Source organism: Niallia endozanthoxylica (assembly GCF_008710145.1).
GTDB lineage: Bacteria > Bacillota > Bacilli > Bacillales > Cytobacillaceae > Bacillus_BD > Bacillus_BD endozanthoxylica.
In genome coordinates this window covers 1-57,671 of the sequence record NZ_VYKL01000021.1, presented here as the reverse complement: position 1 = coordinate 57,671, position 57,671 = coordinate 1, and the positions used below count along the sequence as shown (strand labels likewise).

Here is a 57,671-nt window from a genome sequence, read left to right as displayed (position 1 = left end):
GATTATAAAAGAATCCGTATGATTGGAATGAAAAAATAATACAAAAAATGAAAAAGCACCCTCCAGAAATGATGTGACCCCGAAAAGTTAGATGTTAGCTCTACCTTTTCGGGGTGCAATACCATTCATATTGCCCTCATACATTGGACATACTTTTTATATAAATTTGAATTGAACAAAGGAGGGGAACTGTGTTTAAAAGGAGGAATAACAGTAACAAATTTTATTATTTAGGACTTATTTTTTTACATAGCGTTTTGTTGTTGTATGTTTTTTATAAAAAGAATAACAAAAGAGAGATTTTCCTCACATTTTTATCACTAATGGGATTAACTTATCATTTTGAATATCCAATATATATTTTGAAAGGATATAAATATAAAACAAACATTCTAAAAAACAAAGATCAGGATAATGCATTTGGCTCGGTTTTGTCTCAAGGTTTATTTGTTCCTTCCGCTGCCATTTTTATTTCAACCTTTAAGTTCGGATGGAGCATCAAGTTATTGTTTACTATTTATTTTGCATTCATTGAAAGATGTTTTTTAAAGTTACATATCTACAAAAATAATTGGTGGCGTACAACCTATACATCCATTCTAATTTTCACTTTCTTTTTTATAAGTGATGTTTTGTATAAAGGTATTAAGAACGGGAACAAGTTCATTTTAAAACTGACTTTAAACAATGTGATTCACGTAACTTATATGAATGTGTTATTTGTACTTTCTGTGTTTAAAAAGTTCAAATATCAACCTGTATCCTTTACTACACAACCTTGGTTTTATCACTATGCATTTGTAAAGATATACACCGTTATTGAGACCGTTATAACCACTTATTTTTTGGAACAGAAGAAAAGGTGGAAAAATATTCTACCCATTATAATCACTTTAATCAGTGATTCTTTTTTTCATAAAATAAAAATCTTAAAAGTAAAAGGAAGCTATTGGGCCTATCTTTTTCAAGCAAGAATTGTCCCTTATATAATGGCATTCCTGATTAAAAAGTGGATTAAAAGGTACGAATAAAATCACTTGCCCTTTAGAAAGATGTTCCTTTTCAAAACGGTTGCAAGAGTTCAGTTAATGCTGTCATTATGGCAGCTTTCTTTATGCTAACAGGGAAGTTTAGTTGAACAAGTAGCTCCGGGTTACTATTGCCTATTAAACATAAACTATGCAGTAAATGGTACGAGATTAATAGAGTCATTTATGAATAACAACCTTAGTACCAATTGGAACTCTAGACGATAATTCTAGAACATCATGATTAAACATTCTAATACATCCATGTGAGACATTCTTACCGATTGAAGCTGGGTTATTTGTTCCGTGTATACCGTAGTGAGGTTTTGACAATCCCATCCAAAGCACGCCAAATCGTGCAGGTGGATGAATTTGTTTATTGACGATCGTGTATGTCCCAGAAGGTGTTGGCGACAACATTTTCCCAACCGCAATTGGGTAAGTTTTTATAAGTTTGTTTCCATCAAAAAGCTTTAATTGATGTTTTGATGTGGATACGTTAATCCATTTCACCATCAAGAACAACTCCTTTATTAAATATCGTATGAAGTAACCCAGACAGTTGTTAATTAAGAGAAATTAATGGAACAGTTAATGAGAAAGAAAGCAAAACTGCTTAATGAACATTTCGATAAAAATGCGCAATAAAAAGAGAGAGGGCTTGTTCAACTATGATGTGACCCCGAAAAGTTAGATTTCAACGCTAACTTTTCGGATGCAATACAGAACCTTCCCCGCGCTCCCGTGTTTTAAGACGAGAAAAGACCCAAGTGAATAATCAACACTTGGGTCTTGGCTCAGTCGCGTTAGCCATTTTTTTATTTTTCAAGGAGTTCTTCTTTTCCTTCATATTCCGCAAGAAACTCTTCTAATAGTTCCTTGTCCCACAGAAGGGTGCCCCAAATCATTTTAATGAATCCACTGTAAAAGCCTAAGCTGCTACTACTTTTTGCATCTTCATACAATTGAGGAATCCAAGAGAGTAAATGTTCATCCATAAAGGCAAGCTGATTTTTCGTGATGTTTACTTGACTTTGTATGTCTTCATTATGCACTTGTTCTGTTAGAACGGTTAAATACAGCAGCTCGAGACCTAAGTGATCTTCAGGCTGTCGTCCGCTATGCTTACTTTCTAAGCCTTGTTTATTTAGTAAGTCTTTCATCACATAGGCAGTCGTTCCAAAGAACAGTTTCTTCCTTGTATTGTAAAACGATTCCCAAGGCGGCGCTTTCGGTACACCGGGTCCTATAAAAAGATCTGTGTACTCTACATTCACTTTTTCAATGGAATGTATGATATCTTGTTCATCCAATGTAGATGTACAGTTGACTAACTGCTCAAGACCTGACTTAATTTGTTCATTTGCCGCTTCTAAAGGAAATTGACGCCAAAATGGCTCCGTAACAACCTCTTTGTTTTCCTCTTGTACAGGCTCTAGCAAATGGTTTGCGAAAAAGCTGTATAATTGTTCTCGGAAGCTCCATACTTCAGACCAAGTTTGTGTCATCCTAACCTCTCCTTTATGCGTTCAGCATTACTAGATCGTGCCTGGCCCCCATGTTCACTACCAAACTTCCACATTTCTGGATGGTGCCTGGCACCTATTCCGATCATTAGCCGTTCTTAACTATGGAATAGATTTTTCCCTCTTCTTTACTAAATTGACCTTTTTGTGATGATTTTTGCACAAGAATCTTTTTAGCAAGAAAAATGAATAAAAGAATCCCGAATGAAATTAATCCTACAGAAATCATCAGCTCCACTACAGATGGTGAATACGTACCAACTGTGGACCAAATATTTGGTTGGTTATAGCCAAGCGTGACTCCTTGACCTTCAGCAATGTTCGGGTGAACAAAGGCAGAGAAAAGGAGCCAAATTCGCTTACACAACACGCCAAAGACAATTAATGCGGATGAAAAGACGACCAATCCCATTTTTTCTCGATTTTTTTTAAATAATAGGATTGCTAACGGTACCACAAGACCTAGAATCACTTGCATCCAGAAATACGGAGCCAATTCGCCGCTAAGGAGCACCTCCGCATGATGCATGCCTTCTCCTTGCGGGTAAATCATGGTTATCATTTCAGAGAGAAGAAGATAGGCATCAACCGCTACAAATGTCACTAAAAGTCCTGCTAATGTCGTAATGAGCTTTTTCTCTACCACAAAGACTTTAAATGCCATTAATAGAACCAAAACAATAAGCAGCAGAGCGAGTCCTGAGTCTAATGCGGAAGCGACAAACAGCGGGGCCATGATGGCTGTATGCCAAGCTCCACGAGCAATTTGTAAGCCGAAAATCCATGCCGTTACGGAGTGAACGAGAATGGCAACTGGCAGGGCAACGGATGACATAATTTTCATTGCTTTTTGGTTCGGTTTTTCTCGTGTCATGAGATATAGATATAACACGTTAATGACTAAGTAAAGGGAAATCACCATCACGTCCCACATCAACGGTGATTTGAAATTGCTGTGCAGCAGTAAATTTAACATACGAAACGGATTTCCTAAGTCAACCATAATAAAGCCAGCAGCAACAATGACACAAACGGTTGATAATATGGTGGCTGGTTTTGCCACGACTTTGAACGACGGGATATTAAATACCGTTGCGGAAGAAGAAACAATCAATCCTCCGGCAGATAATCCAACAAAGAACATAAATAGCATAATATAGGTTCCCCAAGAAACGATATTATTCATCCCTGTTACGCCAAGTCCATTGACAAGCTGATAACCGATGGCTGAAAAGCCCATCACCGCGAGTATCCCTAATATGACGGTAGGTAAGTTCAATTTCATCTTGTTTGTCATCGATTACACCTCCCCATTCAAGCCTAAATAGTAAACTTTCGGCTTCGTTCCTTTTTCTTTCAGCAGCTGCTCCCCGTTTCTTTCGCGAATTAACCTAGACACTTCGCTAGTTGGATCATCTAAATCACCAAAGACTCGTGCTTCAGCCGGGCAGCATTCTACACACATGGGATCTAACCCTTCACTTGTTCTTTCTTTACAAAATGTGCACTTTTCAACCACACCTACGTCACGTACAGGAACGACTCCATCTCCATAATTAAAGTCTGGATGACGCTCTGCTTCTTCCCAGTTAAAGACACGTACGTTATATGGGCATGCGGCCATACAGTAGCGGCAGCCGATACAGCGGCCATAATCAATTTGGACCGCTCCATTTTCATCATAATATGTTGCACCAACCGGACATGCTTTTTGACAAGGTGCGTTATCACAATGCTGACAGGCAATCGGGATATATTTTCTCTTTACATTAGGGAAAAGTCCTTCTACACTATCTAACCCTTCATCACCTACACTAACGACACGATTCCAAAGCATTCCATCCGGCACATTATTTTGCATTTTACATGAAATTGAACATGTGTGACATCCCATACATTTGTCTAAATCGATTACCATACCATATCTCATCATGCCCACCTCCTAAATCTTCTTCACTTCAACTAACGTATCATTGTACGGAATAACGGGACCATATCTAAGCTTATACTGACGTTCGTTCAGTTTGTCGTTCGTTACATTTTGAAGGTTTCCTGCCTTCATATGCTCCGTCCACCAGCCTTCATGTAACCGGACTTGCCCTGGACGTAAATATTCTGTCACTTTACATTTTGCTTGGAATGAACCTCGCTCGTTAAAAATTTCTACAAGATCACCTGTTTTAAGTTTTCTAGATTCTGCATCCTTTGAGTTGATTTCTAGCTTTGGATGTGGATCGATTTGGTTAATCCACTTGGCATTCGTAAATTGCGAATGGACACGGTATCGAGTATGAGCCTGACTAAATTGTAAAGGATATTGTTTTGATAATGAGTTGTTTTTATGTGCTTCAGACGGTAGGTCTGAGTTCGGAAATGCCTGATCATACTCAACCATCTTTTCGTGATAGAGTTCTAGTTTTGTAGATGGAGTGGAATATTTTTGATCCATAAAACCACGATACGGCTCATTTGGTACCTTTAAACGCATAATAAAATTGTTCTCTCTTAATGTTTCAATCGTAATTCCATCTAATCGAGGATCACCAGATGTTAAACGATGTCTTTGTAAGTCTTCTGGCGTTTTAGGTAAATGATGGTCTAATCCAAATCTCGCAGCCATTTCCTTTTCGATTTGGAAGTCTGATTTACTTTCATGTAATGGCTCAATCACTTTTTGTGACATTAATACGTGAGAACGGTTCACTTGCATGTTGATAATGTCATATTCACTTTCGAATGCTGTAGAGGCTGGCAATACAATATCAGAATAATTGACACTTGGGTTATGGAAAGGATCGATTGTTACAAGAAAATCTAAGCTATTAATCCATTCTTCTGTTTTACTTAAGTTAGCAAAATGCTGCTGTAATGTGTTACCCAAGTTAATAACGACCCGTACAGAGTTTTCTTTTATGCGTCTGTCTTGGGTTGTCATCTCTAGCGGTGCTTGAGCAAATTCAGGCGGCAGTTCCCAAGAATTGAGTGCTGCAGTCCATGAGCTGCCATGATACAATGCATTTCCAACCGCTCCGCCAACCCGGCCGATGTTTCCTGTTAAAGCACCGAGAATCGCTCCTGCATGACCAGCAACATCTGCATTTCCCCATTTGTCGATTCCGCCGAATCCCCAACCAAGAACAGCAGGCCCTGCCGTTGCATATCGTTTCGTTAACTCGTAAATCACATCTTCATCAATTTCTGTCTTTTCAGATGCCCATTTAAGGGTATAAGACTTTTGATTTTCTTTCATTGCCGTAAAGACCGTTTTTACTTTCACACCATCTATAGTAAATTCTCCTTCAAGTTGAGGATTGACACCTTCAGTGTTATAAGGCTTTAGAGAATGACTATTTTTATCCCAGACGTAAAACGGATTTTCTACATTTCCTTCTTTAGATTGCTCAACTCTTAACAATTGCTTGTTGTCTTCTCTTACTAAAAATGGAGCAGATGAGTTTTTCACTAGATACTCAGCATCATACCAATTATTATCGAGAATAAGGGTAATCATTCCTAGCAGTAGATCCCCATCCGTACCTGGTTTAATTGAAATCCATTGATCAGATTTTGATGCTGTTGTAGAATAGTTCGGGTCAATCACAATAATCTTCGCACCGGCATCCTTTGCCGCGTAGAAAAACTTCGAATCTGTTAAAGTGGTTTCTAAAATGTTACAGCCTAGGAAAATAATCGTTTTCGAGTTTACCCAATCTGACGTTTCATTTTGCACATAACCGTAAGCTTGACCGCCAATACATTCCTCTAATCCGTTAGCAAGGCCAACGTCAATACCCGCTTCACAAACATATTGTGCACCAAGTAAGGTGACTAGTTGCTGGTATGTGTATTCAATACCTGAAGAAGCACTAAACAAAATAGATTTTCCGCCGTATTTTGCAATGGAACTAGATAGCTTTTTATGAATTTCAGTTAAGGCTTCATCCCATGAAATGGCAACGAATTTCCCTTCACCTCGTTCACCTACACGCTTTAAAGGAGTTTTCAGACGATCTGGACTATAAATACGTTCAATCTCACTTATTCCTTTTAAGCAAACCGTTGAAAATCTTGTATCTGTCCAGTTATTTGGAACAATTTTGACAAGCTTTCCGTCTCTAACCGTACATTTAAATGCACATCGACCTCCACAGTTTGTTGTATGGTAAGTGAACCTCGTTATTTCCTTGGGAGCATTTTCAGCTGCTGCTGACTGGAACCACTTTCGTGAAGTGAACATACCGGATAATCCGAGCGTTGCACTTCCCGCTAGCCCCGTTTTAATAAAACTTCTTCTTGAGATATTCATAAATGAATCCCTCCTGTTTTCTATTTTCTTTACATATTTATAGAGGAATAATAGTTGTTAACTATTGAACATACTCTTATTATAGTTTCTAATCATGGGTATGAGGAGTGTTGAATCGTACACTCTTAACCATCCCTGTTTGTTAGCTATTCACAAACCTTTTTTTTCCTTTCTATACAAATATGTCGATTTTATAAACATGCACAGTTTTATCAGATAAAAAAACTAGCTTTGCGCAATGAAGCGAAAGCTAGTTTTCTGCATGATACACGCACCTCATCGGCAAATGCCAGGCGCTTATTGATTAATAAGAAAGCAGGTTTTAGTTTCCTCATAAAGTGTGCGATACTAGTATCTATAATTTTTCAACATTCACAAAGGTGTCATAAAACGCGTCGTTTTGAAAAATAGATTCCTCTTTGCTCGGATTTTCTTGCTTTGCAGGTATCAAATCGTTAATGGTCACATCTGAATCTGGATACCACCCTTGATACACCATGACAATATCTTTTGGAACTTGTTTGCTGCATAAGGCTTTTATCTCAATACATGCTTGATTATTGTAAACCTTAACAATATCCCCGTTTGTTATGCCAATATCTGTGGCTGCTTGTGGATGGATGAGCGCAAATGCTTCTTTCTCATCATGAAGATTTAAAAAGTGAAATTGAGAGTTAAATGCATATGGATGATGAGGAGTGATAAACCAAAAAGGATGTTCTTTTGATGGTAACTTCCCCATCATCGGGTGAAACTCTTTATTTTGTTTCGCTAGATTAGTGTATCGCTGCTGCGCTCTAGCATTAGAAATAGCTCCTGTCATCCTTCTTTCTTTCAACTCTGATAGGTTTCTAACCGAATAAATGTTAAATACCTGATGATTAAATTGTGCATTTAGATATTCCTCTTCGGAAGAATAAATAGGAAAAGTACAAAGGGATGGCAAATGCTGATTTAGCCTTCTTGCTAATTCTGTCATCATCCACCACTCACTTCTACTATCATAATAGGGAGATAGAGCTTTTTCATTTAACGCAATTTCTTTATGCCACCAGCTTACAATAATATCCATTTCCTCAAAATGAGTGGTTGTTGGCAGAATGAGATTGGACATTTGTGCTGTCGGTGTCATGAACTGATCCACTGTCACAACGAATGGAATATCCATAAGAAACTGCTTCATCGATGCTGAATGAGGTTCTTGAATTACTGGGTTTGCACATGAAACCCATAACATTTTAATAGGAGGATCTCCCCCATGATTTCTATTATTGATATCCAGGATTCGATTTTTTCCTAATAAACGTTCAGGGGTTTGATTATTAAACATCATCGTGTCGCCATCATCTCTTAAGTAAATTCCCCCGCCTATTTTGCCAATATCCCCGTGAACGGCAGCTAATACTTCGATTGACTGAATCGTATGTCCAAAATTGGAATGTTTTTGCAGCCCTGAACCAATGACATACGCAATCGTATCGGCATCTTTCATCCAGGTCAGTAAAAGGTTAATTGCCTCTTTGGATACATCACAATTCATTCTATATTCATCTGTATCTATTTCATTTATGTTATTTATTAATCCATTCATTTCATTAGAATCACTATCGAAAAAACGTTTATCAAATAGGTTATTTTCAATTAAATGTTTAATTAATAGACTTGCCAACGCCCCGTCTGTACTTGGCCGTAATTGGATATATAAATCTGCTAGCTCAGCTGTTTGTGTATAAAGGGGGTCAATGACTACAATTTTTGCTCCTTTTACTTTTGCTTCAATTAAATAAGGAATGAGATGAATATTGGTTGCAGCTGGATTCGCTCCCCAGATGACAATTAGTGAGGCCTCTTTGATAGTAGACGGATTAGACCCATTCCTAACCACCTGATTAGATTCAAGAGCATGTAATCTTGAAAGTAAGGATGAGGTGCCAAGTATTCTTGTTGTTTCTCCTATATGTGAAAAAAAGTCATCTGTTACATAATGATGCACGCCAATATTTCCAGAACCCTTAAACAAGGCGAAAGGGAGAAGGCTGCCAAAATGATAATGAATATTCATTATTTCACTTATGATGAGCTGAAAAGCCTTTTCCCAAGAAATTTGAATATATTTCCCTGATCCTTTTACTTTTTGATAGTAAGGATATTTTAAGCGATCTCTATGGTTATTTTTTTCTGCATATGAAAATCCCTTCGCACAAAGTTTTCCCTTTGTATAAGGGTGGCTAATATCTCCTGCAATATGATGAATGGAATCCTTTTCTATATGGGAAATCATTGTGCATGAACTTGGACAATTTCTAGGACAGACATTCCTGAATTTCCTGGCTGCATGATTGTTCATCTATATTCTCCTTGTCTACGTAGTCAGAATACATTCTAGCAGAATTCCATTCGCAGCGAATTGCCTAATATCACTATTTATTGATGGGTTTTAATGGGATAGCTTTTTGGCAACTGTATGTGCTTGATGTCACTGTGACCGGCTTAAAAAAATGTAACACTATAAGAAATTCACAAGATTGTAATTTAATCATATTTTTAGATAATATAGCAGTTTCCAGAACTATTTCAGAAAGAAGGAATTACTTTATGACATCGCATTTGGTATTTTCCATCGACCTCAACAGATGTATTAATTGTAAAACCTGTGAAATGGCTTGTAATGACTTTTATGGATTGATGGGGATGCATCGTAGAAATGTAATGACAATTGAACCAGATATAGATGAACTGCCACTGCATATTTCGCTCTCTTGTAATCATTGTATGAATCCGGTTTGTGTATATATTTGTCCGGAGAATAACTTTCAAGTACGCGAGGACGGGATTGTTGTCCATAATCCAAGCGGCTGCAAAGGATGTGAGAGATGCATTGAAGCATGTCCTTTCGATGCCTTAAAGTTAAATCCCAAAACAAATCGGGCGGATAAATGTAATTTTTGTGTGGATCGGATTGAAGATGGCTTAAGACCCATTTGTGTAGAAAATTGTATAACAGGTGCACTAAGCATCATGAAAGTATCCTCAGATGAGATTAAGGCCAATAATTTCCAAGATGCAGATGTACCTATCGTTGCATATACAAGGCCTTCTGTTAATATATTAAAAAAACAAAAGGGGCATATTTTTTTGAGAGAAGGATGATAGACATCGATGAAGCTCTTATTACAGGACGTTTTATTTACTATTCCGCTTTATCAACTTACTTTTTTAACTCCCTTGCCAAAGGAAAATACTTATTTTGAAACCATTTCAACCACTATTCCTGATCAATGGTTTGAACGTCCCACTTTACTTCTGCTTGATAATGATGAGGAATGTTTAAAACTAAGCAATAAAAATGTCGTCAATCAATTGATTCAGGATTCAAATCTCATTGGAATCCTCCTTTGTCATCAGCATGAAATCCTTATTCAAGAGGATTGCTTTTTACTGCTGCGCGAATGTAAAGTACCGCTAGTCATAGCAGAAGAACCTTTATCTACCTCCGAGCTTCTTGAAGTGAAGAAGCAGCATCATACCTTTAGTAGGCTGAGTATCGAGTTAAATGGTTTTATGAATAAAGGGATTATGAAGATTGCTGAAAATCTTTCTGCAGCTTTAGAAACCCCCTTTCTTTTTTTAGATGAAAATAATCAGCTCCTTTGGCAAATCGGTTCAGAAGAAGAGATTGAAAAAGTGTTACAGTGGCTACAAAATGCTGGGCATGACAAGAGGAAGACCACTAATCCGCACACTACTTTACCTGAACAAAACTCTGTTATGAGAGTGGATGAACCTTATGAACCATACATCATGAACATTGCGGGACAAGTTCAGCTAACCTTAGTGACTTTAGCGAATTTGAAAGAATGGCAGAGGATCATCCTTGATAAATTCATTGGATTGTCAGCTCTCGTTTTTCAAACAGAAGAAATCATTCGAGCGCAACGGGAACAAATGAAAGAGCATTTTATTTATGATCTTCTCTATCGCAAGTTTGAGTCGAAAAAGGTCCTAATTAAACAAGCAAGAACGTGGGGATGGGACTTAGAAAAGCCGCATCATCTATTTGTCATTGATGTGGCTCTGTCAGATGAATGGATGATGAATTTGGAGTGGATGGATGAGATAATTGTTTTTTTAGAAAACCATCTATCCGATTTAAATGATGAGATCATTCTATTTCCGTTTCAGGATCAGATTGTTGTTCTCTTAAAAGATGATGAAAATCGTAATCCAAGTAGTAGAAAAAGCTTTGTATTTGAAAAGGCGGCCATGATGGAAAAGGAACTTTCGAGTCATTGGCCCGGCTGCCAATTTCATATTGGTATAGGGAAATGGTGTCAGGATAGCGTGAATCTTAATAAAAGTTATCAGGAGGCCAAAATGGCTTTGCAGTTCGGCAAAGTATGGTTGGAAAATGATCATGTCTTTCATATTAATGATTTGGGTATATTTAATCTCATCATGCATTTGCATAAGGAGATTCTATACGATTTTTGTGAAGAATATCTGCCCTCTTTAATTGAAAGTGATGACAAACTCGGAACAGAATATCTAAAGACCCTTAAAGCCTATTTTCAGTATCAAGGAAACGTGAATGAAGTATCAGAAGCGTTGTACATTCATCCTAATACGTTAAGAAACCGACTGAAAAAGATTGAAGACATGACTGGTCTGTACCTTCATAATAATGTAGATTTTCTAAACTTAATGGTCGCTGTTAAAATTCATTATTCCATGTCTTTTTAAATTCATTCAAGAACAAATGGTGATTTTGTCTGTTTTATGACAGAGGATTTATTGATAAAACCCATCAATCAATAAGGTTTACTACAAAGTTCATCATTTGTTCACCAATCATTCAATTGTTATTCGAATTTTATTTTCTATAAGTGGGATGGACTATTACACATACACAATTGAACAGGCTTAAATGTAGAGGAACTCACACTCCTCAGATTGGACAGTTCCTATTAGAATGAAATTGTAAGAGAAAAGCAATCAAAAATAGGTGGTGGCTTAGATGGCATTATTCAGTAAGTGGGTAGAAAGCTTAGATTATGAATATGAAATATTATCTTCGTGTACTCATCATAAAAGCCATCATTCTAATTGTACAAAATGTGTGGATGCCTGTGACAAGCAAGCGATTTCCATAACAAATGGGAAGCCTGTTATCGATCATTCTGAATGTGTGCAGTGCGGCGAATGTATGGCAGCATGCCCTGTTCAAGCTGTTGCAGGCATCCTTCCGAAAAGGGAAATCAAACAAAATGGTCTGATGATTTCAGGTTGTCATTTTCCAACCATAACGGAATTGCTTATCCTTCATAAAAAGGGCGTTCATTCCATTATCTTTGAAAATGCATCCTTCCTCGAAAAATGGATGCATCGGATGGAACAAGTAAACCAAATGCTCCTGGAACTAGGGGAATCTCCCTTTTCGATTTCGACCGGTTCGATGGAGGGTGAGGAAACTTGCTCGAGAAGAGAACTTTTCTCCCTGTGGAAAAAAGAAAGCAAATCTTTAATGAAGCAGATGACACCTGCTAAGTGGCGTTTTAATCATCATGCTTTACATTTGCGTCAGTATTATCCTGATTTCCAATTTATTAACCTAACGGTTGACCTGGATAAATGTACGCTCTGTAAAGTTTGTGAAAGAATTTGTGACCAAAAATGTTTTGATATTCAAAAGGGACACTTTGCTCTTTCAATGCAGGGATGTAATTCTTGTGGTTTATGTGCAGATATTTGTCCTGAGAAAGCAATCAGAATCGAAGAGCAAATCATAAGAACGGAAGAGATTCATTATCCTGTTTATGAGAAAACGTGCCCTGCTTGCAATCACTCGTTTAACACCGTGCGTGAACATGATGAAACCTGTACGGTTTGTACAAAAATGAATCATTTCTCGCAGAAAGGAGAGCGGATCGGATGATATCCAATATCGGAATTCCAGGATTGATTTTAATCTTAGTGCTTGCATTAATTATTTTTGGACCTAAAAAATTGCCTGAGCTAGGGCGTGCCGTTGGTCAAACTTTAAAAGAATTTAAAAATTCGACCAAGGATTTAATCATTGATGAAGATGAAAAAATTGAAAAAAAGGCTGAGTAAGGTGGGACGATAGGACAAGCACCACCACCCTCCTATTCATTTCAACTGATGAGAAAAAAGGTGTCAGGCACCATCCCAAAAATGGATGGTGCCTGACACCTTTTTTAGTCGCAATTGAGGATCATGGTTATCCCCCTAGTGAAAACGATATCAATCCTCATTAAAACAAGAGCCTCTATTTCTCTATGAGGACTCTTGTTTTATCATTTTCTTAAAATCTAGGCATCGCCTCAACCGCATCTGCTAGATCACTATACGAATCTTTTAAATACCTGCTGGTGGTAGCAATATTGCTATGTCCAGCCAATCTCCTAACCTTCTCAATATCATTATTTGTCGCCTTTAACATCCATTTACAGAAAGTATGCCTGAACATATGTGGAGTTAATTTCTTATTTGGTAAACTATAGCCCTCGACCATCGTTTGGATCCCACGTACAGTAAACTTGGGAGACCGTTGACTGTAGAACACATATGGCGATTGGTCCACATGCGGTTTCTTTTTAGCCATTTCTGCTCGGAATGAAAGCCAGTCCTCTATCTCGGCTAACAGCGTATTCGAAATAGGGATTGTTCTGACTTTATTTCCTTTCCCCACTATCCTCATTCGTTTCAACTCTAAATCGATATCGGTTAATTTCAGGTTAGAAAGTTCATCCACACGCGGTCCCGCATAGGTCAATAAATAGATGATAGCCCGATCCCGACGATATTTTTCTTCCGGATCGACCCCTCTGCTTTTGATGGGTTTCTTCCTTATTCGATCGAGCAAATCTCCAAACTCTTCTTCTGTGAGCCACATAATCTTTTCGGACTCCTCATCAGCTGTCTTTAAATCCTGGATATCAATCATCGGATTGTGCTGCAACCTTTGGTTTTTTACTGCCCAAGCATAATAGCTTCGTAAGGAATTAAGACGGCGATTGATTGTAGAGACGGCCAACGGTTTGACATCTGTTGGACTAAGCATTCCATTGATCCATTTACGAATGTCTGCTGCCGTGACATAATCATCGGGTTGGATATTCATCTCATGAAAAAAACTTTTTAGATCATTCGCATAAGAAATAATCGTATTTTGTGCCATCCCCTTTTCCTGAAGATAAGCAAGATAATTTGAAAACACATGTTCACGCCCTTCACTTATGTAATGTGTTTAATCGTTTTTAAGCGATTACTAAAGATTAGTCTATTTTATATTATATGATTAGTATAACACACTTTAAAAAGGAATGACGGTCACTGCTATGTATCATCCTTGACATCGTTTTTACCACTGAATGACAAAAAGTGTACCAGAGAATGACATACTGTGTGTCACTTCAAATTTTCCGGTAATACAAGAGGAATCATAGTATTGAGAATCAAAATGTTATCGTTTTTATAATCATTTGATAGATTTTCACAAGCTCTGTCTCCCACGAACGGGCCATATTGTTGAGTAACATTTCCAATAAAATTGGATATTTCATGTTGGAAATGGCAAAAATTTTCACTTAAGCCAACGGAGCAGGTTAATTAATAACAATGGGAAATAAAGATATAAATTTTTCTAAAAATCCTTTTTTCATGATTTACCGTTAATGAATAAAATTCCATGTATTATTGAATGCTAACTAAAAACTGGAGACAATTTTATGGAAAAAGGTCAACTAGAAATAATTGAAAAAATCTTGAAAGCAGAAATTGAACAAAATACCAGATTGATGAATTATTGGCAGGAGTTTTCAAACTTCTCAAATTGGCAATTTTGGGTTGTCCTAGCAATGTTTGTTCTCCCTCTTATCGTATTAATTCTCTTTATAGACCGAAAAAAAGTTTTCCATCTTGGATTTTATGGGTACAGTGTACATGTGTTTTTCACCTATACAGATGTAATTGGCACAGAGAGAGGAATTTGGATTTATCCCTATAAACTACTTCCGTTACTTCCATCTAGTATCACTCTTGATGCTTCATTCGTACCTGTAGCTTATATTCTTCTTTACCAATACACACTTAACAGAAAAAAGAATTATTATTTTTGGATGTTATTACTCTGTATTACTTTTGCATTTTTCCTGAAACCACTTATGGTTGGAATTGGATTGTTTCATTTTCACGATAAGGAGAACTTTTTATTGCTTTTCGTGGGGTATGTGTTCGTCGCCCTCATTTCTAAATGGTTAACTGACTTTTTTATCTTTTTGAGTAAAACAACTAAATGGAGTTTATATAATAAAAACATAGATAGATAATGTTCTTATTGAAATAAAGGATTTCTATCGTTTAACAAAGGTAGCGTTACTTTTACCTACTATATTAACGAAGCAGTATTGTTGAAGGAGAAATAAGAAATGTTTTGAAGAATATCTTGAAAGGAAAGATAGAGCTATGGAAACAGATAAATCACGATTAACGGCAGCAGAAATGGGAAAACTTTGGGTAGCTTATGTTGGAAATACTATGGAGAAATGTGTGCTTAGTCATTACCTTAAACATGTAGATGACACAGATACTAAAAGGGTTTTAGAATATGCCTTAGGTTTAACCAAAACCTTTATAGAAGATATTAAAAAAATTTTTAAACAAGCCGACTTTCCAATACCAATAGGATTTACCGAAGATGACGTGAACTTAGAGGCACCAAGACTATTTTACGATGATTTTTATCTTTATTATTTACAATATTTAGGCAAAGCAGGGATGAGCATTTATAGCGTAGCTATCCCTTTAGTGACAAGGAAAGATGTAAAAGACTTTTTTATCAAAGCTCTTAGTGACACTGTCAAATTGATGAGTGATGTAAGTGATGTGCTAATATCAAAAGGAAGATTAATGAATACACCAGTCATACCAGCCCCTGAAAAAGTTGATTTTGTTCATAAACAAAATTTCTTAAGTGGTTATTTTGGAGAAGTTAGACCACCTCATGGATTAGAAATTGCACATCTTTACGGGTGTATTAACAACGATGTAACAAGTAAAGCACTCATTCTTGGTTTTAATCAGGGAGCAAAAAATGAAAATGTAAAAAAGTTTTTGGAGCGTGGCAAAAATATTAATCAAAAGCATATTGAACTACTTTCCGACAAACTGAGTAAAGATAATATTCCTTCGCCAACAATTTTAGACCATTTGGTTACGACTTCTACTACAACGACATTCTCAGATAAACTCATGGTTTATCATAAAATTGACATGTTCTCAATGAAAATAAGAGAATATGCAAATGCTGCTTCACTTAATGGAAGAAAAGATATTGGTGTCTTATTTGCAAAATGTCAATCGGATGTTTCATTTTATGTAGAAGATGGTGCTAATCTTTTGATTGACCTCGGATGGATGGAGCAACCACCAGAAGCAGTTGACAGAGACAATTTATCTTCAAAAGAATAATACATTATAGGTATGAAAAAGCGAACAGTTACATTAAAATTTTTTAACTAAACTAGCCAATAGTTTATCAACATTTTTCAATAAAAGAATGAATAACATCATGATATGCTAAAATTGAACATGGCATATAAAATGCTCTTCAACAATTGGGCGCGTTTCTCTATGAAATGCGTCTGTCTTCATTCTAAGGGCCCTATTGTGGAGTAACTTCTTTAAAGAAAATTAGATTTCTTTCCCAAATTTTAAAGGGATTGTGAAATTATATATTTAAAGTAATCCCATCTTAATTAAAAAAGACGATATAATGGCTTTTATAGAGTAGTGTAATGTTTAGATTCTTAAAAGGAGGCTTGTTCTTGAATATTTTAATTTTAGGTGGAACTGGACGAGTTGGAAGTCAAATAGTTACTTATGCCCTTCATGACAGACATCATGTTACTGTACTAGTTCGCACTCCAGAGAAGATTCAAATAAATCATGAAAATTTAACTATTATTCAAGGAAATGTTTTAAATAAAGATGATATGGTACGTGCAATGCATGGAATTGATGTCGTTATTAGTGCACTCAATACAGATGGGGCAACTACTCTATCAGAAAGTATGCCGTTTATTATTGAAGCAATGGAAAATGAAGGTATACAACGAATTATTACTATAGGAACTGCTGGGATCCTGCAAAGTAGAATTACCCCAAATTTATTACGTTATCAGTCAAGTGAATCAAAGCGCAAGTCAGTCCGTGCAGCCGAAGAACATTATAAAGTCTACGATATGCTTAAACAATCAAAACTTGAATGGACGATTGTCTGTCCTACATATTTACCGGATGGAGAAAGGTTAGGTAAATATCGAACAGACAGTCATTTTTTGCCGGAGGATGGTATTAAAATTTCAGTGCCAGATACAGCAGAATTTGCATTTAACCAAATAAAAAGTAGCGATTATATAAAAACACGTGTAGGTATCGCCTACTAATCATTTTCCCTTACACTACTTACTTATCGGACTAACCCGTTAGTTGAATAAATAAAGGAGTTGCTGCTACAATCCCCTCACTTTACTAACCGGTAGCTTTAGTGTAAGAAGAAATCATTCATTTTAAGATTGAGAAACCATATTTTAGTTATTCAATTATAAGGCGCGATTGTTGAAGATCATTCGTCTAATTCCTCGATAAAAATACGGAGGTATTAGACTTTTTTATCTTTCAAGCCCCTCAAAGTTGTCATTCATGTTTTCTTAATGTTACCCCATTGATAAATACGTTGGCAACAAGTGGTAAAACCTATGACAATCGTTGGTAAATCGAAAGTAACGCAACCTAAAAATTTCACCCAAGAAATGAAATCGTATAAAATAGAATCAACATAAACATCGGAGGAAAATATGAAAAAGCTCGTCAAAGTCGTTGCAGCCATTATTGAAAATGATCAAAATGAAATCTTATGTGCCCTTAGATCACCTGTGATGTCTGTTCCTAACAGATGGGAATTTCCTGGTGGCAAGGTAGAGAAAGATGAAGATATTTATTCAGCACTTGAACGAGAGATTGCCGAAGAATTAGGATGTAAAATCGAAACAGAACATCACGTATTTAATGATCATACCCATGAATACGATACTTTTACTGTTAACCTATTATCTATTAAGTGTAAAATTGTAGAAGGTTCTCCCAAAGCCAGTGAACATTCAAAATTAGTTTGGCTAAAGAGAGAAAACTTAGAGTCATTGAAATGGGCTCCTGCTGATATTCCTGCAGTTGAGCAACTAATGAATGAAAAATAGCCTTCTCCATTTTTGGTTGAGATTATGAAATTTTGTTAGTAATGTTGGACTCCTAGTTCCCTTGCTTAGCCATTTAAATTTCTCTTTTCATGTTACGATGTCGTCAATTTCCAATGAAATGTATATCTGTCATGTTAGCTCAATATGGTTTCTGTATTTGGCAATTAGAACATGGTTCTTTCCAAAGTTGGTTGAAAAGAACCTAAAAAATGATGTTAATGGCAGTATCCTATATGAATAAAAAAGCCAAGATACGCAAGTAAGGCATAAAAACTTGCATGTTTTAGGCATTTAATTTTATTCATTATTGTGTTAAAGCACCAGTCTTCTCTCTTTTCCCTTTTTATCAACAGCCCCATACTACAGGTTAAAAGAACCGGATGAATCGTCCTAGATATCCATCTCCCACCACTTTTGTTCTTCTTGCTTCATCTGTTTCTCCGTTTGCTGAGGATAGGCGGTTCGGAATTTATGATGGTCAGCTGGGATGATTTCTACCATTTTTGCAATTATCTCTTCCGGGTTAAACTGGTTGTTTAACCTCTCTTCCGCCTTTTTTATATCCTCTTTTCTCGTGAAGTTTTTCTCTTCATCGTACCATTTCCATAGCTCTTCTCCCGCCCGATCATTAAAGCCTGTCTTGAAAGCACCAGGGTTAATGGTAGCAACTTTTACTCCAAATCCTTGAAGTTCCAACTTTAGTGTATGGGCAATGGCTTCAATCACGTGCTTTGTAGCGGCATATGGACCGTTATATGGAGATGCCAAAATTCCAGAAATCGAACTCATAAAGACTATTTTTCCGCTTCCCTTTTCAACCATCTTCCGTGCAGCTATCTGTACTGTTTCCAAGGTTGCGAAAACATTTACCTCAAAAACTGCCCGAAACCTATCCATCGGCACTTCCCCGAGCGGCCCTCGTTCATTAATGGCAGCATTTGCAACAAATACGTCAAAATCATACTTCTCAATCTGTTCCAGATCCAAAGGGTTCGTAATATCAACTTTAATCACTTCTATATCCAGTTCCAGGTCATTTACTTCCCGCAGAAGGTCTGTTTTTTGAGAAGTCAGCTCTGTAGTCGCAATCACACGATGCCCTTTTTTAGCAAGACCAATGGCTGCACCTCTGCCAAGCCCAGTGCCTGCACCAGTAATGAAAATTGTTTTGCCCATGTTACATTCCCCCATTCGAAATAGCATGCCAATTTATTTTTCCCAATAGCAGTAAGGGCATACCAAACATAGGTAACTTTACCTATTCTTGCAGGATCAATGATGTCGTCGACTGCCTCGTTAGTAGAAACAACAAAAAAAGCAGCCGAAGCAGCCTTCTTTAATTTTTTAGGAGGAAGAGGGTCAACAACAGGTTGTATAAACACTCCGAGTCACTCGACGAACCTGAATAATAAGAAGATTTTCTACGGATAATAGATGGTGAAAAAAACTATTAGGAGGCTTACCTAGGTGAAGACAAACAAAGGACAACAAAATAATAAAATAAACAGTAAGGAACAGATTTTACAAAATAAAACGGACAATTCGCAGATAAAAGAGAGTGTCTCTGCCCAAAAAGACGGATTTCGCTATGATTACAATGATGATTTTTAATGCAGACATATTAAAGTAAAGTATCAAGTATCGGAAAAGAACAAAAAATGATGCATCACCTTAAAGTTTACTATTTATATTCATAATAGTGATTGGAAGACGCCTATATTCATCTAAATGCTAGCTCTATCCTTGAGCCAGCTTGAACCGCATATTAAAAAGCCAACATACGCAGGTAATGTATAAAAACTTGCATATTTTAGGCTTTTTAATTTTATTCATTATTGTGTTAAAGCACCTAGTTCGTTGAAGAAGAACAGTCTATTTGCTATGAAGAAATGCTGTTCTTCTTATTTTGTAAGAAACAGACAATAGTACAAATTTATTTTACATAATGTTTTTTAAAATCTGGATGAATAGAAAATTTACGGCGTAAATTCACGAGGTTTTCCCCAAAACTTTCCTCTAAAAGTTCTCTATGTTTCTCTATAATTTCCATGAGATACAAATCATGAATGATGAATTCTGTAATTGGCATTACTAAACCTACATGCCTTGTCCATGCTGCACGGCTATCTTTACCCAACGAGACAATTCCTGCTACTACTTCTGTATCATCTGCACTAATAACCAGCCATCGTCCACCATACTCTTCTGTAATTTCATGACCCATATAATGAAGGTAAACATTAGCAAAATTAGCGGAGATTTCCCCATAAGCAATAATTGTTACGTTGACCCCTCTTTTTGCTGCGTGTCTTAGTTCAGACTCCAATTCTTCGAATTCTTCTTTCCAAACCTCTAAGAGAATTCTTTTTTTTGCAGATAATATACAATCTTTTACCTTATGGAGTATTTCACTTTGTCCCGTGATATTCCAGATATTTTCACGGTTATCTGCAGAACGTCCGAGCTCCGCTAATGATTTTTCAGCCAGTTCAAAATTCTCTTCCGCTTCCCTTCGGCGATTTTTAATTAGCTCCTTTGCAGGAACAGGAGTATATTGTGGAGTGTTTCCAGGACTAACCAGAATATCTCCTCGTAGGGCGAGACTATCTAGAACTTCATATATTCTTGAACGTGGTACACCAGAATTTTTCGCTACTGCATATCCAGTTAATGGAGATTCCTCCAATAAGGTAACATACGCTTTAGCTTCATATTCTGTAAAATTTAGTTTCTTTAATGTTCCGAAAATAGTTTCTTTCATAAACCCTCCAACACAATATTAGTCGCTACCTTAGTAACTAATATTTTACCAAAATCTGTTGATTATTTCCAAATCTTTCTGATATACTCGTATAAGTAGTTACTTTGGTAGTCACTATTATAAAAGGAAGGGAGAAACAACATGGATAGCTTACTAACATACATTTCAATTGCTGCAATGATGGTTGTAATACCTGGAGCAGATACTATGCTACTGGTGAAAAACACGCTTAGCTATGGTCCAAGATCTGGACGTTATACGGTTCTCGGAATGGCAACTGGACTTTCTTTTTGGACGCTTATTGCTATTCTTGGATTATCTGTTGTCATTGCAAAGTCTGTAATTCTTTTTAGTACAATCAAATATTTGGGAGCTGCCTACTTAATTTATTTGGGTGTAAAAAGTTTTTTTGCCAAAAGTGTGTTTTCTTTGGAGGAAATTCAAGCACAAGCGAATGCACCTATCAATTCTTCAAGTCGGCATAATAAAGAGGCCTTTATGCAAGCATTAGTTAGTAATGTACTTAATCCAAAGACTGTTTTGGTTTATATAACTGTCATGCCTCAATTTATCGATTTGAACGAAAATGTAAATCAGCAATTGATTGTGTTAGCATCAATCCTTACTTTACTCGCTGTGTTATGGTTTCTAACCCTTGTTTATGTAATTGATTATGCAAAAAAGTGGTTGAATAATTCCAAATTCCAGAAAGTATTCCAAAAATCATCTGGCTTAATTTTAGTAGGTTTTGGCGTTAAAACAGGAATATAGAAAGCTAAAATTAATGTGTTTACTTTACTCTCACAGCACAAGATATGTTATCTGAGAAAGTGTTTATAGATTCTGGCAAGCAGCCTGTATTCAAGACAATTTATATTTTAGTTACAACTTGAAGTTCTAAAGCCAAATTTCTAGGTGCTACAACAAGAAATTTAGCATTTTTTATTTAGATTCACTTAAATTTTATTCTGCATTTCTCTAACGCTTTCCGTAATTACTCTTTTCCTTCTTCAACTCTAACCGTTGAAGAGAGATCTGTTCCGTAACTCCTAAGTTATGACATTAACTAAACAAAAAAGACCACCTCGTATGATAACGGCTTCTCTTTTGGGCGAGAAAAGTAGTAATTGAATAGCAAAAAAAAAACAGACCAAATAATAAACTTTTGGTCTGTTTTTTTTTCCTATAAATCAAGATTTTGGTTTTAATGTTAATATAAATAGCAGAAAATTAGCAATTAAAATATCGTTGGACAATAACCATTGTCTTTGCTATTTATAGTACTGTTTTAATGGTTAAAACGCGACATACTTTACTTGAGATAATTAAAGGTTTTAATTGGTAAATGTTGTATAATGCAATAAAGACTTGAACAATAGGAGTGATTTTTTTGAAACTAAAATCTATGGTATTTATTGTATTAAGTATGATTTTTTTGGCTGCAGGTTGCTCTACAAATGGAACAGTTGAAAATAAGTTGTCTCTGCCTAAAAATATACCCGATTTTGTTCAAAAAGGTGATTTTGAAAAGATAGATTGGGATAGAACAGTTACCGAGTTTGATACAGGTACTAGAGATGATATGATTGGTAACAAAAATAAACTTGGAATAATAGGTCCGAAATTACAACCTAGTAAAGTCGAAAAATGGTTATGGCATTTTTGGGGGATTGATAAAGGTGAACTTACAGTTGTAGGTTACAATAAAGATACTTCAAAAATAACACCAGTATTAAGTGATGGCGATTGGTCGAGGGATGGTATTGGTGGTGGCAAGATTGAAGGTGCAGATGCGAGTATACCGTCGAATGTCATCTTGCCAGAAGCAGGAAAATGGGCATTGTTAGTATATATTGATGACAAATTATTCGATACATTAGTTTTCAAAATTAATGAATAATGAATATGCTTTTTTATTCTTATTTCTTTTAACAGGGTAGAAGACCATCGAAAATGATGGTCTATTTTTTGTTATTACTAAAGCCCACTTTTGTTCCATTCGTTATTTATAATGAGTACCTCTTCTTTTTTTACTAACTTAGCATCGCCAAAAAATTTTGAATTTTCCTTTTGTATTTCAATTTGTCCGTTTCCGTAATCATGTAAAACGGTATAATTTTCATTATTATAGACAACTTTTTGTCCTTTCAATGTCTTTCTCCCTCCTACAGTCCCTTTACCCTATCACATTAATCAGTTTAACGCTTTTGTGCGTTAAAGTAAATTAGTCAGAGTTGTTTAACTATTTGGCCGTTAGTTAAAGAAGAAAGCATTCCACAACTCTTAAGTTAAGACCTGTCTGAGACCGTTATAGTCTTTTAAAGACATTAAAAAAAGTCGATTCCCAAATTTAAGAATCGACTTTACACACTTCATTCTGTTGTAGCGCCCTTTCATTGAAGAAGCTTGGCCTCTTATGATTTACTCATTAGCAACACAAACCTTGTATTTGCAACTGAGTAAGCCTCCTGTCCTCATACTACGGTTACTCTCCTGGGACATTCACTTGGAAAGTAACGCCGAACTTGTCCTTTACTTGCCCATACAAGGGGCTCCAATCCGTTTTCTGAAGGGGCATAATGACTTGTCCGCCATCTTCCAAAGCAGCAAAGATTTCTCTAGCTCTAGCCTCTTCTTTGGGATGGATGGCCATCTGAATTGAATTGCCTGGCTGATAAGGCATGCCTTCGTAGGTATCGCTGAACATGAGATCTGCTTCTCCGACTTTCAAATGTGCATGCATCACGCGATCCTTCATGTTATCCGGCAATGGATAATTAGGGTCTGCCGGCATATCCCCGAACGTCATGATACCCATTACTTTCCCGCCAAGCGCTTTCTCATAAAAATGGACTGCTTCTCTCGTGTTACCATCAAAAATCAAATACGGGTTCAAACCAATTGACATCATTTAACATCTCCTTCGTTCTAATGTTTTTACCATGCGTAAGTCATTTCCTAGTGGCAGTAACTAGCAACTATTATTACCATAAGCATATTATACAAAACAGAACGTATGTTTGTAAACAAAAACACAATTGAATACTAACAATTGTTCACATTACACTTACACCCTTTTTGATGGTTATCATTTCAGTAATTAAATCTGGATTTTTCTAACCTACTTCCACATCCATATTTCGATATTTACTTATTTTGTTATTATGAAGGTTCTGAATGGTTTTAGTTGGCTCTCTTAGTCATTTTTTTGCTTCGTTCATTATCAGTAACTGTCCCTAAATCCAGTGTAATATTCACTATATAAATATTCAAATACTAAAATAACAAGTGATTAAGTTCTATATATCTGTACTTTTTTATATAAAAAAGGCCAACTGTTGTTGACCCTACATGTGGATTTACAAAAGTAAAGCTTACTTATTTGTTACTCTAACTACCTGTATATCCTCTCTAATCTTAGGTGGATTCTTTGTTGAACTGGCCTTTACGCTGGTTCCTTTGGCTATTTCTATTGCGTATAGTATTGGTGTTCTACTAATTTTTAGAGAACTAAAAGCCAATCCTGTTTAATCACCTATTAATAGGTGATTTTTTAATTCCGTTGTTGCGTAACTTGGGTCAATTAAGCATCACAGAACAACAAAAAAGATACAATGCCTATACAAGGATTGCGCCCGATTCGAGAAAAGTGGGTTCAGCGATGATTCTTGTTTTTGACCGTACAGATAGTTGTTGAAGTATAAAGGCTTTGACATATATACACGGTTGAAGCCATCTTCTATACGGAGATCTACTTCAATAAACTCAAACTTAGGGTAATACTTAAGATTTTCAGTCATTAACTCATTAGTATATAAGCAAACTTCTATAAGAAAATTTTCCCTTTAAATAAGAACATATGTTTAGTAAAATAAAGAAGGAGGCGATATTCATGATGGATAGAGGTTTAATGAAGTGGAACGGATTTTTCATGCCGGAACAAAAAGAATTAATAAGACAAATATACAAAGAAAGCCTAAAGACAGAAAAACCAATCCTAGACGAAGAACAATTACATAAAATGAGCGATTTGTTGGTAAGAAGTATGCAAGATAATAAGCAAATGATATTAACACTATGGATGGATGGATACATAAGAGATGTTGGGCCAGTGAGTATACATAAGATTGATCAGCATCAGCGCAACTTATATGTCTTTTACAAAGACGTTCAACAAATTTTTCATTTTGACTCTATAATAGGAGTTAAAAACATTTAAATACAAAAGTGAAAAACTGGGTCTTCTAACTTTTAATGAATGATTTAAGTTGAGGTGATTTAATGGATTATAGTCCATTTCCTAATCGTTCAATCCTCTGTGTGGATATGAAAAGCTTCTATAGTAGTTGCGCTGCTGTGATGCTTGGACTTGACCCAATGACCTGTTATTTAGCTGTTGTCGGTCATACAGATCGTCAAGGAAGTGTCGTTTTAGCAGCATCACCTGCTTTAAAAAGAGAATTTAACATTAAGACGGGATCGAGACTCTTCGAGATTCCTAATAATCCTAAAATTCATATTGTAAACCCTAGTATGTCTTCCTATCTAAAAACATCAGCAGCCATCATCCAACTCTTTAACCGTTTTGTACCATTTTCTGATATGCATCCTTATTCCGTTGATGAAAGTTTTTTAGATGTAACAGGAGTCAGAAGATTATGGGGAGATCCTGAAACCATTGCATTCAAAATCCAAGAGACGATCAAGAAAGAGTTCGGCCTTCCTTCTACTATAGGAATCGGCCCAAATATGCTGTTGGCCAAACTATGTTTAGACTTAGAAGCGAAGCATTCAACCACAGGCATTGCTAAATGGACATATGATGATGTTCAAGCAAAGCTATGGCCCACCTATCCTTTAAGTCAAATGTGGGGGATTGGTCCAAGGATGGAAAGAAATTTAAATGGTATGGGAATATTCAATGTAGGTGCCTTAGCCAATTATCCTCTTAAACTATTAGAAAAGAAATTTGGTGTAATGGGACGCCAGATCCATCAACATGCCTGGGGCATTGATTTTTCTAAAATAGGTGATCCGGTCAAACAAGAGCAAGTGAGCTTTGGCAAAAGTCAAATTTTACTTAGAGATTACCCCAATCCAAAGGATGTCAAACAGGTAATCCTGGAAATGTGTGAAGAGGTAGCTAGACAGGCACGAAAATATAAAAAGTCTGGGCGAACCGTAAGTTTAGGGATTGGGTATAGTAAAGATGAATTTGGCGGCGGATTTCATCGAGCAAAATCACTAGACTATCCTACGAATATAACATTGGAAATGTATCAAACCTGTCTAACACTCTTCGATACTTTTTATTCTAATAAGACAGTTAGACAAATCTCTGTGACATTATCCAATATCGAAGACGATGACACTATACAACTGGACTTGTTTCAACAGGACCGCGAAAAACAACGGATACTTGGCTATGTGATGGATGCCATTCGAGATAAGTATGGCCCGATGGCATTGTTAAGAGGTGTTTCCTACACACATGCAGGTACAGCACGGTATCGATCTCATTTAGTTGGAGGCCATCATTCCTGAGTGTTAGAAAGGGCTGTCCCATAAGGTGTCTGGCATCCACAATTTATCGATATTCAGTGCGATTTTACGCAAAGTGATACTAGATATTGTATTGTGTTGCCTGACACCTTTGCTTTAGGACCCTTCATCTTTTTTGCATCCCATGCCCTCTGTGCTTCATCAAAAATAATCACCTGTTCTTCAGGTACTTCTCACTCTCTCAATCCCACTCCACACTCATCGCAAGTCCTTCCCTTTTTCATCAAAAGCCTATACTAATCGTACAATCCCCATAACAAGCCGTAACATCCATACACTCATCTTTCTTTTTATTATTTTTTGTATTCAAATGACCGCTAGAAATGACACGACCTTTACCACTTAAAAACATAAAATCACTCTGTTAAAACAAAAGACTACTATTCTTTTAACAAATAAATAATAATATAAATTTTGGAGATCAGTTAAAAAAGTTATACTTAGAATGAAATAGAGAAGAAAGCTGTTGGGCTAGTAAAGTAGCCTAGTTGGAGAAGGATTATGTTATAGTTGATTTCTTTATCATCGTCTAACCAAGGACGATTTTTTTATTTTAAGAAAAAAATAAAATAATTTAAGCCAAACAAGGCGTTCGTTTGTCTAATAAGTATAAGACAAAAAAAGAGAGGATGAACCATTATTATTTGTTTAGTCAAAAAAGCTCAAAAAGGCGATGACAAAGCCTTCTTAAAACTTTATCAACAATACCAAGAAGATATATACCGTATCGTTTATGTTTATGTAAAAAATCAAAATGATGCTTTGGATGTGGTTCAAGAGGTAGCATACCTTTCATTTAAAAATATACATACATTGAAAAATCCAGAGCATTTCAAAACCTGGTTAATCAAAATAGCTATCACTTGTTCTATTAATTTGATTAAAAAAAATCAAAAAGTGATTCAATTAAAACCAGAAGATGAAGAGTTTATCGGTTTAGAAGATGAAGATGTTTCCCTTTCGATTACCCTTCAAGAATTACTCGAACAGTTAAATGAAGATGAAAAGAGCGTCGTCATTTTAAAATTCTACGAAGGTTATTCATTTAAAGAAATAGCAGATTTATTGAATATACCTTTAGGAACGGCAAAATCCGTGCTATATCGTGCATTAAATAAACTTCGAAAAAATCTTAAGGAGGCTGATATTTGTGAATAACATAAAACAAGAATTGGAAAAGATTGAAATTCCTAAAGAATTAAATTATAGGGTGGCTTTAGGGATTAAGCAAGCCAATATGGAAGAAAAGAGAAAGAAAAGATACTCGAAGAAGTGGATACTTGGTTCAGTTGCTTCCATGATGATTATTGGAACGGGTTTCGCTTTTGCTGGTTCACACATAGTAGACGCAACTAGCTCATTAATCAATCAATTGTTCGGCTCTAAGGAAGAGTTGATACAATCCTTACCTGATGAACCTAAAGAGAGTTTGAACTCGTTTGAACAACACTTGGCATTTGCAGAACAGTATTTATCGGAGGAGGAATTTGCTACATACAGTCAATTAATCAAAGAGCAAATTAAAATAGTGAGCAACATACAAACTGAAAATAGGAAACCGAATATAGAAGAGGAACAACGACTAGAAGAGCTTTCTGCTGCCATAGAGATTTATGATGCGAAGTTGAATACCTTTACTACTCATACAATAGATGAGGCTCAACAAATGATAGACTACCCTATTACCAAACCAACATTTATACCGGAGGGATACAAACAGGTTAGCGAAGAAATTCATACGGATGAGAGTCATGTTGGTAAAGACCCCATTGTTGAATTAAAGTATAGCAAAGGAGAGTTTGGATTTTGGATTACCCAGCAGAAAATAGATAAAAACCAAAAGGATGAGTTAGAAAAGCGGAATTTCGAACATACAGAATCCTATTCTCTAAAAGAATTTGAATTTGAGTATGTTTACTCTGAAGACACGAACGTCACAGGCATGAGAGTCTTTGTACGAGAAAAAGGATATAAAATGACAATGATTGCAGACATTTTAACAAAAGAAGAAATGGAGGAAATACTGTTATCAATGGTCGAAAAGTAAATGAGAATTTTCCATATGAGGGCGAATCCTAAGTATAATCACATTCCTATCCAACGGACGCTTTAATTGAATAGAAAAGACCCTCCATTAAGATGAACGGGTTCGGTTGACGGGGAGAAAATATTCAATAACAGACTAATTGGGGACATCATTCACATATGAATGGGTGTCCCTCTTTTTGTTGTTATATCCATACTTTAATGGATTTAATACACTAATTAACACACAAATTGAAAATAAAAATGTCGCATAATAACACAAAAAAACTCGCCGTGATAGGTGAGTTTTAATGCAGGCAGGAAATAATATAACCTTTTTTCAACAAAAGCATCTGATTGTTTAATTACGGTTGCTTTACATATTTTTGCTTTCCAGAAGAAGTTTGGATTCTCCTGTACGTTCCCATTCTTCTACTGTTTCATATGCTTTTTCAGGAGAATATCCCTTCCCTACAAGAACTCCCATTAGAATAAACTCTTGAAGAATGTGTGTCATATTAATTCCTCTTTTAACGTCCTCCAAGCCTTCTTTTACCAAAAACTCGGTATGTCTTACCCATTCATCTGGAGTCTTTCCGAAAATTACTGTTTTCCCATTTCCATTACCCAAACCTTCTTCCATAGCCATTGCATCTGCCTTAGTCTTATGAACAGTACCAAATGGATGGTTTGGTGGGGCATATATTGAGTATAGTTTCAACGGAACATTTCCTGTATTTGTGATATTGTGCCACATTCCAGCCGGTATCATAATAGCAGAGTCATCAAAGATTCTCCATTGGAAACTTAAATTATCTTTACTTTTGCCCATTTGTACAATCCCCTGACCTTGTTCAACACGTAAGAATTGATCCACATCAGGGTGCACTTCCAATCCGATATCTTCACCAACATTGAGACTCATTAATGTGACTTGCAAATGATTTCCTGTCCAAAGTGCAGTACGATACGTGTTGTTTTGTTTGGTGGCCTCATTGATATTTATAACAAATGGGTTTGCTCCATAATCTTTTAATACGTTTCTGCTATCACCATAAAAAGACCGATAAGAACTAAATGCCAACTCACTAGGAAGAGCCCGATAACCAGTAGGATTTCCGTAAGTATGCGTTGGTACATTTGCATAATAAGGATATTGATACCTATAGGGCACATAGTACATTTTCCTCAATCCCTTCATATTATTCATTATGACTAAATTATCTTATGTACGGTAGAAGAGGAATGTACTTATTAATGTTCAATGACCTCTTCGAGTATCCAAGGTACATTTCGATTCCTTTTATATACTCTATTAAGAGAATAACTTGGAATTAGGAGCTCAATGCACAACAACTGCTCAGCAGCAGGAAAATAATTTAAGAGGTGAAAATACAATCAATGTATGCGAAAAAATTTTACTCCAATAATCAACCCCCTTATCATAATGTGCAACAATCATTGGAAAGACAAAATGCTAACGACTATGGAGCCAAAGGGGCTTTAAATGCCCCAACATTAACCTTACCTCAGATGCTAACTTATGCTTTACAGGACGAATTTCTTGCTCAGGCTAGGTATAATAATATTCTTTTAAACTTTGGTTATAATCGTACATTTGCCCGAATCCAAGAAGCTGAATTAAGGCATATTAGTGCGTTACTTCCTCTTTTTGAACGATATCAAGTACCTATTCCAGAAGATATTTCAAGGATGTTTGTTACTACCCCAGAAACAATAAAAAACGCTTTTGCTTTTGGAGTACAAGGTGAGATAGAGAATATAAGTATGTATAATAAATTTCTTTCTATAAATCTTCCAACGGATGTAAGAACGGTATTTACGCAGTTAAGAAATGCATCATTGAACCATTTGGATGCATTCGAAAGAGGCCTAGCCCGAAATTATGTTTAGAAAAAATAGTTCCCTTTGTGAGCCTAAAGGAAATTTTCCGATGAACTTCATATGCTTCTTTTGAAGGTTATCCATAATTATTTTAATGAAATAAATTGATTATAGATGGTTTCAGAAATTTTAGATACACCAACAATTTATCTGATACATATGGATAAATGAGTTGAACTTTTTGATAAGGAGGGCAATCTCATATGTATGAGGACTGTGTGCAACCATTTTGTGCACAAACAACTGATATAGCACCCCTGTTTGTGACAGAAGCTTACGACAATGTGCAAAAGAAAATTAAAGAAATTCGCCTAGAAAGTTATCGTGGAAAATGGGTAATCTTATTTTTTTATGCAAGTGATTTTACTTTTGTTTGACCGACAGAGTTGGCAGCGGTCGCTGCTGTTTATAATCAACTGAGGCTCCTAAATACAGATGTACTTGCCATAAGTACAGACAGTGTATATTCTCATAAAGTTTTTACTGAGGTATCTCCTTCTGCTTCTCAGGTAACGTTTCCACTATTAAGTGACCGAACACAAAAAATTAGTAAAGCATACAGAGTGTTAAATGAAAAAACTGGTTCTACATTTAGAGCAACCATCATAATAGATCCAGAAGGAACGATTGTTACCAAATTCGTAAATCCACCGGAAGTTGGTCGAAATATTTACGAGATTTTAAGGGTAATTCAAGGGATACAATATAGTAGAAGGACTGGGGAAGGAGTCCCTGCTAATTGGGTACCAGGTCAATCTGGAATTATTAGGGATCCAAAGTACATTGGTAGAATTTAAGGACTACCCAATAATCGTATTTAAATAAAAGTGAATGATTATTATTATATTTTTTCGGTTTCATCGGTAGCGATTCTTTAATGTGTCACTTTTCTGACTCAATTATAGGTTGCGTTGATCCAAGAAGGATTAACGCTTCTTCTCGTTGAATTTGTTGAATTTATTGTACGAACGGTACAGTCTAGATAAAAAAGCCAAGTCGTATTTTTTGTGAATTTATTGCTTGTTTAATTTTTAGGGATACATGCTCATAAACCAGCAATTAACATATGTTATTGTTAATTGCTGGTTTATGAGTGAATTATGTGTACTACTATAATAATTTTCCGTATATGAATTTGTATACCTAAATAAAAATTTTTGATTTACATAATACATTTCATCCATTTAATGGTGTTGATTGTGAAGAATTATACGAACGGGTGCTTTAGTTCAATTAGGTTGGTAAATATTACACCAAAAACATCTCAGAAAAATTGAAGTGACCCCATAAAGTTAGACAGGTTATTTCGTTAGGCAGCTTGTTGGGTCTGAGTTCAATATTGTGACGTGATGCCTGACATTTTTTTTAGACATCCCCTCTTTCTCGGTCATGACCAAAAACTATTTGTGAAATTGTTAGACGAGTTCCTTTGCCTTTAAATAACTTGTTAAATATAAATTGCACTTAATTCTTCTGCTCTATAAGCATCTAGGAATAGTTGTCCCAGATTCCCCTTTCCTTTGAAACCTAAATCACGCAGGCCATGATCGATTACTGTTAATACATGTAGAACTTTTTCAATGAAGGCATTTTCACCCATATGACCAATACGCAAGATGACATCTTCATATTGCGCCAAAGAAGTAGCAATGAATAGATTGGATGTTTCTTGGATGTGTTGTTGTAATCGTAATGCGCCTATTTCTGCTGGAATGATGACGGCAGTGACTGTATTGGAGCATCCTGATTCTAAGAATAATCTTAGTCCATATTCTTGTATAGATTTTCTTACTGCGTTCGCAATTTTCGCATGTCGTTCATAAACCGCCGATTGACCTTCTTTTAAAATATTGTCTAAAGCAACATCTAAAGCCTCAATAGTGCCAGCGGGCATCGTATAAGGCAAGGTTCCTTTTTCCATATATCCGTTGAAAATTTGCAGGTTTGCATAATAGGAAGCAATTGGTATTTTACGATCATTCATCGCTTTTTTAGCGTCCTCACTAATGGAAACAATCGCTAAGCCAACAGGTGCTGAGATAGCCTTTTGAGTACCTCCGCAGCAAATATCGATTTGATTTTGGTCGACATCAATGGGTTCACCCACCATACCAGCTACTGAATCCACCACTGTTAGAATGCCGTATTCCTTTAGTAAGGGAGAAAGTTGGCTGACCTCATTTAAGATGGACGTTGGTGTATCACAATGAACAAATGTTGCATATTTGAAGTCATGATCTTTTTCTAAATAGTTCCGTACTTCTTCAACAGGTATGTCTTTATGATAGTCAAAACTTAAGACAACAGGTTCTCCTCCATACATTCTGACAAAATCTTGAAACCCTTCACCGTATATCCCGTTATCGAGCACAAGGACACGGTCACCCTTTTCAGTTAAGCTCGCACAAGCAGCTTCCAAAGCTAGAATCCCTTCTCCGGCAAGCAGCAGTACTTCATTTGTCGTACCCATGACCCGGCCCATCTTTTGGCATACCTCATGGTAATAGTGGATGAATTCTTTATCAAAATCAGTGTTATTGGTTTTTTTAGCTAACGCCAAGCGTACATTCTCACGTACGTCCGTTGGTCCTGGTGCATAACTTGGTTTAAATCTCATAGCAATCGTTCCTTTTCAATCAGTGTATTTTATGAAGTAACATTAGTAAGAAATTTGTTACGACGTTTAGCTGTTTTAGAAATGTATTATCTTATTATTTCTATTCGAGAATATTATAGTGATACAACCCATGTATTGGATTTATTTTTCTTATTATACATCATTTGTTATATTCGGACGAGATTAGACAGCAAACAAAGGAGAATAATCCATTATAAGAGGTTAGAATAGCCATCTCATCTATACCCGGACGTTGGGTGTTATAGATGAGAAAGGAGATTTGAACGGAGTATGATGTCAGTTTTCTCCATTGAAATGAACCTCGTTTCCAATGAACGAAATTTAATAAAAAAACCTCATAAATCATACTTATCGGTCAAAATAATATAGGCAAATAAGGATAAATTGAGTTTTAAAAGGATACGATACACGAAAAGAATCTCCTAATACACCCTAATTGGAGAAATAGATAAGGTGGAGAACATGAAGTGGATTATAAAATCAAAACATCTAAATGATGAAAATAAAGTAATTGGATTGGAAGTTGAGGATGAAGAAGGCATATTTGATGCCAATTTAAGATGGGACGGCTTTATGGAGATTCATATACCATCCATAACCGAAGAAAATAATGATTTAAAGGACACCATCCGTACGTATGACATTGATGAACTCATTACGAAGTTAAGCGGCCTAAGACAAGTTTGTGTAGACCATTTTGACAATCGGAAAGAAGAATAATACTAAGAGTGCCAGATACCATACAGAAGTGGATGGTATCTGGCATCTTGGGATACCCGAGCGGTTTCCGCCACTATGTTACTCGTTTACTGGATGAGGGAATTACGGTTATGGTGTTAAGAATGAACGGTCTCGGATGGTTCTTCCGCTTCATTCATTTGGAGTTTTTTCCACTGATGAAACGGCAGAACCGCCCCTTTGTTTCATTCATTTTTGATACCCGTGTAGTCAGAAATGGTTTCAGATAATAATGTGGCTGTATTCGCCACTTCCTCGCTTGCCTCGGAAACATCAGATAACATATTTACTAATCCTGAAATTTCAGTTTCAATAAGGATATTTTGATTGTTACTTTCCTTGGCCTCTTTCAAGATTTGTTCTAATAATTGATTGACTAGCTCAGTTGTTTTCACACATTTTTGGACAATTTTATCTATGTTTTGTATCGATGCTTCAATCGTCTTAATCTGATGATTTGTTTTTCCGCTTATTTCAGATACTTTAGATGAAGAACTCTTCGTTTGATTGGCTAGCTTCCTAACTTCTTCAGCTACAACTGCAAACCCTTTCCCTGCTCCTCCTGCACGTGCGGCTTCTATAGCTGCATTTAATGCTAGTAAATTCGTTTGATCAGCAATTTCTAAAATAATATTTACTATTCCTTGTACTTCTTTTGCGTTATTGTCCAATGTCTTGGCATTTTCCACTATACCGCTTACCCCTTGTTTAATCTCTTGGATTTGTCTATTTAAATTTTTCATGTTCTCTGATCCATCCTGAGATTTTCTTTGCACTTCATTTGAAAGCTGTTTCCCCTTATTAGATGCTTCTTTAATAATTTTTGACTGATTGGACATTTCTGAAGTGCTTGCATGTGTTTGCTCAGCTGTTGCAGCTAAACGTGCGGCATTCTCACCTACATTTGCAACCAATTCCAGTTTGGCATTTCTGTCTACTTTTTCACGTAATTGTTTCTCTCTCTCTTCATATGCGGTTAAAACGAGCTGCTGCTCAAAACTTAAGATCTTATTCACTGCATTGATTGCCATGGCACGCTCTTCTGAATGATTGAAATGTTGATGAATGATATTTTGAGCTATTTCAAATAAAACATTAAAAGCGGCCATATACCACTTGGGCTCTAAACCGATTTTTATATGAGCATGAGCAATTCTTTCCCTTTTTGAAACAAATACATCATTGATATGACCGTCAAACATTTCTATCAGATGTGATTGAAGCGTTTGTTTTAATCGATTAACCGTGCTATGACTCTGTATCATAGCTGTTAAATGTGGCACTTCCATCACACGACCATAAAAACCTGTGGTCATTTTATGAATATTTTCCTTAATAGCTGGTTGGATTAACTTTAATATTTGTAAATCTCTTTCTTTAAGCTGAATCATATCCAATTGAAGTTGTATGTCTGTTGGTAAGTTACGATCAATTTCTACTTGAATGTGGCTAAACTTTTCCTCAAAACTTCTCAAACTAAATGTTGATTGTTTATTCCTTTTTATGCTTAAAAACATGATAATCCCTGGCCCTTCTTTTAACTTATTGGTCAGCTGCTTGTATTCTCCAATGGGTCATAAGTATATAGCGATTTTTATAAGTAGATTATAACAAGAGTTTGTTAAATTGTATAATGTTTTAAAAAGAATAATATACAAACATTTGACATATTTTATCTCTTTTGATACTAATAAGATAAGGAAAAAATTAGCGGTTGGAGAATGAATGGGAAAGGCGGGAGCTGTTTGGAGAAAACGGTTTGCGTAATTGGCGCTGGCATTGGCGGGCTAACCGCGGGAGCTTACTTAGCAAAGCACGGCTATAGAGTGACTGTGTTAGAGAAGGCGGCAACAGTAGGCGGTTCGGCAGGATGGTATGTCCGTAAGAATCGATTATTTCCAACAGGTGCCACACTAGCTTTTGGGTTAGAAGAACACGGTTTATTGAGAAATATGTTAAACGAACTAGATATTGATTTACCTGCAACAGAATTACTTCACCCAATGGATGTTGTATTACCTGGTAAAACCATTTCCATTTACAAGGATTCTTTGGATTGGGAAGCTGAACTGAAGAAGACTTTTCCTGAACATAGTCAGAACGTCCTTAATTTTTGGCGCAATCTGACCAAAATTGGTGAGAGTGTTCTTGCTTTCACGGAAACTAGAACAGCTTTGCCGATAGAAACATTTAGCGGACTGGCAGATATACTCAGGTTTGTTTTTCATCATCCTTTTTCACTCATGCGTTTAGCTCGTTTTTCATCTTATACGGTAGAAGACTTCATGAGAAAATACAGGCTTGAACAGGTTACCCCTTTCCGTCAAATGTTGAATGTACAACTTATTGATGCCGTTCAGACAGATGTGAGTGAAGCCGCTCTTCTGCCAGCGAGTTTAGCCTTAACCATCTATAGAAGGGGCAGCTTCAGTATTCAAAATGGCATAGGTGAAATCAGTAAAAGATTGGCCGATAGAATAGAAGGTTTAGGCGGTGAAATTTTATTAAACTCCCCTGTTGGTTCTGTTAGTTATAACAAGATGGAAAAACAATGGGAAGTACAGAGTCCTAAATGCAAAGCATCCTTTGATATTATTGTGAACAATACCGGTGTACTATTTGGTTATGATCCTAGCAAAGCTCAGAATAGAAATCCTGACTGGGGCGCTTTTCGGTTGGATGCGGTATTGAAAGAGGATATATGCCGGGGTCCTTTAAGAGGGAAAAAGTTACCGTTTGCTTATCAAATCGTACCTAAGTCTGAGCATTCCAAGATTTTAAGAGAGGAAGCAGGCCCTTTGTATGTTACCTTTCACCCATCATTGAATAAAAATGGGGAAACAGTTGCGGGAGAAGTGATGATGACAGCCTCTATTCATACCAATCCTAAAGAGTGGATTTTGTGTACGAAGGAGGAATACAAAAACAAAAAAGAGAAGGTGAAAAATGCCATTCTCTCAGAGATTGAAAAAATGATGCCTCTTAAGGAATATGTAATCGATGCGGAAGCGGGTACACCATTAACTTATCAAAGGTATATCGGTAAAGCCTATGTTGGCGGTACCTCCTTAACCGTTAAACATGCGGTGTTAAAGCCTAAAAGTGTTCGATCTTCACTGCCTCAGTTTTATATTGCTGGAGAGCAGGTATTTCCAGGCCCTGGGACATTATCCTCCGCTCTAAGCGGTTATTATGCTTCAATGGCTGTCATGGAAGATGTAAAAAAACATGATTATCATTCAAGATGATCCTTTAACAGACCAATAATAGAAAATGATTAGGGGTGGAGATATCGATGTTAGACTGCAATGTATGTTATCCGTCGGATTTAAACTATGAAATTAAGATTTCTGGAGAAAGCAACAAAAATTATTTTCCTGATATTCTATTGCACCTTCAAAGAAAGAAACTGCTGGTTAGCTATGAGGAAAATGTTCTTGTTGTTAAAGAATTAGCTATTCAAGATTTATATGACTTTTTTTGTGACCATCTGGATATGGAGACTATTTCATTTCGTATTGATAACAAGGAATGGAAACCAATTAGACAGATTTCAGAAACGTTTGACTCGAAATGGATTGATCAAATCATCTTGGAGGAATCCGTACAAAGTTATGTGCAACCAATTGTCGATGAAACAGAAGAAATTTACGGATACGAAATGTTAGCACGTTTTATCAAGGAGGAAGGGCAGTTTTATTCTCCTTTTGAAGCTTTTTCAGCAGCTAAAGCTCGGAATCGGACGTATTCATTAGATCGAGTTTGCCGTATGACGGCTGTTCGTCATGCTGGTTTTACAAACAAAAAGGTTTTTATCAACTTTATTCCTACTTCCATTTATTCACCGGAACATTGTCTGAAAACAACTACCCAATTGACAAATCAACTCGGCATAGCCCCCTCTCATTTTGTATTTGAAGTCGTAGAAACAGAGCAAGTAGAGGATTTAAATCATTTAAAAAGGATTTTAATGTATTATAAAGATAAAGGTTTTGAATATGCATTAGACGATGTTGGTGAAGGTTTTAGTACAATAGAAGTATTGAAAGAATTATCCCCCAATTACATGAAGCTTGATATGAAATTTGTGCAAGGGGTTGCTGCAGATTCGGATAAGCAGGAAACAGCAATGAACATATTACAAACGGCGAAACAGGTTGGTGCCATTCCTTTAGCAGAAGGAATTGAAAGTAGAGACGACTTTATTTGGTTAAAGAATATTGGCTATAAACTATTTCAAGGCTATTTATTTGGAAAGCCTGCTGCAATTAAAGATAGTAATGACTAAATCAGTCTCTTTGCCCTTCCCTTCAATTATTTATTCCTCGAAAAAAAACGATAGAAACATGGGGACAGTTTCTATCGTTTCTTTTATTTGAATTTTTCTCCATTGATGAAACAGCGCTGTCCCTTTGTTTTAGGGGATGGTTTTCAAAGACTGTTTATTTATGATTTTCTTAATCATAACTCCAAGTGCTGCCCCAGGAAAAACAAACAACATTGGAAGCCAAACAGGACCTAATAATACTCCAAATATCACTAATTTTGATGAAAAAATCAAACCAACTGTCACAAAAAAGGCAGTTAAAACATACGGAAGAAAAGAAATAGGATCTTTACCTCCACCAGCATCTTTAACGGCATCCCACATGGCAAAGAAGTATAAACAAGGATAAAACATGAGCCACTGATAATTCGCATGTTTTATGGCCTCACTCATTTCTCCATGAAAACTCATAAGTATAATCTGATTGAAATGGGATTGTGTATTTATCAGAAGTTCAAGTATCAAAAGTACTGTGCCTTTAAAATATTTTCCGTTTAAATACTGACCAAACCCAGGAAGTGCGATGCTCCATAGTAGTTTTTCAAATATATTTTTACTCACTGAACATACCCAAGCAATGGTTGATCCTATACTTCTTTTGCAATTTCTTTTCTATTTGGAGCAAGTGGGGGCTGTTCCAACCATTTATTTTTCACCATTAAGTTATACCATTTTTTTGTAACCATTAAATTTTTTAGAATAGTCCCTTCATACGTTGTTACAAGGTCTGTTCGCATAGATGAAGCTAATCCTGCTCCATGATAGTTTTGTGCCGCTTGGAACAAGAAACCAATATGATACATCATTAACTTATCGGAAAAAGGAGAGTCCGTTGAAGTTGTCACTTCTGTTTCCCAAGATTTTGGAACTGGTAAATTATCATCTTGCATTATTTTTGCAAATGCTTTTATTTGACTATCAGCCGTTTTCTCAGAATCAGTTAAAAACTTTCTTACCTCTTTTGTTTGAGCAACTTGACTAAATGCGATAGAAAGGGTTTTAGTCATAATGCTCTTTTTAAGGTTGAAAGAAATACTAATCATTTCTGTCGCTGATAAGGTCCTATCCTTTCCAAAAAGTCCATCTGTGAAATCTTGGCTGGAAATAAACTCAGGGTTTTCAGCTGGATAAAACAAAGGGTCTCTTTGAAAACTTCCTTTCTCAAGCAATAACTCAATGGTTTGGTGATACATCTTTTTCGCATCGTTATCACATGAATCGTAAAAGTCCCTTAAGTCTTTTCTAACGGAAACAGCTAATGCCGTGCTGTGTCCCAGCAAACCATGTAATGTCATGATATGTAAATAGTTCAGACAAAATATATCCGTGAATAATCTCGGTTTATCTTTAAAAAGATCAGACTCAGTAAATCCAATTGGAACTGGAAATCCCTCTTTCTCGATAAAGGTTACGATTTGTTTCTTTTGTTTTTCGAACGTCTTAATGGCGTCCTCAAAAATGGCTTTAATTGCTTCATCCTCAATAATAGAAACCATATATTTATTTACTATATCTGTCGCTGTGCCGTTTACATACTCTCCCCATAGTGTTCCTATTTCCGAAGATGTAAGTTTTAATTGATTCTCATCCATATAATCACCTCTTATATATTATTTTCCAATTTAGCCTGTAATATGAATTTCCCTGAAGAGTTAGAAACCTTTCGACTGATTTTATCGAGAAGGCTTTGAAGCTTATCAGTAAGGCAAATATATTAAAAAGGCAAGCATCATTCTATGCTCACCTTTTTCTACAACCATGTGATTAGAGAATACTACTAAAATACTCAGTGTCTAAGTTAAAGAAGGCATTCTTACTAAAGAAGTGATTCTGAAGATTATATTACTAAGTGAATAAAAAATAGGATACATGGGAACGGTTCTGCCATTTCATCCATTTGGATTTTTCTTCCACTGATGAATAAAACGGCAGAACCATCTCTTTGTTTCACTTGTTTAGCAAAGGACGTTCCTGTAAGTATAGAGCTAAATCTGGACAGTTTCCTTCAACAATCTCCTTTACAATAATCTTCGACAGCAATTGGCTGTAAACGGTCCCGTTATCACCAAAGGCAAATAGAAAATAGCTATTCGGATATTCCTCGTATTTGCCAATAATCGGAATGCCATCCGATGTTCCTCCATAAAATGCAGCGCAGTAATACTCGGGCTGTACTTTAATAGTAGGAAACATTTTATTAAATTCTTCAATCAGTTGCTTCTTTTTATGAATCAGTTTACTATCTCGATCTTCGGGGTATATCGTATTATCATCTAGTCCGCCGATAATGATTCGATTATCTCTCGTTGTACGCATAAATAAATAAGGACGGGCGGTTTCCCAAATGAGTGTCCGATTATACCATTCGGAGAGATCTTCGACGGGATGGGTTGTTACTGTGTATGTACTGACAAAAGAGGCTTTTTTCTCTTTTTTCATTTCCATTCCTTCATAACCTGCCGCAAAAATAATATAGCGTGCTTGTATAGAACACCTATTCTTTATCGAAACAACCGTCTTTCCTCGTTCTTTATCATAATGCTGACCGTTCATTTCCGTATTTTCATATATACGGATTCCTTTTTGTGCTGCGTAATCCAATAAGGCATGGGTGAATCTGAACGGGTTTATTTCTGCATCGTTGTATGAGTAAATAGCGGCATCCCTGCTAAAAGGATATTTTGCTTCAATCTCTTCCTTTGTTAAAAAAGCAAGTTCAAAGTTATGCTGCTTTAAAAATTCATATTCCCTTTTTAGACTTTCAACATCTTCTGCACAGCTTGCGGAATATAGGGTATCTCTTCTGTTAAACTCACAATCAATGGTGACGTTTTTTGAGGCTGCTTCTATTTCATTAATGGCCTCCTTTAATAATTGTAAATGCCTTTCTATATAATCCGCTCCAAAAGTGTTGATCATATCTGTAAATAGTTTTTCACCAGAGTATTGAATGAGGGCTGTATTCGTACTGGTACTGCCGCTGCCAATGGTTGATTTTTCAATTAGGACCACATCTAAATTAGCATCAGCAAGATAATAGGCGCACTGTGCTCCCGAACTTCCACCCCCAATGATTAATACATCACAAGATAGGTCTTCCTCCAATGCTGGATAAGATGGAGCATCAGGAAAAGTAATGGGCCAATAATAGGTTCCAGATTGTAAATTCACTTATATTCCCCCAGTTATCAAAAAGTATAATGTTAATATATCCAAACACCTTTTGTACATGCAAAAAACCCCACCGGGGCTGGGCAAAGTGAGCTGGAATGGGATTACATGGAGCCGGTCATGTTTTGGAAGGTTCCCCAATTTTCCTGCCTTGCAAACTGTGGATAAGCGGACATAAAGTGAATAATGATGGGAGCTTGATTTAAATGAGGATATGCGTTGAAAAGAAACCTATCGCCGTATCGAATAGCTGTCAGTGCCAGCGGCAGTTCACGTCTAAATATTTCATTGCGTTTTGCTGATATATTTTGGCTATATTGCCCTTGATCGATAGATACATACACACAATAATAGAAGAGACTTCCATTTTGTTTCCACTCCCCTAATACTTCATCTCTCATTGGATTGATTTGATCCCAGGCATAATTCATCCCGATGTTCAAAAATAACTCTCCCGTTACATCAGAGTGAGTTAGCGTGTAACGCCTTGGAATAACAGGTTCCGCAGCAGTAACACCAGTCCTGTATGTCACAGATAGTTTGTCAGGAATAAAATGGCTCAAAACAATCAACTCCAATCGGTTTCTTTATCCGTATGCTGTTAATTGTTTGTTTATTCATGACGATACATGGGAACGGTTCTGCCATTTCATTCATTTGGAGTTTTCTTCCATTGATGAATGAAACGGCAGAACCGTTCGAGACTGCTGAAAAAATATAAAAATGAATTTTAATCGGTAGTATATAACAGAAGCATCCTAATTGATAGGACAGCTCTATTGGGCTTGTCAGAAAGAGGTCTTGATTTTGACAAACATAATGGAATCCCATGAAAGCCTGTCAGAAAGAGGCCTTGATTTTGACAAACATAATAGATTTCCATGAAAATCTGTCAGAAAGAGGCCTTGATTTTGACAAACATAATAGATTTCCATGAAAATCTGTCAGAAAAGTGTTTTTCAGCAGTCCCGAACCGTTCCTTTGTTTCATATCTGATAGATTTCTACTCGATTTCGGCCATGTTCCTTTGCTTTATAAAGAGCTTGATCAGCATGAAGAAGTAACTCGACTAGTTTTATTTGCTCTTCTGGGAAGATTGTGACTACGCCTGCACTTATGGTGACATGATCACTAATTAAAGAATTTTTGTGGGGAATATTTAATAACTCGATGTTGCTTCTCACTTTCTCTGCTATGTGGAGAGCATTTTGTTCATTTGTATCCGGTAGAATCATGGCGAATTCTTCTCCGCCATATCTCGCTACCACATCTGAAGAACGATTGACTGTATCTGATAGTGCAGCTGCCACCCTTATTAGACACTCATCCCCTCCTAAGTGGCCATACGTATCATTAAACTTTTTAAAATAATCAATATCTAGCATGATAATAGAAATAGGATGTCTATACCTAAGTGCTTGGTTCCATTCCTTTTCTAATGAAGTATCAAACGTTCGACGGTTTGAAATTTTAGTTAATCCATCTATTGATGAAAGTTTTTGCAGGTGCTCATTCGCTTCCTTTAGTTGATTTTCTGTATTTTTCATTTCAGTAATATCCGAAAATACAGCGACATAATTCACTGTTTGACCATGCTTATTTTGGACTTCACTTATGTTTAGTAATTCAGGATAAACTTGTCCTTCTCTATTCTTATTCCAAATTTCGCCCATCCATTGGCCCGTCTTAGTGAGGTCATCCCACATTTTGCGATAAAATACCTTATCATGGTGACCTGATTGAAGGATTCGATGACTGCCTCCAATGACCTCATTAGAGTGGTAACCTGTTATCCTTGTAAAGCCGCCATTTATATAAAGGAGTTTCCCTTGCTTATCTGTAATCGTTACACCTTGATTAGTCGTATCTATTACCTTTTCAAACAGCCGAAGCTTTCTAAAATTCGCATTTGAATAGGAAATATAATTTGTCAGGCTATAGATGATGATTCCACCAATAGTTGATATGAATCCAAAGTATATCAGTGCTTGCCTTAATTTCTCTGGATCATCAATTAAATCAATAAATAAAATAGACATAATAATAACACTACTTCCATTCATCCCCATAAACTTATTAAAAGTAGACATTTTCGTTTTGAGCAATAGTCCACACACGATTATTAGAACAATAATAGAGATTACTGCACCAATGGAACCGGGATTAATTCCAAAAAGTAACACACGTCCAAAGATACAAATAATGGCCGCTATTCCTCCGCTAAGAATCCCGCCATACACAGTGGCTATGATAATAGTAAAATTTCTTAAATCCATTATGAGAATATCAGTGACATTAATAGAAAAATACATTAATATGCATCCTAAAATCCCTGCAAGTATGCCGCTAAATATTTGGTTTCTTCTAGTTGCATTCATTGGACTTTCTTTAAAAAATTGTCCTGAAATGGATAAAAATGAAATAATTAATGTTAAATTCATCAGTAGATCTCTATACATAAAAAATACCCTCCCAGGTATATGAAACACCATGTTGCAATGCTTTTATTTTATATTAGAGCAGTGTTTTCTGCAATGGTTGTATACACGTTCTAATAGCGGTCAATACACAGGGGAGGTTCGAGACCACTGAAAAAATGTTCACTTTGGACAATGGTTGAGAAGTTCCATCAATATACCGTAAATAAAAGACATTAATCTACATCCAGCAGGTAATTAATATCTTATTTTCCTTCAACCGACTTTTTCGGCCGTATCGGACGGTTCTGCCATTTCATTTATTTGGATTTTCTTTCCATTGATGAAACGTCCCATTGTTTCATTGGTTATATCCATTATCTTATGGCTTTAAGTAATGATTCAAAATGATCATATAGTAGTTGAAGCGAAATCATTAGCAACAAGATGTGTTGTTGTACCCATTTAACACAATACCCATTTCACCGTTTTCTTCCTCCACATCAATGGTGACATTACTCAATTGTTCTGTCACATCTGCTTGAATAGCAATATTTACGCCATTCACTTGCTCTAAAATATCATTTTCTGCTGGTTATTGTAGGGCGACACCTAAGTTCACACCACAACATCCATTTATTCCATAAAAACGAAGTGTAGACACTTGTTTATCTTGCATAGCTTGTTGAATATATTCTTTAGCCTGGTCTGTTACCTTCACTTGTAATCCTCCCTGCTTACTTATTTATACATTTTTCTATATCAAAAAGAAGAGATTGCTGTGTTATCTCTTCTTTTCTTTTTACCTTTTTTCATTAGCAACAGCTACTAGCACCAACTAATACTAATCCTGCACCATTTTGATTTTCTTCTTTGTCTAAAGTTAATTCCTCTGTACCTGTCACTTGCGAATCGAATGCTACCTTAATTCCATTAATGGTTTCAATTTTATCTGATTGCTGTGGTGCATCTAGTGTGATTGCAAATTGTGGTCCGCAACAACCTTCTGTAGCAGTAAGACGAATTCCCTCTGCACCCTTTTCCTTTAAAAAGTTTTCTAAAAGTTGTTTAGCTTCATCTGTAATTTTCATTGTATCTCTCTCCCTTATATTTAACTATGCATTTGGATAAATTCGTTTTAATGCCTGTTTCATTTCAGATTTCACATTAATTTTTGGTCGTGCTGTCTTAGCCATTTCTTCTGCTTCTTCAATTGTACTTGCTTTACCTAAAGCCAAAAGTGTTCCGATCGCAACTGTCCCTGTACGATTGCTTCCTCCTTGACAGTGAAAGTAAATATTTTTCCCTTCATTATACGCATTCACCACATGATCAATTGAGTTCTTAATAGATTCATCTTGGTGGTGTGAATCGTCCACAATTGGACTATGAACACGATTATATGTTGATTCTTCTGTTGGTGCCTCTGCTCTTAGATCAAAAATAACATCTACTTTTTCATTTCCCATCATATCTTCTACGTCATCTGCACCACCGATGTAAATACGGTCTTTTACTAATTCCTGATAATTCTTTGTTGTCATATTTATCCTCCTGCTACAATGATTTACTCCAATCATGAGCAACAAAAATCCCAGCTGTTTCAATAATCTCTTCTGTTTTACCTCTAAAGAAAAAATCACAGCTTTTTCCATACTCACTCATCCACTGATTAATTAATATAATCTTTTAACTTGTCGTACCCAACCTTTTCTTCCAGTAACCAAGGAATAATAGCGCACTTCTCAGCCTTATTTTCATTCACTTCTTGAATCCATCCCTGTTCTGCTATCGCTTTTCCTTTTAATATAGGATCATTCGTATTGGTAGCAGATAAACTTTGATTAATAACCCACCATTTTGGATTTATACTTGCTCGTCTTAAATCATCTTGTAATCTCGACGCTTCTAAAACAGGTGTAGCTTCTGCAAGGGTGACAATCACTACGGATGTTTCTTTTGGATTTCGAATTTGCGGCAACAGCTTTCTAGCACTTTCCGGTACCTTTCCTGTTGACCTTTCAATTTCTTTACTATAAGACTCTGATGCATCTAATAATAGTAAGGTATGCCCTGTTGGAGCTGTATCAATGACGACAATTTCATTTTCTGATTTGGCTACAACTTCTGCAAAGGCTTGGAAAACGGCAATTTCCTCTGTACATGGTGATTCTAAATCCTCTTTTAAGTAAGCAAGACCTGCTTCATCTAAATCGTTACTTACTCTGGAAAGAACTTCAGCTTTATACTTTTCAACTTCTACTTTCGGATTGATGCTGCTAATTGTTAAATTTTGATTGAAAGAGTTACTTTGGAATTGATATTCCAAGTGTGCCGCGGGATCGGTTGTGGTTAAGTGAACACGATGCCCTTTTTCCACTAGACCCACTGCAATGGCAGATGCGACGGTTGTTTTACCTACTCCACCTTTACCCATTGTAAAAATCAACTTGGTACCATTAGCTGAAAAATCCTCAATGACAGCTTTTAACCCTGGAAGATTTACGGATGGATTTTCCATATCCAAAGTTGTTGAAGGCTTGTATGGTTTAAATAGATTTCGAAGATTTTCCACGCCTGTCAAAGAATATGAAACATATGGTAGAGAGTACGTAATGATCTCTTTTAAATTGTCAGGCATTCGCTTTAATGAATCTCTTTGTCGATGATAAAAAGCAGATGAAATTTCATCGGTTTCAATATAATGCTGAAGAAGACCATTTATAATGAGCATTTGATTTTTGATACCAATTTCTTTCAGTTCCTGTGAAGCACGATCTGCTTCTAAAAGAGCTGAAACATCTGGTCTGGTTACCAATATGAGTGTAGTTTTAGCTGCATCGGAAAGGGCAGATACTGCGCTTGAATAAAGATCCTTTTTATCTGCTAATCCAGATAAAGGTCCTAAACAGGATGCACCGTGTGTACTTTCTTCTAAAAATCCTTTCCAAGCAGTCGGAAGTTGTAACAGTCTTAGTGTATGACCTGTTGGAGCTGTATCAAAAATAATATGATTATATTGATTTACGACTTCACTATTGGTAAGAAAACCTGTAAATTCATCAAATGCAGCAATTTCAACCGTACACGCACCTGATAATTGTTCTTCCATTGTTGCAATAACTGCTTCTGGAAATTTGTCACGATACGGCCCGACAACACTTTCACGATAAGCTTTTGCTGAAGCTTCTGGATCGATATTACTCGCAAATAAGTTTTCAATGCTAGGAATGGCTTTGGGTGTGCTGGTTAATTCGATTCCAAATACATCTTGTAGATTGGAGGCAGGATCTGTACTAATTAATAACACTTTTTTTCCACTGTCCGCCAAGGCCACAGCTGTGGCACAAGCTGTTGATGTTTTACCTACGCCACCTTTGCCCGTTAAAAATAAAAATTGAGTTTGGATATGATTCGGACTAAATGATGGATACATGTTTTTTGCCTTCTTTCAAGTGGATTAAAGTTGATTTAAATTAAAAGAAATGCGTGATTTTGGTTTTTCATTTAATTCTTCCGGTTTTACCCCAAACCATTGTGCAAACTCTTCGTTTGCAGGATAACCTCCCACTCTTACCACTTGATCATTAACTAAAACAACTGGTAAAGCATCTGGTCCTTTTTCTTTAAAAATGCGAGTGATTTCATTGTTTTGGGCAAATATATCAGGATTAGTTGTAAGTTGATATCGTTTAATATTGAAGCCCTTTTGTTCTAATGAATAAACTGCGGATGCGACTCTTGTTAACTCTGGATCCACACTTGGACCACATACCCCTGTTGAACAGCACATGGCAGGATCAAAAATTTCTACTTTCGTCATAGTTAAAACCTCCAGTGTATTATTAAATAAGCATTTGCTTATTTGTTCCTTTTAAGAAAACCAAGAGGAACACCCCTTGGTTATTTAATTTTGTTATTCTCCTGTTTCTGCAAAGCGCTTAATTCTTGCACCAATTTCATCACGAACACGTTGGAAGAATGCCCACTTTTCTTCGTCTGTTCCTTCAGCCTTTGCAGGATCGTCAAAGCCCCAGTGTTCACGTTTTACATGCGGCGGTGTCACTGGACATTTGTCAGCCGCATCACCACATAAGGTAACGACTAAAGTGGCATGATTAAGAATCTCAGGATCAATGATATCAGATGTTTGATTAGATATATCCACTCCAGCTTCTTTCATCGCTTTTACAGCATTGGGATTTAATCCGTGTGCTTCGATACCGGCACTTTTGACTTCCCATTCCTCACCTAAATATTTTTTTGCCCATCCTTCTGCCATTTGACTGCGGCATGAATTACCTGTACATAGGAAATAGATTGTTTTTTTATTAGACATGCGATTTCCTCCTCATTTGTTTTTCATTGGTTTGAAAGTCTTACTTATGTTTTACTAATAAAGCTTTATAATTTAATGGTCCTAAAATATTTCTTTTCCCATCGAAGTGCCACGCTTACTAGGGCAATGAGGACAGGAACCTCTACTAACGGACCAATAACGGCAGCAAAGGCTTCGCCGCTGTTAATCCCAAACACCGCAACTGCCACAGCAATGGCTAATTCAAAGTTATTACTTGCAGCGGTAAAAGAAAGTGCTGCCGTTACTGGGTAAGATGCACCTGCTTTACGGGAAGCAAAGAAGGATACAGCAAACATGATTAAGAAATAAATGAGCAATGGAATAGCAATACGAACAACATCCATTGGTAAAGCGATGATTTGATCTCCTTTTAATGAGAACATCATCACAATCGTAAATAATAAAGCAATTAAGGTTAATGGAGAAATTTTCGGCAAAAACTTGCCTTCATACCATTCTTTTCCTTTTACTTTTAATCCTATATAACGAGTGAGCATTCCTGCTACAAATGGAATGCCTAAATAAATAAGAACGCTTTTGGTTATTTCCCACATCGAAATAAAGATAGATAAGTTCTCTAATCCAAATACACCTGGAAGGACATTTAAAAAGAAATAAGCAAAAACGGAATAGAATAAAATTTGGAATACTGAGTTAAATGCCACCAATCCCGCTACATATTCACGATCTCCACGTGCTAAGTCGTTCCACACAATAACCATTGCAATACAACGGGCAAGTCCAATCATAATCAAGCCTGCCATATATTCTGGTTTATCATGTAAAAAGATAATCGCTAAAAAGAACATTAAAAAGGGGCCTAACAACCAATTCTGTAATAAGGAGAGTAAAAGGACTTTCCAATCTTTAAAAACACGCCACATCTCTTCATATTTTACTTTTGCAAGCGGCGGGTACATCATGATAATCAAGCCAATGGCAATTGGAATATTGGTTGTCCCGATGGAGACATTATCCAGTGCCTCTTTAACATTGGGTACTGCTACCCCGATGATGATTCCTAACGCCATGGCTGCAAAGATCCATATGGTTAAGTACCGATCTAAAAAGGATAACTTTTTCGTTAGACTTTCATTTGACATCATTTTCACTCCTTCTTGATGGATCTTTAACAATTACATTTTATAATTGAAATCTCTTCTAACTGATCAATAATCGTTTGAATATAGGGTGGCAGCACATCGTTTAATCGATAATGTTTCCATGTTCCTGATGGTCTTTCGAGAATAATTCCAGCTTCTTTTAATTTTTTCAATTGTTGACTGACAGCAGGTTGAGAAATATTTAAAACATCAACAAAATCACAAACACATACTTCCCCTTTTTTTAGACATGCTAATAACTTTAAACGGTTAGGATCACTCACTGCTTTTAACTGTTTAGCCATCGCCTCTATATTCTCCAACTAACATTCCCTCCTTTTTATATAACTATTCACTTATATAATTTAATACTTATATATTAGATGATATGCTATTTATTTTCAAGTGTTACACCGCAAATCCCATTTCATTCTTAAAATGTACAAGTGTAAGGATACATGGAGACCGTTCTTCTGCCGTTTTATTTATTTGGATTTTTTCCATTGATGCAACGGCAGAACCTTCTCTTTGTTTCCCACATGCTCTTATCGACATACCGTAATTTAAGTGATAAAATGAAAAAATTCGAGATGCCATACAACCATCAAATAGGGCATAAAATACAGCCTGTTCGGTATTTATAAATATAGTTAGTAGGTGATTGGGTTTGCGCTTAACAAAAAGCATCCCTAATATGTTAACGCTAGGTAATTTATATTGTGGTTTTCTTTCAGTAGGATTTGCTGCAAATGGTCATTTTAAAAACGCCGCGATTTTAATCATAATTGGTGTGATGCTAGACAGTATGGACGGCAGGTTAGCTAGAATGTTAAAAGCTGATAGTACTTTAGGAAAAGAGCTAGATTCATTAGCAGATATTGTTACATTCGGAATCGCTCCATCTTTTCTAATCTATTATACTTATTTTAATCAATTTGGATTACTTGGATTGGCTGTTGCTGGGTTGTTCCCGTTGTTCGGTGCTTTTCGATTAGCGAGATTTAATATTAGTAGCAATAAAACATCTCAAAATTATTTTATTGGCGTACCCATTACTGCAGCTGGCGGTATTTTAACATTACTTACTTTGTTTGGTGATCTCATTCCACAAATTATTACAACCGTTGTCTTTACGACGCTTTGCTTTTTAATGGTTAGTAAGATTAGAATACCCAGCTTAAAAGAAGTTCCATTACCAAAATACGGCACAATTGTTACGATTTTTTTAGGATGTTTATTATATCTGATCTATAAAGGAACTTACGAAAGGTTTCCTTATCTAATATATATTGCAGCTCCTACTTATATCATCTATTTATTTAATCGATTACTCAAAAGGATAAAAAAATAGTTAATGCATTTACAAAACTGCTTTTTTTGCATCTAGCGCCACTGGCTTTAGTAATAAGTGAAGGGACCATCACTGTCCTTTTAAAAGGATGTTTATTGCTGCGGTTTACTATTGATTGTGCCAACCTGCCAATTTCCTCTGCCCCATGATAAATAACTGATAAGCAGGTGTGTACTTCTAATTGAAATTCTGCATGAAGTAATACCTTATCTACTGCATTCACTGAATGTAGAGATTATTTTGTTCACCATAAGAAATAGGGAACATCTTGTTATTTTCTAACTAAATCAACCCTCCATTACATTATTTTTTATTTGGAATTTAACCATTGACTCTTAAAATGACCATGTTAAGGTACTCGGAAAGGATCTATATAGATGAAAATAACACGTAGAATTAAATATTATTTAATCCGTCTATTTCGACTGAAATCTAATCCACATCATGTAGCGTTAGGTCTAACTATGGGTCTTATTCCAAGCTGGATTCCTACATTCGGACTAGGTCCCGTCCTTTCGGTTGGTTTGGCAAGATTAGTAAAGGCGAATACCGTTTCAGCCCTTGTAGGTGGTGTCATAGGAACGGCTATTTGGCCACTACTTTTCTTATTAAATTATAAGGTCGGGAGCTTCATACTAGATAGGGAATCTAAGGTAGATGAACTAGAAGAAGTCGATTACATAAATGCTATTTATCATACCCATAAGGGGATTGATAGTTTCCATTCCAGTGGATTCTCATTTCTAGCAGGTGCAGTTATAAATATACTAATCTCCTCAACCGTCATTTACTTTATTGTGTATTTCCTATTTAAGACGTACCGTGTAAGGATTTTACATAAAATCAGATGAAACTTATGGTAGAAGATCACTTTTTCAACAACAGTCTCGTTCCAACCTGCTAGACTGACACCAATCGTATCAATGCTGGCTAAAATTGGGCGAGTTTCACTAAATCATTGGTATATATATTGTACGAATCGTTATCGTTTTAAGCTAAGACCGTCCCCTGATAAAAACATTCGTTGTAAAGAGACACGAAAATGAGTACAAAAAACCTGTATCTCAGATTATCATGTAATCATTGATACAGGCTCGTGTTTAACCTATTTAAACTTCACTTAAAGGGTCCGTTTCATAACTGTAGTATATTTATTTTACTGTTAGTTCTGATGCATTCTTACCATTTAAGATATTCATAAATTCTTCACCCGTAATGGTTTCCTTTTCAACCAAGTACTTAGTTAATTCATGTAATTGCTCTTTATTTTCTTCTAAAATTTGAATCGCCTTTTGATGACAGGTTTTAATAATATCAAGTACTACATCATCAATTCTAGAGGCGGTTTCACTGGATACGATAAGAGACGTATCTCCGCCTAAATATTGATTATTTACCGTTTCTAATGCCATCATATCAAATTCTTCTGTCATTCCAAACCTTGTCACCATAGCCCTCGCAATTTTGGTTGCTTGTTCAATATCATTGGAAGCACCCGATGTAATCGTTTGGAAAATCACTTCTTCCGCCGCACGACCGCCCATATACGTGGTGACTTTATCTAACGCTTGCTCTTTTGACATGAGGATTTGTTCCGTTTCATCGACCTGCATTGTATAACCTAGGGCGCCGGACGTTCTAGGAATGATCGTGATTTTATGAACAGGAGCGGAATGGTTTTGTTTCGCAGCCACTAAGGCATGTCCAATCTCATGATAGGCAATCGTTAATTTATCTTTCATAGAGATAACTGCATTCTTTCTTTGATACCCAGCAATCACGACTTCAACGGATTCCTCTAAATCGCTTTGCGATACTCGAGTTCTCCCCATTCTTACGGCTCTTAAAGCGGCTTCATTGATAATATTCGCTAAATCAGCTCCAGAAGCACCTGAGGTTGCTCTTGCGATGACATGAAAATCAATGTCATCCTCAAGCTTTACATCCTTTGCATGTACCCGTAGAATGGCTTCACGACCGTTTAAGTCCGGCAATTCAACAGGCACTCGGCGGTCGAATCTTCCCGGTCTCAGCAAGGCTTTATCTAATGTTTCCGGTCTGTTACTTGCCGCTAAAATCACAACCCCTTTATCTGCATCAAATCCATCCATTTCCGTTAAAAGCTGATTTAATGTCTGTTCTCTTTCATCATTCCCGCCCATCGGACCTGAATTTCTACTTTTTCCAATCGCATCAATTTCATCAATAAAAACAATACATGGCGCTTTTTCCTGTGCTTGTTTGAATAAGTCTCTTACCCTTGCAGCCCCCATCCCCACAAACATTTCAACAAATTCCGAGCCTGATATGGAGAAGAAAGGCACTTTCGATTCACCTGCTACAGCTTTTGCTAATAAGGTTTTACCGGTTCCTGGAGGGCCTACTAACAGAGCACCTTTTGGAATGTTCGCCCCAATGTCTTTATATTTGTTAGGATTGTGAAGATAATCGACGATTTCTTGCAAAGCTTCTTTTGCTTCATCCTGTCCTGCCACATCCTCAAACGTAATACCTGTTTGCGCTTCTACAAACACTTTGGCATTGCTTTTCCCAAAGGAAAGAGCATTTCCTCCCCCCATCTTATTCTGCATTCGTTTAAAAAACCATTGTCCAATAGCAATGAATATAATCAATGGAAGAATCCATGACAAAATAAAGCCTAAAATAGGAGAAGTTTCTCTCGGAATTACCCTTGTAAATTCAACATCTGCTTCATACAAGCGATCCACTAATTTAGGGTCTTCAATCGTCCCCGTTTTGTAAAGCTTACCGTCCTCTCCTTCATTCGATTTAAAGACAATAGAGTTGTTTTCAATTTCAACCTCTTTTACTTTCCCCTTCTCCACCATATTTAAGAACGAACCATAATCGACTTCTTTAACCGATTGCCCGAAAATAGCTGGAAAAATAAAAGAATTTAATAATAGGATAAGGATAATTGTCACTATATAGTAAAATACGAGTGGTTTCTTGGGTGACTTAACTTCCTTCATTAGGCTTCCTCCATACTTAATCGCCGTCTTATGAATCTTGCTGCTGTGTACACTTGTCAACTGATGACTATTGCCAATGAATTAGCTTTCCATCAAAGGTAAGTGATTCATCGACCAATTTAACCACTGCGTTTTACGGGTTTTTCTTGGAAGAAACTGACGAATTTCATCTTCCTGATAACCAGCCTGTAGTCTCTTTTCATCTACGATAATCGGACTTCTAAGTAATCGTGGATGTTGCTGAATTAACTCCATTAACTCTTGTAAGGATAGTTCATCAATATCCAAGTCCAAATCTTTATAGGCCTTTGACCTTGTAGCGACAATTCCTTCTGTTCCGTCTAAGGTCATACGCAAAATACCTTGTAGTTCACTTACTGTTAGTGGTTCTTTTAGAATATTACGCTCGACAAAAGGAACTCCAATCTTTTCCAACCACTGTTTTGTCTTCCTCGTTGATCCACAATCTAGTCCATAAACGGTTACAGTCATTTGATCTTCTCCTTGTATGTAGCTTTTCTAATGTGTTGCTTCACCAGTTTTATTCTGATTTGTAAATTCCATGCTTAATTAAATTCATTCTAATGGTGAATTGTTTCATTGCCTCCTCATCAGATAATCCCTTTAATGATTTTTCAATAAAGTTGTGGAAGGCAATGGCTGAAACGATTTTGAAGATATGAAGCAATTCTTTATCTTCCTTCATATTCAAGCGTCGTTTATCAACTAATTCCATAATTTCTTTCATATAATCGTTGTCATGATTGGCTTCAAACATGTTAGTAAAGGAGTTTTCCACTTTGTTCGTTGTATACAACATGGCATTTTTCAAAAAGGTATGTTCTTCCTCGTCCGGCATCGCAACAAGAAAATGAAGGTACATCTCCTGCATTGCATCGATAATATCGCCGTTATGTTTTTCTAATAAGGTAATAAAGTGTCTTTTACTGACTTTTAATTTTTCTTCTAACAAATAGAAATAAAGATCTTCTTTATCTTCAAAATATTGATAAAAGCTTCCCCTCGGAATGCCGGCCATTTTTATAATATTAGCAATGGAAGCTTCAAATAAAGGGACTCTTATAAATTCTTTTTCCGCTGCTTCGATTAATATTTTTCTCTTATGATCGGGTAAATTAAAAAACGTTAGTTTCGGCAATCTTCTTCCTCCAAGCTTCAATATATGACACTGTGTCACTTGTTGATATTCGTATAATATATGACACAGTGTCATTTGTCAATTCATTTAATGACACTGTGTCATATTTTTCACTCCTATCGATCGTTTACTCTTATTTTGCCTATCTCATTTAAAAAAACTCAGCTGAAAAAACAGCTGAGTTTCCGATTCCTTTCGTTTAAGTGTACTTTTTGACCATGACTATTTTTGTGACTAAATCATCTGACATGATTATGAAACCCGCTCTCTCCGAATCTGATTCAACACCGTTCGAAGCTCTTTCCCTTGCTCAAAGAAAGCTTTAATCAATCCTACCGTCCGGTAACAAGCCCCTACATCCAGGCACTCATCCTCTGTATGTTCATTATGATATCCTGCTGAAAGATTCACACTTTGAATTCCATGTTCGGTCCAAATCCTCGTATCACTGCTGCCTCCAGGGGTGCATTTCCAACCAAAGAGCCCTTCGTCTTTAGCCACTTTTTCAAAGAATTGGCCGTATGCCTCCTCGCAAAATGGAAGGTAGCCGCCGCACGATGTAACAATATCCCCTGTGCCGCGCCGGTCAACGACAATAGCTGCGTCTGTTCCCCATAGGAAATACTCATCCACCTTACGTGCACCGACAAGACCGATTTCTTCCTTCACGGTAAAAATAAATTTCACCTTTCCGGAGAAGGAAGTTTGCGGCAGGATTTCGGCCATGTGAAGGATGGAAGCTACACCCGCTCTGTCATCCGCTCCAAGAATGCCCCAGCTGCTTGACCAGATTCCGTTCTCTTTTATAATCGTCCGGTCCTGCTCGATTTCTTCAACCGTATCCAAATGGGCATTTAATAGAATCGTTGGACCATGGCCAGATCGATACGTTTTTTCCGCTAATAGATTTCCGTTTCGGTCAACCGAAAGATCGTCCACATAGGGTGTTAATCTTTCTTTTACAAAATCTCTTACTCTCTCTTCCTTGCCGCTTGCTCCAGGTATGGACAGCAGCTGTTCTAGTAGGTGGTAAAACAATTGTTCGTTAATATATTCAACTCCTTGCGTTAGCCACTCTTCCTCAACCACACTCATTTTTTCAGCTAAATCAAGAAGTTCCGTTTGTTTTAAAGGAAACGGAATGTGATAGAATTGAGCGGTTTCTCGCACATTCACCCTCTTCATGCCAAGAGCCTTCAATAGTTGAATCAGCCGCTCTATGTCCTTATCATTTTTCACAATCATTACATAAGCACTTCTTCTGCCATGGCCGTCACAGGAGCCGTTTGTATAAATCCCTAGCCTGTTCAGCTGGCGTACGATTCCGCAAATAAACGTATCCAGCTCTCTAACTTTCGGCTCTTCCTCGCCAGGCTCGAACCATAAGTAACCGCCCACTCCTCTTTGCTTGAAATCAATGGTTTGGATCCATTCTTCTTCAGAGATGGGTTCACTTTGTATAACCAGTGTTTTCTCATCCCACAAATAGGGCACGGCCGCCTGATCTAAACTCTCTAGTAAAAATTGCTTATTTCCCTCTGTTTCATGACGGCAATCGAAAACATTCTCTTCCGTTTGCTTGACTAACCAACCGCTTCTCACAAATAATTGATTCCAGTTCTTCATTCCTCATCATCCCTTTCTTGTTTCTAAATCTATTATCACATGGGGATGATGACAGCTTTGTCATCGGTCTAAAAGAAAGATGCTATCGATACGGTGAATAATAGCAAAGGGTATCGTCTGATTATAATAATAGCCGGTTTGTCCTCGATGACGTTTATTCATGATGACAGGCTGCGGGACTTGAACACTATTAAACTTTCCCCTGATTCTCCCGACCGTTTGTATATAGGTATTATTTTCAATTTCACCATCTTCCCGTTTGGTGTCAAAGATGCTTCGTCCAAAATCATATTTAGTAGCAGGAGTTTGTTCTGAAGTATAGAGAAAGAAATAGCGCAGCATTTCCGCGTGATTGATACTTAGTTCTTCTTTTTTCCCATTAAAAAACAACGTTTGTCCATGATCCGAGAAATACAGAATCAACGTATTTGGTAATTGCCCTTCTTTTATGATGTTTTTACAGTCCTTATGTGAGCAATGCCTTTTCCCTTCTGGTGTGATGACTGTAAAAGCGGAACTCGCCAAGAATTCTTCATTTTGATTGATTAATTGAAAAAGATTTGACTGTTCATAAGAAGGAGCCTGCGCAATCAATTCCTCAGACTCTATTTCTTTTATTAAAGTATTGGCCTGATTCGCCATATACAGTGCACTATTGGTAATATAGAGATAGGCATTATACAATTGCTGCTGGTTTAATAGATAGTCCTTTTGTGTGCATGTTGTTTGATTATCCACCGCTTTTTGAAAATAAGTCAGAGCTAACAGATAATCCTTTTGTTTATAGCTAAGAAATCCTAGACGATAATAAGCAATCGGAATTTCCTTTTGATATCTCACCGCCTTTATGAGCATCTTTACAGCCATAGAGTCATCCTTCTTATATTGTGTTTTCAGAAAAGATCCGTATCGTACTAAATAGGAAATGAGCGTCTTCTTAATCTGGTCCAGGCTTGCCCCATACTCGCTGTTCCGATTAGAGGAGATTCTCCTGTATAGTTCTTCGTACAATCTAGTCAGTTCATATAATGAACCGGCTTTTTCTTCCTCTTTTGATTCGAGTAACTCCTCCTCCAAGTCCAGAAGTTCTTCAATGGTTTTGTCTTGCAGCCGCATAACATCCCTGCTTTCCTTATTTCAATTTCAATTACTATTATTATACAATTGATTAACATCGTTAATATGAACAGTCACAGACATTTGTAAAAAAAGAACAAAAAACCTATTGTTCTAGCCAATAAGTTTTTATAGAAATAACTATTATAGAGAAATTTAACTTTTTATTATAAAATTAAAAATAAGGATATAAGTTTAACAATACAGATGAATGGCGGGATGAGATGATTCGTATGACAGCAGCTGGTATCGGAGGATTTTTTCTTGTATTTATTGAAGCATA

57 protein-coding genes and 1 pseudogene are annotated in these 57,671 nt (G+C 36.5%); 23 read left to right on the top strand and 35 right to left on the bottom strand.

Going from position 1 to position 57,671, the window contains the following annotated elements:
• Nucleotides 1-1,208 precede the first annotated feature (1,208 nt).
• The 6 genes from F4V44_RS14290 to F4V44_RS14265 form a co-directional block, all read right to left on the bottom strand.
• Nucleotides 1,209-1,544 (bottom strand): L,D-transpeptidase, encoded by a 336-nt coding sequence (locus F4V44_RS14290; RefSeq protein ID WP_150440700.1) that lies wholly within the window; start codon nt 1,542-1,544, stop codon nt 1,209-1,211.
• A gap of 302 nt (nt 1,545-1,846) precedes the next feature.
• Nucleotides 1,847-2,536, bottom strand: a complete 690-nt coding sequence (locus F4V44_RS14285; RefSeq protein WP_150440699.1) for a TorD/DmsD family molecular chaperone — start codon at nt 2,534-2,536, stop codon at nt 1,847-1,849.
• Between the two features lie 106 nt (nt 2,537-2,642).
• Entirely contained in the window at nt 2,643-3,851 is a 1,209-nt protein-coding gene (gene nrfD, locus F4V44_RS14280) for an NrfD/PsrC family molybdoenzyme membrane anchor subunit (RefSeq protein WP_150440698.1), read from the bottom strand.
• Between the two features lie 3 nt (nt 3,852-3,854).
• A complete protein-coding gene (gene dsrO, locus F4V44_RS14275) occupies nt 3,855-4,487 on the bottom strand; it encodes a sulfate reduction electron transfer complex DsrMKJOP subunit DsrO (protein ID WP_150440697.1) in 633 nt (210 codons plus the stop codon).
• Between the two features lie 9 nt (nt 4,488-4,496).
• Nucleotides 4,497-6,860, bottom strand: a complete 2,364-nt coding sequence (locus tag F4V44_RS14270; RefSeq protein ID WP_150440696.1) for a molybdopterin-dependent oxidoreductase — start codon at nt 6,858-6,860, stop codon at nt 4,497-4,499.
• A gap of 355 nt (nt 6,861-7,215) precedes the next feature.
• On the bottom strand, nt 7,216-9,207 hold the full coding sequence (locus tag F4V44_RS14265; RefSeq protein WP_150440695.1) for a molybdopterin-containing oxidoreductase family protein: 1,992 nt from the start codon (nt 9,205-9,207) through the stop codon (nt 7,216-7,218).
• A gap of 248 nt (nt 9,208-9,455) precedes the next feature.
• Between F4V44_RS14265 and F4V44_RS14260 the strand changes: the two genes are divergently transcribed.
• The 4 genes from F4V44_RS14260 (at nt 9,456) to tatA (ending at nt 12,971) form a co-directional block, all read left to right on the top strand.
• On the top strand, nt 9,456-10,010 hold the full coding sequence (locus tag F4V44_RS14260) for a 4Fe-4S dicluster domain-containing protein (RefSeq protein WP_191090688.1): 555 nt from the start codon (nt 9,456-9,458) through the stop codon (nt 10,008-10,010).
• Between the two features lie 9 nt (nt 10,011-10,019).
• Nucleotides 10,020-11,600: a PucR family transcriptional regulator gene (locus F4V44_RS14255; protein WP_150440693.1), complete on the top strand. Its 1,581-nt coding sequence runs from the start codon at nt 10,020-10,022 to the stop codon at nt 11,598-11,600.
• Between the two features lie 274 nt (nt 11,601-11,874).
• Nucleotides 11,875-12,792 carry a 4Fe-4S dicluster domain-containing protein gene (locus tag F4V44_RS14250; protein ID WP_150440692.1) on the top strand — a complete coding sequence of 306 codons (918 nt, stop codon included), beginning with the start codon at nt 11,875-11,877 and terminating at the stop codon, nt 12,790-12,792.
• Complete coding sequence (tatA, locus tag F4V44_RS14245) at nt 12,789-12,971, top strand: twin-arginine translocase TatA/TatE family subunit (RefSeq protein WP_150440691.1); 183 nt, start codon at nt 12,789-12,791, stop codon at nt 12,969-12,971. The genes F4V44_RS14250 and tatA overlap by 4 nt, the downstream gene beginning before the upstream one ends.
• 211 nt (nt 12,972-13,182) lie before the next feature.
• On the opposite strand, the gene F4V44_RS14240 is transcribed toward tatA, so the two are convergent.
• Complete coding sequence (locus tag F4V44_RS14240; RefSeq protein ID WP_150440690.1) at nt 13,183-14,097, bottom strand: tyrosine-type recombinase/integrase; 915 nt, start codon at nt 14,095-14,097, stop codon at nt 13,183-13,185.
• A gap of 511 nt (nt 14,098-14,608) precedes the next feature.
• Here F4V44_RS14240 and F4V44_RS14235 point away from each other — a divergent pair.
• The 4 genes from F4V44_RS14235 to F4V44_RS14220 all read left to right on the top strand — a co-directional run bounded on the left by F4V44_RS14235 (nt 14,609) and on the right by F4V44_RS14220 (nt 18,136).
• Entirely contained in the window at nt 14,609-15,208 is a 600-nt protein-coding gene (locus F4V44_RS14235) for a CBO0543 family protein (protein ID WP_150440689.1), read from the top strand.
• 136 nt (nt 15,209-15,344) lie between these two features.
• A complete protein-coding gene (locus F4V44_RS14230) occupies nt 15,345-16,349 on the top strand; it encodes a DUF3231 family protein (RefSeq protein WP_150440688.1) in 1,005 nt (334 codons plus the stop codon).
• Between the two features lie 356 nt (nt 16,350-16,705).
• Complete coding sequence (locus F4V44_RS14225; RefSeq protein ID WP_150440687.1) at nt 16,706-17,326, top strand: NAD(P)-dependent oxidoreductase; 621 nt, start codon at nt 16,706-16,708, stop codon at nt 17,324-17,326.
• Between the two features lie 411 nt (nt 17,327-17,737).
• Nucleotides 17,738-18,136, top strand: coding sequence for a (deoxy)nucleoside triphosphate pyrophosphohydrolase (locus F4V44_RS14220; RefSeq protein ID WP_150440686.1), 399 nt, complete (start codon nt 17,738-17,740; stop codon nt 18,134-18,136).
• A 390-nt stretch (nt 18,137-18,526) separates the two neighbouring features.
• Here the strand turns inward: F4V44_RS14220 and F4V44_RS14215 are convergent, their stop codons facing one another.
• Together F4V44_RS14215 and F4V44_RS14210 are read right to left on the bottom strand one after the other, a co-directional pair.
• Nucleotides 18,527-19,312: an SDR family oxidoreductase gene (locus tag F4V44_RS14215; protein WP_150440685.1), complete on the bottom strand. Its 786-nt coding sequence runs from the start codon at nt 19,310-19,312 to the stop codon at nt 18,527-18,529.
• The gene (locus F4V44_RS14210; protein WP_150440684.1) at nt 19,225-19,518 is read right to left on the bottom strand and encodes a hypothetical protein; all 294 of its coding nucleotides are present in this window, start codon (nt 19,516-19,518) and stop codon (nt 19,225-19,227) included. Before F4V44_RS14210 ends, F4V44_RS14215 begins: the two co-directional genes overlap by 88 nt.
• An 85-nt stretch (nt 19,519-19,603) precedes the next feature.
• On the opposite strand from F4V44_RS14210, the gene F4V44_RS27385 reads away from it, so the two are divergent.
• Nucleotides 19,604-19,747, top strand: a complete 144-nt coding sequence (locus tag F4V44_RS27385; protein WP_191090685.1) for a hypothetical protein — start codon at nt 19,604-19,606, stop codon at nt 19,745-19,747.
• Nucleotides 19,748-20,069: 322 nt separating this feature from the next.
• Here the strand turns inward: F4V44_RS27385 and F4V44_RS14205 are convergent, their stop codons facing one another.
• Nucleotides 20,070-20,897 carry a TrmB family transcriptional regulator gene (locus F4V44_RS14205; RefSeq protein ID WP_150440683.1) on the bottom strand — a complete coding sequence of 276 codons (828 nt, stop codon included), beginning with the start codon at nt 20,895-20,897 and terminating at the stop codon, nt 20,070-20,072.
• 141 nt (nt 20,898-21,038) lie between these two features.
• Between F4V44_RS14205 and F4V44_RS14200 the strand changes: the two genes are divergently transcribed.
• The gene (locus F4V44_RS14200; protein ID WP_150440682.1) at nt 21,039-21,668 is read left to right on the top strand and encodes a homoserine/threonine efflux transporter; all 630 of its coding nucleotides are present in this window, start codon (nt 21,039-21,041) and stop codon (nt 21,666-21,668) included.
• A 619-nt stretch (nt 21,669-22,287) separates the two neighbouring features.
• Nucleotides 22,288-22,797 carry a hypothetical protein gene (locus tag F4V44_RS14195; protein ID WP_223881895.1) on the top strand — a complete coding sequence of 170 codons (510 nt, stop codon included), beginning with the start codon at nt 22,288-22,290 and terminating at the stop codon, nt 22,795-22,797.
• Between the two features lie 77 nt (nt 22,798-22,874).
• Here F4V44_RS14195 and F4V44_RS27380 read toward each other — a convergent pair whose 3' ends face one another.
• Both F4V44_RS27380 and F4V44_RS14190 read right to left on the bottom strand, forming a co-directional pair.
• Nucleotides 22,875-23,048 carry a hypothetical protein gene (locus F4V44_RS27380; protein ID WP_191090684.1) on the bottom strand — a complete coding sequence of 58 codons (174 nt, stop codon included), beginning with the start codon at nt 23,046-23,048 and terminating at the stop codon, nt 22,875-22,877.
• Between the two features lie 334 nt (nt 23,049-23,382).
• Nucleotides 23,383-23,805 (bottom strand): VOC family protein, encoded by a 423-nt coding sequence (locus F4V44_RS14190; RefSeq protein ID WP_150440751.1) that lies wholly within the window; start codon nt 23,803-23,805, stop codon nt 23,383-23,385.
• 443 nt (nt 23,806-24,248) lie between these two features.
• Here F4V44_RS14190 and F4V44_RS28395 point away from each other — a divergent pair, with 443 nt between their 5' ends.
• The 5 genes from F4V44_RS28395 to F4V44_RS14160 all read left to right on the top strand — a co-directional run bounded on the left by F4V44_RS28395 (nt 24,249) and on the right by F4V44_RS14160 (nt 28,506).
• The gene (locus F4V44_RS28395; protein WP_396897501.1) at nt 24,249-24,428 is read left to right on the top strand and encodes a DUF7010 family protein; all 180 of its coding nucleotides are present in this window, start codon (nt 24,249-24,251) and stop codon (nt 24,426-24,428) included.
• A 361-nt stretch (nt 24,429-24,789) separates the two neighbouring features.
• Nucleotides 24,790-25,116, top strand: coding sequence for a YolD-like family protein (locus tag F4V44_RS14180; protein ID WP_191090683.1), 327 nt, complete (start codon nt 24,790-24,792; stop codon nt 25,114-25,116).
• A 62-nt stretch (nt 25,117-25,178) separates the two neighbouring features.
• Complete coding sequence (locus F4V44_RS14175) at nt 25,179-26,441, top strand: Y-family DNA polymerase (RefSeq protein WP_150440680.1); 1,263 nt, start codon at nt 25,179-25,181, stop codon at nt 26,439-26,441.
• Nucleotides 26,442-27,095: 654 nt separating this feature from the next.
• Nucleotides 27,096-27,617 (top strand): RNA polymerase sigma factor, encoded by a 522-nt coding sequence (locus tag F4V44_RS14165; RefSeq protein ID WP_317978329.1) that lies wholly within the window; start codon nt 27,096-27,098, stop codon nt 27,615-27,617.
• Entirely contained in the window at nt 27,610-28,506 is an 897-nt protein-coding gene (locus F4V44_RS14160) for a hypothetical protein (RefSeq protein ID WP_150440677.1), read from the top strand. Before F4V44_RS14165 ends, F4V44_RS14160 begins: the two co-directional genes overlap by 8 nt.
• A gap of 354 nt (nt 28,507-28,860) precedes the next feature.
• On the opposite strand, the gene F4V44_RS14155 is transcribed toward F4V44_RS14160, so the two are convergent.
• A complete protein-coding gene (locus F4V44_RS14155; protein WP_150440676.1) occupies nt 28,861-29,667 on the bottom strand; it encodes a cupin domain-containing protein in 807 nt (268 codons plus the stop codon).
• 299 nt (nt 29,668-29,966) lie between these two features.
• Between F4V44_RS14155 and F4V44_RS14150 the strand changes: the two are divergent.
• A pseudogene (locus F4V44_RS14150) lies at nt 29,967-30,398 on the top strand (ferritin family protein); the annotation flags it as partial.
• A 194-nt stretch (nt 30,399-30,592) separates the two neighbouring features.
• Nucleotides 30,593-31,186: a peroxiredoxin gene (locus tag F4V44_RS14145; RefSeq protein WP_150440674.1), complete on the top strand. Its 594-nt coding sequence runs from the start codon at nt 30,593-30,595 to the stop codon at nt 31,184-31,186.
• A 650-nt stretch (nt 31,187-31,836) separates the two neighbouring features.
• Here F4V44_RS14145 and F4V44_RS14140 read toward each other — a convergent pair.
• Nucleotides 31,837-33,006: a pyridoxal-phosphate-dependent aminotransferase family protein gene (locus tag F4V44_RS14140; protein WP_150440673.1), complete on the bottom strand. Its 1,170-nt coding sequence runs from the start codon at nt 33,004-33,006 to the stop codon at nt 31,837-31,839.
• A 483-nt stretch (nt 33,007-33,489) separates the two neighbouring features.
• Here F4V44_RS14140 and F4V44_RS14135 point away from each other — a divergent pair, with 483 nt between their 5' ends.
• Nucleotides 33,490-33,747: a hypothetical protein gene (locus F4V44_RS14135; RefSeq protein WP_150440672.1), complete on the top strand. Its 258-nt coding sequence runs from the start codon at nt 33,490-33,492 to the stop codon at nt 33,745-33,747.
• Between the two features lie 203 nt (nt 33,748-33,950).
• On the opposite strand, the gene F4V44_RS14130 is transcribed toward F4V44_RS14135, so the two are convergent.
• A complete protein-coding gene (locus F4V44_RS14130) occupies nt 33,951-35,282 on the bottom strand; it encodes a globin-coupled sensor protein (protein WP_150440671.1) in 1,332 nt (443 codons plus the stop codon).
• A 228-nt stretch (nt 35,283-35,510) separates the two neighbouring features.
• Between F4V44_RS14130 and F4V44_RS14125 the strand changes: the two genes are divergently transcribed.
• Nucleotides 35,511-37,013, top strand: a complete 1,503-nt coding sequence (locus tag F4V44_RS14125) for a phytoene desaturase family protein (protein WP_191090682.1) — start codon at nt 35,511-35,513, stop codon at nt 37,011-37,013.
• A 47-nt stretch (nt 37,014-37,060) separates the two neighbouring features.
• Complete coding sequence (locus F4V44_RS14120) at nt 37,061-38,053, top strand: EAL domain-containing protein (RefSeq protein ID WP_150440669.1); 993 nt, start codon at nt 37,061-37,063, stop codon at nt 38,051-38,053.
• 129 nt (nt 38,054-38,182) lie between these two features.
• On the opposite strand, the gene F4V44_RS14115 is transcribed toward F4V44_RS14120, so the two are convergent.
• From F4V44_RS14115 to F4V44_RS14050, 15 genes are all read right to left on the bottom strand, one after another.
• A complete protein-coding gene (locus tag F4V44_RS14115) occupies nt 38,183-38,653 on the bottom strand; it encodes a hypothetical protein (RefSeq protein ID WP_150440668.1) in 471 nt (156 codons plus the stop codon).
• Between the two features lie 26 nt (nt 38,654-38,679).
• Nucleotides 38,680-39,684 carry a DUF3231 family protein gene (locus F4V44_RS14110; protein WP_150440667.1) on the bottom strand — a complete coding sequence of 335 codons (1,005 nt, stop codon included), beginning with the start codon at nt 39,682-39,684 and terminating at the stop codon, nt 38,680-38,682.
• A gap of 355 nt (nt 39,685-40,039) precedes the next feature.
• Complete coding sequence (locus F4V44_RS14105; protein ID WP_150440666.1) at nt 40,040-41,263, bottom strand: NAD(P)/FAD-dependent oxidoreductase; 1,224 nt, start codon at nt 41,261-41,263, stop codon at nt 40,040-40,042.
• Between the two features lie 104 nt (nt 41,264-41,367).
• The gene (locus F4V44_RS14100; RefSeq protein ID WP_150440665.1) at nt 41,368-41,826 is read right to left on the bottom strand and encodes a staygreen family protein; all 459 of its coding nucleotides are present in this window, start codon (nt 41,824-41,826) and stop codon (nt 41,368-41,370) included.
• Between the two features lie 423 nt (nt 41,827-42,249).
• A complete protein-coding gene (locus tag F4V44_RS14095) occupies nt 42,250-43,722 on the bottom strand; it encodes a GGDEF domain-containing protein (protein WP_191090681.1) in 1,473 nt (490 codons plus the stop codon).
• 394 nt (nt 43,723-44,116) lie between these two features.
• The gene (locus F4V44_RS28150; protein WP_263406663.1) at nt 44,117-44,248 is read right to left on the bottom strand and encodes a hypothetical protein; all 132 of its coding nucleotides are present in this window, start codon (nt 44,246-44,248) and stop codon (nt 44,117-44,119) included.
• A 27-nt stretch (nt 44,249-44,275) separates the two neighbouring features.
• Nucleotides 44,276-44,401, bottom strand: coding sequence for a hypothetical protein (locus F4V44_RS28145; protein ID WP_263406662.1), 126 nt, complete (start codon nt 44,399-44,401; stop codon nt 44,276-44,278).
• Nucleotides 44,402-44,495: 94 nt separating this feature from the next.
• Nucleotides 44,496-44,771, bottom strand: coding sequence for an iron-sulfur cluster assembly accessory protein (locus F4V44_RS14085; RefSeq protein ID WP_150440663.1), 276 nt, complete (start codon nt 44,769-44,771; stop codon nt 44,496-44,498).
• Nucleotides 44,772-44,795: 24 nt separating this feature from the next.
• Nucleotides 44,796-45,224 (bottom strand): protein-tyrosine phosphatase family protein, encoded by a 429-nt coding sequence (locus F4V44_RS14080; RefSeq protein ID WP_150440662.1) that lies wholly within the window; start codon nt 45,222-45,224, stop codon nt 44,796-44,798.
• Nucleotides 45,225-45,352: 128 nt separating this feature from the next.
• Nucleotides 45,353-47,116, bottom strand: coding sequence for an arsenical pump-driving ATPase (arsA, locus tag F4V44_RS14075; protein ID WP_150440661.1), 1,764 nt, complete (start codon nt 47,114-47,116; stop codon nt 45,353-45,355).
• 24 nt (nt 47,117-47,140) lie between these two features.
• On the bottom strand, nt 47,141-47,503 hold the full coding sequence (gene arsD, locus F4V44_RS14070) for an arsenite efflux transporter metallochaperone ArsD (RefSeq protein ID WP_150440660.1): 363 nt from the start codon (nt 47,501-47,503) through the stop codon (nt 47,141-47,143).
• A 93-nt stretch (nt 47,504-47,596) separates the two neighbouring features.
• Nucleotides 47,597-48,019 (bottom strand): arsenate reductase (thioredoxin), encoded by a 423-nt coding sequence (arsC, locus tag F4V44_RS14065; protein ID WP_150440659.1) that lies wholly within the window; start codon nt 48,017-48,019, stop codon nt 47,597-47,599.
• Nucleotides 48,020-48,084: 65 nt separating this feature from the next.
• Nucleotides 48,085-49,143 carry an ACR3 family arsenite efflux transporter gene (arsB, locus tag F4V44_RS14060; protein ID WP_150440750.1) on the bottom strand — a complete coding sequence of 353 codons (1,059 nt, stop codon included), beginning with the start codon at nt 49,141-49,143 and terminating at the stop codon, nt 48,085-48,087.
• Nucleotides 49,144-49,169: 26 nt separating this feature from the next.
• Nucleotides 49,170-49,448: an ArsR/SmtB family transcription factor gene (locus F4V44_RS14055; protein WP_150440749.1), complete on the bottom strand. Its 279-nt coding sequence runs from the start codon at nt 49,446-49,448 to the stop codon at nt 49,170-49,172.
• A 103-nt stretch (nt 49,449-49,551) separates the two neighbouring features.
• Nucleotides 49,552-49,740: a hypothetical protein gene (locus tag F4V44_RS14050; RefSeq protein WP_150440658.1), complete on the bottom strand. Its 189-nt coding sequence runs from the start codon at nt 49,738-49,740 to the stop codon at nt 49,552-49,554.
• Between the two features lie 70 nt (nt 49,741-49,810).
• Here F4V44_RS14050 and pssA point away from each other — a divergent pair, with 70 nt between their 5' ends.
• Together pssA and F4V44_RS14040 are read left to right on the top strand one after the other, a co-directional pair.
• The gene (pssA, locus tag F4V44_RS14045) at nt 49,811-50,494 is read left to right on the top strand and encodes a CDP-diacylglycerol--serine O-phosphatidyltransferase (RefSeq protein ID WP_150440657.1); all 684 of its coding nucleotides are present in this window, start codon (nt 49,811-49,813) and stop codon (nt 50,492-50,494) included.
• A 377-nt stretch (nt 50,495-50,871) separates the two neighbouring features.
• On the top strand, nt 50,872-51,345 hold the full coding sequence (locus tag F4V44_RS14040; RefSeq protein WP_150440656.1) for a DUF2062 domain-containing protein: 474 nt from the start codon (nt 50,872-50,874) through the stop codon (nt 51,343-51,345).
• 300 nt (nt 51,346-51,645) lie between these two features.
• On the opposite strand, the gene ftsH is transcribed toward F4V44_RS14040, so the two are convergent.
• The 5 genes from ftsH to F4V44_RS14015 all read right to left on the bottom strand — a co-directional run bounded on the left by ftsH (nt 51,646) and on the right by F4V44_RS14015 (nt 57,388).
• A complete protein-coding gene (gene ftsH / locus F4V44_RS14035; RefSeq protein ID WP_150440655.1) occupies nt 51,646-53,487 on the bottom strand; it encodes an ATP-dependent zinc metalloprotease FtsH in 1,842 nt (613 codons plus the stop codon).
• An 81-nt stretch (nt 53,488-53,568) separates the two neighbouring features.
• The gene (gene spx, locus F4V44_RS14030) at nt 53,569-53,979 is read right to left on the bottom strand and encodes a transcriptional regulator Spx (protein WP_150440654.1); all 411 of its coding nucleotides are present in this window, start codon (nt 53,977-53,979) and stop codon (nt 53,569-53,571) included.
• Between the two features lie 49 nt (nt 53,980-54,028).
• The gene (locus F4V44_RS14025; protein WP_150440653.1) at nt 54,029-54,646 is read right to left on the bottom strand and encodes a TetR/AcrR family transcriptional regulator; all 618 of its coding nucleotides are present in this window, start codon (nt 54,644-54,646) and stop codon (nt 54,029-54,031) included.
• Nucleotides 54,647-54,898: 252 nt separating this feature from the next.
• A complete protein-coding gene (locus F4V44_RS14020) occupies nt 54,899-56,272 on the bottom strand; it encodes a M20/M25/M40 family metallo-hydrolase (protein ID WP_150440652.1) in 1,374 nt (457 codons plus the stop codon).
• 60 nt (nt 56,273-56,332) lie between these two features.
• Nucleotides 56,333-57,388: a tetratricopeptide repeat protein gene (locus tag F4V44_RS14015; protein ID WP_150440651.1), complete on the bottom strand. Its 1,056-nt coding sequence runs from the start codon at nt 57,386-57,388 to the stop codon at nt 56,333-56,335.
• Nucleotides 57,389-57,671 lie beyond the last annotated feature (283 nt).

Coding starts and splice junctions, on each gene's coding strand:
- F4V44_RS14290 (WP_150440700.1), bottom strand. CDS start 1,544: ATGGTGAAATGGATTAACGTATCCACATCAAAACATCAATTAAAGCTT.
- F4V44_RS14285 (WP_150440699.1), bottom strand. CDS start 2,536: ATGACACAAACTTGGTCTGAAGTATGGAGCTTCCGAGAACAATTATAC.
- nrfD (WP_150440698.1), bottom strand. CDS start 3,851: ATGACAAACAAGATGAAATTGAACTTACCTACCGTCATATTAGGGATA.
- dsrO (WP_150440697.1), bottom strand. CDS start 4,487: ATGATGAGATATGGTATGGTAATCGATTTAGACAAATGTATGGGATGT.
- F4V44_RS14270 (WP_150440696.1), bottom strand. CDS start 6,860: ATGAATATCTCAAGAAGAAGTTTTATTAAAACGGGGCTAGCGGGAAGT.
- F4V44_RS14265 (WP_150440695.1), bottom strand. CDS start 9,207: ATGAACAATCATGCAGCCAGGAAATTCAGGAATGTCTGTCCTAGAAAT.
- F4V44_RS14260 (WP_191090688.1), top strand. CDS start 9,456: ATGACATCGCATTTGGTATTTTCCATCGACCTCAACAGATGTATTAAT.
- F4V44_RS14255 (WP_150440693.1), top strand. CDS start 10,020: ATGAAGCTCTTATTACAGGACGTTTTATTTACTATTCCGCTTTATCAA.
- F4V44_RS14250 (WP_150440692.1), top strand. CDS start 11,875: ATGGCATTATTCAGTAAGTGGGTAGAAAGCTTAGATTATGAATATGAA.
- tatA (WP_150440691.1), top strand. CDS start 12,789: ATGATATCCAATATCGGAATTCCAGGATTGATTTTAATCTTAGTGCTT.
- F4V44_RS14235 (WP_150440689.1), top strand. CDS start 14,609: ATGGAAAAAGGTCAACTAGAAATAATTGAAAAAATCTTGAAAGCAGAA.
- F4V44_RS14230 (WP_150440688.1), top strand. CDS start 15,345: ATGGAAACAGATAAATCACGATTAACGGCAGCAGAAATGGGAAAACTT.
- F4V44_RS14220 (WP_150440686.1), top strand. CDS start 17,738: ATGAAAAAGCTCGTCAAAGTCGTTGCAGCCATTATTGAAAATGATCAA.
- F4V44_RS14215 (WP_150440685.1), bottom strand. CDS start 19,312: ATGGGCAAAACAATTTTCATTACTGGTGCAGGCACTGGGCTTGGCAGA.
- F4V44_RS14205 (WP_150440683.1), bottom strand. CDS start 20,897: ATGAAAGAAACTATTTTCGGAACATTAAAGAAACTAAATTTTACAGAA.
- F4V44_RS14200 (WP_150440682.1), top strand. CDS start 21,039: ATGGATAGCTTACTAACATACATTTCAATTGCTGCAATGATGGTTGTA.
- F4V44_RS14190 (WP_150440751.1), bottom strand. CDS start 23,805: ATGTCAATTGGTTTGAACCCGTATTTGATTTTTGATGGTAACACGAGA.
- F4V44_RS28395 (WP_396897501.1), top strand. CDS start 24,249: ATGTGGATTTACAAAAGTAAAGCTTACTTATTTGTTACTCTAACTACC.
- F4V44_RS14180 (WP_191090683.1), top strand. CDS start 24,790: ATGATGGATAGAGGTTTAATGAAGTGGAACGGATTTTTCATGCCGGAA.
- F4V44_RS14175 (WP_150440680.1), top strand. CDS start 25,179: ATGGATTATAGTCCATTTCCTAATCGTTCAATCCTCTGTGTGGATATG.
- F4V44_RS14155 (WP_150440676.1), bottom strand. CDS start 29,667: ATGTACTATGTGCCCTATAGGTATCAATATCCTTATTATGCAAATGTA.
- F4V44_RS14140 (WP_150440673.1), bottom strand. CDS start 33,006: ATGAGATTTAAACCAAGTTATGCACCAGGACCAACGGACGTACGTGAG.
- F4V44_RS14135 (WP_150440672.1), top strand. CDS start 33,490: ATGAAGTGGATTATAAAATCAAAACATCTAAATGATGAAAATAAAGTA.
- F4V44_RS14130 (WP_150440671.1), bottom strand. CDS start 35,282: ATGTTTTTAAGCATAAAAAGGAATAAACAATCAACATTTAGTTTGAGA.
- F4V44_RS14120 (WP_150440669.1), top strand. CDS start 37,061: ATGTTAGACTGCAATGTATGTTATCCGTCGGATTTAAACTATGAAATT.
- F4V44_RS14110 (WP_150440667.1), bottom strand. CDS start 39,684: ATGGATGAGAATCAATTAAAACTTACATCTTCGGAAATAGGAACACTA.
- F4V44_RS14095 (WP_191090681.1), bottom strand. CDS start 43,722: ATGTATAGAGATCTACTGATGAATTTAACATTAATTATTTCATTTTTA.
- F4V44_RS14085 (WP_150440663.1), bottom strand. CDS start 44,771: ATGAAAATTACAGATGAAGCTAAACAACTTTTAGAAAACTTTTTAAAG.
- F4V44_RS14080 (WP_150440662.1), bottom strand. CDS start 45,224: ATGACAACAAAGAATTATCAGGAATTAGTAAAAGACCGTATTTACATC.
- arsA (WP_150440661.1), bottom strand. CDS start 47,116: ATGTATCCATCATTTAGTCCGAATCATATCCAAACTCAATTTTTATTT.
- arsD (WP_150440660.1), bottom strand. CDS start 47,503: ATGACGAAAGTAGAAATTTTTGATCCTGCCATGTGCTGTTCAACAGGG.
- arsC (WP_150440659.1), bottom strand. CDS start 48,019: ATGTCTAATAAAAAAACAATCTATTTCCTATGTACAGGTAATTCATGC.
- arsB (WP_150440750.1), bottom strand. CDS start 49,143: ATGTCAAATGAAAGTCTAACGAAAAAGTTATCCTTTTTAGATCGGTAC.
- F4V44_RS14055 (WP_150440749.1), bottom strand. CDS start 49,448: ATGGCTAAACAGTTAAAAGCAGTGAGTGATCCTAACCGTTTAAAGTTA.
- F4V44_RS14050 (WP_150440658.1), bottom strand. CDS start 49,740: ATGGCATCTCGAATTTTTTCATTTTATCACTTAAATTACGGTATGTCG.
- F4V44_RS14040 (WP_150440656.1), top strand. CDS start 50,872: ATGAAAATAACACGTAGAATTAAATATTATTTAATCCGTCTATTTCGA.
- ftsH (WP_150440655.1), bottom strand. CDS start 53,487: ATGAAGGAAGTTAAGTCACCCAAGAAACCACTCGTATTTTACTATATA.
- spx (WP_150440654.1), bottom strand. CDS start 53,979: ATGACTGTAACCGTTTATGGACTAGATTGTGGATCAACGAGGAAGACA.
- F4V44_RS14020 (WP_150440652.1), bottom strand. CDS start 56,272: ATGAAGAACTGGAATCAATTATTTGTGAGAAGCGGTTGGTTAGTCAAG.
- F4V44_RS14015 (WP_150440651.1), bottom strand. CDS start 57,388: ATGCGGCTGCAAGACAAAACCATTGAAGAACTTCTGGACTTGGAGGAG.